45 protein-coding genes and 2 pseudogenes (1 of these 47 running past the window's edge) are annotated in these 57,671 nt (G+C 36.9%); 32 read left to right on the top strand and 15 right to left on the bottom strand.

The annotated features are described in order from the left end of the window. The 6 genes from CLV62_RS17795 to CLV62_RS17770 form a co-directional block, all read right to left on the bottom strand. Positions 1 to 1,589, bottom strand: the 5' portion of a protein-coding gene (locus tag CLV62_RS17795; protein WP_110312128.1) for a sodium:solute symporter. The gene continues 157 nt to the left of window position 1, outside the view; the window shows 1,589 of its 1,746 coding nt (coding positions 1–1,589); it begins with the start codon at positions 1,587 to 1,589; its stop codon lies off the left edge, out of view. Positions 1,590 to 1,726: 137 nt separating this feature from the next. Beyond that, positions 1,727 to 3,394, bottom strand: a complete 1,668-nt coding sequence (locus CLV62_RS17790) for a ribulokinase (RefSeq protein ID WP_110312127.1) — start codon at positions 3,392 to 3,394, stop codon at positions 1,727 to 1,729. Positions 3,395 to 3,465: 71 nt separating this feature from the next. Then, a complete protein-coding gene (gene araA, locus CLV62_RS17785) occupies positions 3,466 to 4,968 on the bottom strand; it encodes an L-arabinose isomerase (protein ID WP_110312126.1) in 1,503 nt (500 codons plus the stop codon). Between the two features lie 55 nt (positions 4,969 to 5,023). Continuing rightward, positions 5,024 to 5,707 (bottom strand): L-ribulose-5-phosphate 4-epimerase, encoded by a 684-nt coding sequence (locus CLV62_RS17780; protein WP_110312125.1) that lies wholly within the window; start codon positions 5,705 to 5,707, stop codon positions 5,024 to 5,026. Positions 5,708 to 5,892: 185 nt separating this feature from the next. Then, complete coding sequence (locus CLV62_RS17775; protein ID WP_110312124.1) at positions 5,893 to 6,585, bottom strand: NUDIX hydrolase; 693 nt, start codon at positions 6,583 to 6,585, stop codon at positions 5,893 to 5,895. 176 nt (positions 6,586 to 6,761) lie between these two features. Next, positions 6,762 to 10,994 (bottom strand): two-component regulator propeller domain-containing protein, encoded by a 4,233-nt coding sequence (locus CLV62_RS17770; RefSeq protein WP_110312123.1) that lies wholly within the window; start codon positions 10,992 to 10,994, stop codon positions 6,762 to 6,764. 229 nt (positions 10,995 to 11,223) lie between these two features. Here CLV62_RS17770 and CLV62_RS17765 point away from each other — a divergent pair, with 229 nt between their 5' ends. From CLV62_RS17765 to CLV62_RS17740, 6 genes and pseudogenes are all read left to right on the top strand, one after another. Further along, entirely contained in the window at positions 11,224 to 12,195 is a 972-nt protein-coding gene (locus CLV62_RS17765) for a glycoside hydrolase family 43 protein (protein WP_110312122.1), read from the top strand. 16 nt (positions 12,196 to 12,211) lie between these two features. Beyond that, positions 12,212 to 13,759 (top strand): annotated as a pseudogene (locus CLV62_RS17760) (alpha-N-arabinofuranosidase). A 94-nt stretch (positions 13,760 to 13,853) separates the two neighbouring features. Beyond that, on the top strand, positions 13,854 to 15,800 hold the full coding sequence (locus tag CLV62_RS17755; RefSeq protein WP_110312121.1) for a glycoside hydrolase family 97 protein: 1,947 nt from the start codon (positions 13,854 to 13,856) through the stop codon (positions 15,798 to 15,800). 85 nt (positions 15,801 to 15,885) lie between these two features. After that, positions 15,886 to 17,265, top strand: a complete 1,380-nt coding sequence (locus CLV62_RS17750; RefSeq protein ID WP_110312120.1) for a glycoside hydrolase family 27 protein — start codon at positions 15,886 to 15,888, stop codon at positions 17,263 to 17,265. 393 nt (positions 17,266 to 17,658) lie between these two features. After that, positions 17,659 to 19,626, top strand: coding sequence for an alpha-L-arabinofuranosidase C-terminal domain-containing protein (locus tag CLV62_RS17745; protein WP_110312119.1), 1,968 nt, complete (start codon positions 17,659 to 17,661; stop codon positions 19,624 to 19,626). A 13-nt stretch (positions 19,627 to 19,639) separates the two neighbouring features. Continuing rightward, positions 19,640 to 21,142: an arabinan endo-1,5-alpha-L-arabinosidase gene (locus tag CLV62_RS17740; protein ID WP_110312118.1), complete on the top strand. Its 1,503-nt coding sequence runs from the start codon at positions 19,640 to 19,642 to the stop codon at positions 21,140 to 21,142. 108 nt (positions 21,143 to 21,250) lie between these two features. Here CLV62_RS17740 and CLV62_RS17735 read toward each other — a convergent pair whose 3' ends face one another. Further along, on the bottom strand, positions 21,251 to 25,321 hold the full coding sequence (locus tag CLV62_RS17735; protein ID WP_110312117.1) for a hybrid sensor histidine kinase/response regulator transcription factor: 4,071 nt from the start codon (positions 25,319 to 25,321) through the stop codon (positions 21,251 to 21,253). Between the two features lie 696 nt (positions 25,322 to 26,017). Here CLV62_RS17735 and CLV62_RS17730 point away from each other — a divergent pair. From CLV62_RS17730 to CLV62_RS17680, 12 genes and pseudogenes are all read left to right on the top strand, one after another. After that, entirely contained in the window at positions 26,018 to 29,122 is a 3,105-nt protein-coding gene (locus tag CLV62_RS17730) for a glycoside hydrolase family 2 TIM barrel-domain containing protein (protein WP_110312116.1), read from the top strand. Positions 29,123 to 29,382: 260 nt separating this feature from the next. After that, the gene (locus tag CLV62_RS17725) at positions 29,383 to 30,540 is read left to right on the top strand and encodes a glycoside hydrolase family 88/105 protein (RefSeq protein WP_110312115.1); all 1,158 of its coding nucleotides are present in this window, start codon (positions 29,383 to 29,385) and stop codon (positions 30,538 to 30,540) included. Between the two features lie 46 nt (positions 30,541 to 30,586). Continuing rightward, positions 30,587 to 31,807, top strand: a complete 1,221-nt coding sequence (locus CLV62_RS17720) for a DUF2264 domain-containing protein (RefSeq protein ID WP_110312114.1) — start codon at positions 30,587 to 30,589, stop codon at positions 31,805 to 31,807. A gap of 265 nt (positions 31,808 to 32,072) precedes the next feature. Continuing rightward, complete coding sequence (locus CLV62_RS17715) at positions 32,073 to 35,204, top strand: SusC/RagA family TonB-linked outer membrane protein (protein ID WP_110312113.1); 3,132 nt, start codon at positions 32,073 to 32,075, stop codon at positions 35,202 to 35,204. A gap of 12 nt (positions 35,205 to 35,216) precedes the next feature. Next, on the top strand, positions 35,217 to 36,941 hold the full coding sequence (locus CLV62_RS17710) for a RagB/SusD family nutrient uptake outer membrane protein (RefSeq protein WP_110312112.1): 1,725 nt from the start codon (positions 35,217 to 35,219) through the stop codon (positions 36,939 to 36,941). A 108-nt stretch (positions 36,942 to 37,049) separates the two neighbouring features. Continuing rightward, positions 37,050 to 38,066 (top strand): annotated as a pseudogene (locus tag CLV62_RS22385) (right-handed parallel beta-helix repeat-containing protein); the annotation flags it as partial. 408 nt (positions 38,067 to 38,474) lie between these two features. Then, positions 38,475 to 39,587, top strand: coding sequence for a glycoside hydrolase family 43 protein (locus tag CLV62_RS17705; RefSeq protein ID WP_110312132.1), 1,113 nt, complete (start codon positions 38,475 to 38,477; stop codon positions 39,585 to 39,587). Between the two features lie 43 nt (positions 39,588 to 39,630). Next, positions 39,631 to 40,938, top strand: coding sequence for an alpha-l-rhamnosidase (locus CLV62_RS17700; protein WP_110312131.1), 1,308 nt, complete (start codon positions 39,631 to 39,633; stop codon positions 40,936 to 40,938). Positions 40,939 to 41,074: 136 nt separating this feature from the next. Continuing rightward, on the top strand, positions 41,075 to 41,458 hold the full coding sequence (locus CLV62_RS17695; RefSeq protein ID WP_110312111.1) for a hypothetical protein: 384 nt from the start codon (positions 41,075 to 41,077) through the stop codon (positions 41,456 to 41,458). A gap of 96 nt (positions 41,459 to 41,554) precedes the next feature. After that, positions 41,555 to 42,706, top strand: coding sequence for an aldose epimerase family protein (locus CLV62_RS17690; protein ID WP_110312110.1), 1,152 nt, complete (start codon positions 41,555 to 41,557; stop codon positions 42,704 to 42,706). 296 nt (positions 42,707 to 43,002) lie between these two features. Next, complete coding sequence (locus CLV62_RS17685) at positions 43,003 to 45,501, top strand: sugar-binding domain-containing protein (protein ID WP_110312109.1); 2,499 nt, start codon at positions 43,003 to 43,005, stop codon at positions 45,499 to 45,501. An 11-nt stretch (positions 45,502 to 45,512) separates the two neighbouring features. Next, on the top strand, positions 45,513 to 46,418 hold the full coding sequence (locus CLV62_RS17680; RefSeq protein WP_110312108.1) for a sugar phosphate nucleotidyltransferase: 906 nt from the start codon (positions 45,513 to 45,515) through the stop codon (positions 46,416 to 46,418). 170 nt (positions 46,419 to 46,588) lie between these two features. Here CLV62_RS17680 and CLV62_RS17675 read toward each other — a convergent pair whose 3' ends face one another. After that, positions 46,589 to 47,242, bottom strand: coding sequence for a carbonic anhydrase (locus CLV62_RS17675; protein WP_110312107.1), 654 nt, complete (start codon positions 47,240 to 47,242; stop codon positions 46,589 to 46,591). Between the two features lie 312 nt (positions 47,243 to 47,554). After that, complete coding sequence (locus CLV62_RS17670) at positions 47,555 to 47,866, bottom strand: hypothetical protein (RefSeq protein ID WP_185144277.1); 312 nt, start codon at positions 47,864 to 47,866, stop codon at positions 47,555 to 47,557. Between the two features lie 8 nt (positions 47,867 to 47,874). On the opposite strand from CLV62_RS17670, the gene CLV62_RS17665 reads away from it, so the two are divergent. The 7 genes from CLV62_RS17665 (at position 47,875) to CLV62_RS17635 (ending at position 51,677) form a co-directional block, all read left to right on the top strand. Further along, positions 47,875 to 48,612, top strand: a complete 738-nt coding sequence (locus CLV62_RS17665) for an SGNH/GDSL hydrolase family protein (RefSeq protein ID WP_110312105.1) — start codon at positions 47,875 to 47,877, stop codon at positions 48,610 to 48,612. A gap of 46 nt (positions 48,613 to 48,658) precedes the next feature. Continuing rightward, a complete protein-coding gene (locus CLV62_RS17660; RefSeq protein ID WP_110312104.1) occupies positions 48,659 to 49,111 on the top strand; it encodes a phage holin family protein in 453 nt (150 codons plus the stop codon). Further along, complete coding sequence (locus CLV62_RS17655; RefSeq protein WP_110312103.1) at positions 49,098 to 49,460, top strand: D-Ala-D-Ala carboxypeptidase family metallohydrolase; 363 nt, start codon at positions 49,098 to 49,100, stop codon at positions 49,458 to 49,460. The genes CLV62_RS17660 and CLV62_RS17655 overlap by 14 nt, the downstream gene beginning before the upstream one ends. 13 nt (positions 49,461 to 49,473) lie before the next feature. Beyond that, on the top strand, positions 49,474 to 49,950 hold the full coding sequence (locus CLV62_RS17650; RefSeq protein WP_110312130.1) for a DUF2829 domain-containing protein: 477 nt from the start codon (positions 49,474 to 49,476) through the stop codon (positions 49,948 to 49,950). A 166-nt stretch (positions 49,951 to 50,116) separates the two neighbouring features. Then, positions 50,117 to 50,299: a type II toxin-antitoxin system HicA family toxin gene (locus CLV62_RS17645; protein WP_110312102.1), complete on the top strand. Its 183-nt coding sequence runs from the start codon at positions 50,117 to 50,119 to the stop codon at positions 50,297 to 50,299. A gap of 32 nt (positions 50,300 to 50,331) precedes the next feature. Next, the gene (locus tag CLV62_RS17640) at positions 50,332 to 50,736 is read left to right on the top strand and encodes a helix-turn-helix domain-containing protein (protein WP_110312101.1); all 405 of its coding nucleotides are present in this window, start codon (positions 50,332 to 50,334) and stop codon (positions 50,734 to 50,736) included. A gap of 113 nt (positions 50,737 to 50,849) precedes the next feature. Next, entirely contained in the window at positions 50,850 to 51,677 is an 828-nt protein-coding gene (locus CLV62_RS17635; protein WP_110312100.1) for a hypothetical protein, read from the top strand. 58 nt (positions 51,678 to 51,735) lie between these two features. On the opposite strand, the gene CLV62_RS17630 is transcribed toward CLV62_RS17635, so the two are convergent. Genes CLV62_RS17630 through CLV62_RS17615 form a run of 4 tightly spaced genes read right to left on the bottom strand, consistent with a single transcriptional unit; the run spans position 51,736 to position 53,005 of the window. Further along, positions 51,736 to 52,119: a lipocalin-like domain-containing protein gene (locus tag CLV62_RS17630; RefSeq protein WP_110312099.1), complete on the bottom strand. Its 384-nt coding sequence runs from the start codon at positions 52,117 to 52,119 to the stop codon at positions 51,736 to 51,738. A 39-nt stretch (positions 52,120 to 52,158) separates the two neighbouring features. Continuing rightward, on the bottom strand, positions 52,159 to 52,425 hold the full coding sequence (locus CLV62_RS17625) for a hypothetical protein (RefSeq protein ID WP_110312098.1): 267 nt from the start codon (positions 52,423 to 52,425) through the stop codon (positions 52,159 to 52,161). Then, the gene (locus CLV62_RS17620) at positions 52,422 to 52,706 is read right to left on the bottom strand and encodes a hypothetical protein (protein ID WP_146212781.1); all 285 of its coding nucleotides are present in this window, start codon (positions 52,704 to 52,706) and stop codon (positions 52,422 to 52,424) included. Before CLV62_RS17620 ends, CLV62_RS17625 begins: the two co-directional genes overlap by 4 nt. Positions 52,707 to 52,708: 2 nt before the next feature. After that, positions 52,709 to 53,005, bottom strand: coding sequence for a zinc-ribbon domain-containing protein (locus CLV62_RS17615; protein ID WP_110312096.1), 297 nt, complete (start codon positions 53,003 to 53,005; stop codon positions 52,709 to 52,711). 146 nt (positions 53,006 to 53,151) lie between these two features. Between CLV62_RS17615 and CLV62_RS17610 the strand changes: the two genes are divergently transcribed. Beyond that, complete coding sequence (locus CLV62_RS17610) at positions 53,152 to 53,370, top strand: helix-turn-helix domain-containing protein (protein ID WP_110312095.1); 219 nt, start codon at positions 53,152 to 53,154, stop codon at positions 53,368 to 53,370. Positions 53,371 to 53,414: 44 nt separating this feature from the next. Beyond that, positions 53,415 to 53,591, top strand: a complete 177-nt coding sequence (locus CLV62_RS21780) for a hypothetical protein (RefSeq protein ID WP_170120091.1) — start codon at positions 53,415 to 53,417, stop codon at positions 53,589 to 53,591. A 35-nt stretch (positions 53,592 to 53,626) separates the two neighbouring features. On the opposite strand, the gene CLV62_RS21775 is transcribed toward CLV62_RS21780, so the two are convergent. Then, positions 53,627 to 53,797, bottom strand: a complete 171-nt coding sequence (locus CLV62_RS21775) for a hypothetical protein (protein WP_170120090.1) — start codon at positions 53,795 to 53,797, stop codon at positions 53,627 to 53,629. Between the two features lie 158 nt (positions 53,798 to 53,955). Here CLV62_RS21775 and CLV62_RS17600 point away from each other — a divergent pair, with 158 nt between their 5' ends. The 5 genes from CLV62_RS17600 to CLV62_RS22185 all read left to right on the top strand — a co-directional run bounded on the left by CLV62_RS17600 (position 53,956) and on the right by CLV62_RS22185 (position 56,673). Next, entirely contained in the window at positions 53,956 to 54,879 is a 924-nt protein-coding gene (locus tag CLV62_RS17600; protein WP_110312093.1) for an IS1595 family transposase, read from the top strand. A 99-nt stretch (positions 54,880 to 54,978) separates the two neighbouring features. Beyond that, positions 54,979 to 55,545, top strand: a complete 567-nt coding sequence (locus tag CLV62_RS17595) for a Panacea domain-containing protein (protein ID WP_110312092.1) — start codon at positions 54,979 to 54,981, stop codon at positions 55,543 to 55,545. A 2-nt stretch (positions 55,546 to 55,547) separates the two neighbouring features. After that, on the top strand, positions 55,548 to 56,057 hold the full coding sequence (locus tag CLV62_RS17590; protein ID WP_110312091.1) for a hypothetical protein: 510 nt from the start codon (positions 55,548 to 55,550) through the stop codon (positions 56,055 to 56,057). Then, complete coding sequence (locus CLV62_RS17585; protein WP_110312090.1) at positions 56,057 to 56,416, top strand: hypothetical protein; 360 nt, start codon at positions 56,057 to 56,059, stop codon at positions 56,414 to 56,416. The genes CLV62_RS17590 and CLV62_RS17585 overlap by 1 nt, the downstream gene beginning before the upstream one ends. 122 nt (positions 56,417 to 56,538) lie before the next feature. Further along, positions 56,539 to 56,673 (top strand): hypothetical protein, encoded by a 135-nt coding sequence (locus CLV62_RS22185; protein WP_262509962.1) that lies wholly within the window; start codon positions 56,539 to 56,541, stop codon positions 56,671 to 56,673. A gap of 184 nt (positions 56,674 to 56,857) precedes the next feature. Here the strand turns inward: CLV62_RS22185 and CLV62_RS17580 are convergent, their stop codons facing one another. Beyond that, positions 56,858 to 57,457, bottom strand: coding sequence for a master DNA invertase Mpi family serine-type recombinase (locus CLV62_RS17580; protein WP_110312089.1), 600 nt, complete (start codon positions 57,455 to 57,457; stop codon positions 56,858 to 56,860). Positions 57,458 to 57,671: the final 214 nt, after the last annotated feature.

Below are 57,671 nucleotides of genomic sequence, written 5' to 3'. Positions count from 1 at the left end.
GACACTACTACCATCAGCAATATGATGAAGACAAGCAACCATACTTCAAAAATAAGCCAGTTGGTTTGCCAAAACCAAGTTGTACATTCCCAGTACCAACCTGTCATTAGGTCTTTACCTGTATTTGTAAAGATGTTGGTTAGCAAGCGTAACATACCGATAACGAAACCGACTATCATACCTACTTCTCCGGATTTGGGTGTAATTCTTTTGGAAAATATACCAAGTGCGAATACTGCTACCATGGCAGGAGCAAGCAGCGATTGAATACCTTGCAGATAGTCATAAAGGCTTCCCAGACTCATCATGATAGGTATCCATACAATACCAAGTATCACTACAACAACTGTTGCAATGCGACCTACCAGAACGTAAGTGGCTTCGCTCTTCTCTTTGAACTTCGGCTTATAAAAATCTTCTGTAAACAATGTAGCGCACGAGTTAAAGAATGCTGCCAGAGAAGCAACCAATGCAGATATAAAGCCGATGGTAACAATACCTTTCACGCCGGCAGGCAGTACAAACTTAACCATTGAGCCGAAGGCTGTATCAGGGTCTTCCAATGTGAAGCCACTGTCGGGGCGAGCCGCCAATGCAGCAGCTACCATACCCGGTAACAAGAACATAAATACAGGCAACAATTTAAAATAGCCGGCAGCGATAGTACCCCTGCGTGCACGTTTCATCACTACGTCGTTAGCTTCTCCTTTGCGTTGCCCAAGGACACGCTGAACGATATGTTGGTCGGTACACCAATACCAAAAGCCGATAATTGATGCTCCTATAAATACCCAAAAACCGGGATAGTCGTCATACAGCGGATCACCCGTATTGAAATGGAACATGTGGTTTGTGCCGTGTGCAACTCCGTCTGCTCCTACGTTCAGCGTTTTAGAATAGTCAATCATTGCAGTCCAGCCGTCAGCAATACTTCCGTATCCGAGTGCGGACAATCCTAGGAAAAGCACCAGAAATGAACCGATGATAAGTATAGGCGTTTGAATTGCCGAAAGTGTCATCACACCTTTCATCCCTCCGAAAACAGTAAATATACCCGTTAAGACTATCAAGCCGATTGCCCCGTACCAGAAAGGTAAGCCAAGAAGACTCTCCATAAAAATACCGCCGGTAAACGCAGTTACGCTCACTTTGGTCAGCACGTATGCTATAAGAGTGATAATAGACAGCCACGAACCGGTAGCGGGCGTATAACGATTTTTGAGGAAGTCGGGCATTGTGATGATTTTCCCCATCTTATTGTTCATCAGTTGATAAAAAGGCACAAAGAGCCAACCTAAGAGGAGTATCATCCAACCTTGCATTTCCCAGTGTGCCATACCCACCCCTGCTTTTGCACCTGTTCCGGCAAGCCCTACAAGGTGCTCCGATCCGATGTTTGCAGCAAAGATAGCGGCACCAATGATATACCATGGCTCGCCTTTACCGAATAGGTAGTCTTCGCTATTGGCTCCTTTTTGTAAACGTTTATCTTTTTGTACCGAACGCCAAACGGCCCATGATACGGCTAATATCCCGACAAAGATAATCACCCAGTCGAGCCAGATAAATTCATGTGAATTCCAATTCATATGTATAAGATCATTTAAGTGATGTAAAATATTTATTATTGTATTTTTATTTGTAGGGGTAGACCTATGTGTTTGTCCTCTATAGGTGAACACATAGGTTCACCCCTACACTATAGCAATAAAAAGCTCTGATAAGCTTAAGAGAATAACTCTGTTTCTGTAAATTTACCAAGCTTTTGGTATTTTTCGTATACCGACATATAAATACGGTGATTATCCATGTTCGGCTGATATTCAAAAGCGAATCCTTGTCCCATGGCAGCTTGTGCTTCCTTTATTGTAGGATGTACACCCGCTGCAACTGCCGCAAACATAGCTGCGCCAAAAGCACAAGCTTGCTCCGACTTAGCAACTTTTATAGGCATACCCAATACATCCGCTAAGGTTTGCATAACAAGGGGCGATTTCAAAGAAATACCTCCGATTCCTATTACACTTTCTATTTCGATGCCGTTTTCAAGGAAACGATCAACAATGGCTTTCGATCCGAATGCTGTTGCTTCTACCAATGCTTTAAAAATGATCGGGGCATCACTTGCCAGATTTAAGCCTGTGATTGTACCTTTTACCAATTGATTAGCATCGGGAGTTCTGCGTCCGTTCATCCAGTCAATAGCAAGAACTCCACTTTCGGATACAGGTATTTTTGCTGCTTCTTTCGATAATGCAGGAATCATTTTATCTAAAGCCTCTGCAATTAGTTTATCTTTTGTAGCCTGATCGATCAAAGACGATTCTTTAATCAGATTGTCTATTGGCCAAGCTAAAACCGATTTAAACCACGCATAAATATCACCGAAGCCCGATTGTCCTGCTTCCAAACCGATCATTCCGGGAACTACCGAACCGTCAACCTGGCCGCAAATTCCGGGAATAAGTTTTCCGTGCATATCTTCGTAGGGTACGATCATTATATCGCAAGTAGATGTACCGATTACACGAACAAAGGTTTTAGGACCTATTTCGGCACCTACAGCTCCCATATGACAATCGAATGCACCGACTCCGACAGCTACAGTTGTGGTAAGACCCAGTCTGTCTGCCCATTCCTGAGTAAGATTACCTACTTTAACATCGCTTGTATATGTATCCTTAAATAGTCTGTCTCTATAGCCTTTAAGCAGAGGCTCCACTTCGGTCAGAAAGTCATCGGTTGGTAATCCGTCCCATTCTTTCAGCCACATTGCTTTATGCCCTGCCGCACAACGGCTTCTTATAATATCAGATGGTTTTGTTGTATTTGTAATCAAAGCCGACATCCAATCGCAATGCTCGATCCAGCAATAAGCTGTATCACGGATTGTCTCATCAACCTTAAGTACATGTGCCATTTTTGCCCAAACCCATTCACTCGAATATATACCACCTTCGTAAGCAGTATAATCTATAGGCCATCTTTTGGCAACTTCATTGATTTTTGCCGCTTCCTTTATTGCTGTATGATCTTTCCAAAGAACGAACATCGCATTCGGATTTTCGGCAAACTCAGGTCTTAAAGACAAAACCTGTCCGTCCTTATCGATAAGTGCAGGAGTCGAGCCTGTTGTATCGAATGAGATTCCTACAACATTTTCGGCTGTACCTTTGGGTGATTTGCTTAAAGCTTCTTTTACTGATTCTTCGAGGCTTTCGATATAATCGAGGGGATGTTGCCTGTATTGATTTTTGTGAGGGTCACAGTATTTGCCTGCTGCCCAACGCTTGTAGTATTTTACGGACGAAGCTATTTCTTTGCCTGTTTCGGCATCTATGATAACAGCTCTGCAGGAGTCTGATCCGTAATCCAGTCCAATTGTATATTTCATGAGTATATGTTTAAGTTAAAAACGAAAAAAGTACCAGAAGAATGTTTCCTCTGATACTTTATCCTACTTTATTATCTTAATGCTTTGTTAAGCATATAATAAACTTCATTATTACGTAAATCCTGACGGAATTGACGGATAGTAGTATCCTTGTCGATGATTAGCATTTCGATATCTGCAATTTCCGCATAGTCTTCCAGCATTTCGGTTGTAACCGAGAACGAGAAGCTCGAATGGTGAGTTCCTCCTGCCAGAATCCATGCTCCTGCACCTATTTCGAAGTTTGGCATCGGTTTCCATAATGCACAGGCAACCGGAAGTTTGGGGAGTGCTTTGGTTTCTTTTAATTCAACTTCATTGACTATCATGCGGAAACGGTTACCCATATCTACTATTGTGGCGGCAACACCTTCGCCTTTATGTGCCTGGAATACGAGACGGGCACATATGCCTGCATCGCCTATTCCTAGAAAATGAACTTCGATACGAGGTTTTGTACCTGTAATATCGGGATTGATTTCCAACATATGTGATTGGAGGATAGTACTGTTTTCCCCGTCGAAATTCAATGTGTAATCTTCGAGGAATGATTGTCCGCCGGGTAAGCCTTGTCCCATTACCCACATGGTACGAACAAGTGCTGCTGATTTCCAGTCGCCTTCGGCTCCGAATCCGTAACCTTCGCTCATCAAGCGTTGAGATGCAAATCCCATCAATTGTTTCATACCTTCCAGTTCGTTGAAGCTGGTAGTAAACGCTTTAGCTCCTTTATCCTGAAGGAAGCGGCGAAGCCCTATTTCCTGAGCTGCTGCGTCGCGTACAAATTGATGTTTGTCTGCTCCTTTTTTACAGTCAGCAGCAAAATCATATTTCTTTTCATATTCACTAACCAGAGCATCAATTTCAGCATCGGTTACAGCTTGTACATAGGGTACTAATGTTGCAATAGGAGCATTGTCAACGTGATAGCCTAAACGTATTTCGGCTTCTACTTTATCTCCGTCAGTTACAGCAACGTTATTCATGTTGTCGCCAAAACGGATGATAAGCATATCTTGAGAGTCTGCCCAACCGGCACAAACACGCATCCACGAAGCGATTTTGGTTTGAGTATCTTCATCTTTCCAGTAACCGACCACTACTTTGCGGGGTTTGCGTAGACGGCTGGTAATATGACCGAATTCACGATCTCCGTGAGCCGATTGGTTCAGGTTCATGAAATCCATATCAATCTCATCCCATGGAATTTCTTTGTTGAATTGAGTATGAAAGTGAAGTAATGGTTTTTTATAGTCCATTAAGCCATGTATCCACATTTTAGCAGGAGAGAATGTGTGCATCCAGGTAATCATACCGACGCATTTTGTGTTGCCATTGGCTTCACGCATGATTGCTGAAATTTCTGCCGACGAATTGGCAGTACCTTTATAAACGACTTTTACAGGTAGTCTACCCGATTCGTTCAAACCTTTTACCATTTCGGTAGAGTGTGCATTAACTGCTACAACAGCATCTCCACCATACAATAATTGTGCTCCGGTTACAAACCAAACTTCTAAATCTTTAAATTCCATGATATATAAATTTCTTGATTAATATTTATAGTAGTTGCGAATTACAAGAGAAAACTTACTGACCGTAATAAGCATCGGGTCCGTGTTTTCTGAAAAAATGTTTTTTGATAAGATCATCATTCATCGTCAATTTGGGATTTACAGCGAATGATATAGATGCCATTTTGGCTACCTGTTCCAGTACAACCGCATTATGTACTGCACTATCTGCATCTTTACCCCATGAAAATGGTCCGTGATTATTTACTAAGACTCCCGGTGTGTATTCTGCATTCAAATCTTTGAACCGTTCTACGATTACATTGCCTGTTTCCAATTCATATTTGCCCTCTATTTCATCGGCTGTCATTTGTCGGGTACAGGGTATTTCATCTTTGAAATAGTCGGCATGAGTAGTTCCTATATTTGGAATGTCACAACCTGCCTGTGCCCAAGCCGTAGCATATGTAGAGTGGGTATGAACTACTCCTCCGATTGCAGGAAATGCTTTGTACAGAACAAGGTGTGTAGCTGTATCGGAAGATGGTTTTAATTTTCCTTCTACAATATTTCCATCCAAATCAACAACAACCATATCTTCTGCTGTCATTGTATCGTATGATACGCCTGATGGTTTTATTACTACCAATTGAGAGTCTCGGTCTATTGCACTGACATTTCCCCAGGTAAATATTACCAATCCGTGCTTTACTAGATTAAGGTTAGCCTCGAAAACTTTCTTCTTTAATGTTTCTAACATGCTGTTACAAGGTTAAAATGCAAAATAAGTGTTTTAACTACACTTGCAATATTACGAATAAGTGTAATTAGTAACACTTATTTTCTATGTGTTATAAAACATATTCGCAATAAAAAATGTCTTACAGCAGATACTACTAGTAGTAATCAGCTATAAGACATTATCTTATCATAACTTATTTTTTTTCAGAGAGAAAAAAAGTATCCCTTTTGTAGTAGAAGATCGTACTTTTCTTTATTAAACTTATAATAAAAGGCACCTCTTTTTGAGCTTGATTTATCTTTATCCTCTTGTTTTTCGAGAATATCCATTTCCAGAATCTTCTTTCTGAAATTTCTTTTATCTAAAGGAGTCTGATAAATTGCTTCATATAAACTTTGCAATTGAGGTAATGTGAATTTTTCAGGCAGAAGATTAAATCCAAGAGGTTTAGTTGCAGCTTTGTTTCTGAGAATTTCGATAGTATCGTTCAATATCTGGTTGTGGTCAAATATGAGATCTCCTACCTTGTCGAGTTCCTGCCAGCGTGCATCATGAACTTTGCATAGTTGTTCATCAAAATATTGTATATCTATCAAAGCATAATAGGCTAAGGAGACAACACGTTCTCCCGTATCGCGCCCAATTTCGCCATATGCACCTACTTGTTCCATGAAAACATCCTGAATGCCTGTGTATTCAAATACAACTCTCGAAACAGTCTCCGAGAGACTTTCTTCCGCCCGAACGAATCCGCCCATCAGAGAGTCTTGTCCTTTTAATGGTTCAAATTTACGTTTCGATATCAATAGATATAATTTATCATTTTTAAATCCGAGAATAAGGCAATCAACAGAAACGTAAAACTTTTCTTGTTCTTTATAAAATAGTGGAGTCATATTTAGTGTCTAAATTATGCATTGAATTAAAGAATGCAAATATATTGAAATTTATTGAGTGTAAAAATAACAATTAAAACCATAGGTCTTTTCTTTTCCTTTCTTTGGCAAGTAGAATCCCTCTTAATCTCTCCAAAGGGGGGATAAATAACTCCCAGCCTTAGGCAGATTTGAAGTCAACCGTCTTTAAATAGATTACTTGGAGGCATTCCGAAGTGTTTGGTGAAGCAACGTGTAAAATATTTAGGATCATTAAATCCCACTTCATAGGCAATGTCTGCAATACTTTTGTTTTTATTGATATAGTTTTTCAAAATTAATTCCCGTGCAAGGTTCAGTCGATAATTGCGGATAAATTGTCCGGCTGATTGCCCCGTAATAGTTTGTATCTTTTTATTCATTAAACTTTTGCTTACTCCCATCGACTCTATAAAATCAGTTACTTCATAATATGGATTTTTATAGTTTGCTTTTATTATCTCAATTGCTTTGTTGAGAAACTTCTCATCATTAGATTCCTCTGCAATATTCAGCTCTTCAATATTCATGAACACACTGAACTTTCGTTGATATGTTTTCTTTGTTTCAAGTATATTGCCAATGCGGGTCAATAATATATCTTCGTCAAAGGGTTTTAGCAGATATTCATCCACACCAAGTTTATAACTGCTTATCTGTGTTTCTTTCGAGGTTTTAGCTGTCAGCATTAAAAACGGGATATGAGATATTGTCAAGTCGGCTTTTACCTTTTCCGATAATTCGAGACCATCCATCACAGGCATCATCAGATCACTTATGATAAAATGTACGGACTGCTTTTTTAATGTGTTTAGAGCTTCCATTCCGTTTTCCGCTTCCAATACTTTATAATAATCGGATAAGATAGATCGGATATATTCCCGCATATCAGCATTATCTTCTACAACCAGAATAGTTAGTTTATTGCATGGGTTATTGGTTGTTTCTAATTCGATTTTTTCTGTTTCTTTTACTGTCGGATAATTGTAATTGTTTTCTGTTTCGTCAACCGTTTCTACTTGTTCAATAGGTAATAATACCCTGAAAGAAGCACCTTTTTTATGATTGTTCTTCGCATATATAGTTCCTTTCAATAAACTGACTATACTTTGGCAGAGATAAAGACCTATTCCTGTTCCACTTTGTCCGGCAATGGGGTATTTTATATGTTCTTTCGACTGGTAAAACCGATCGAAAATCCTTAGAAGATCATCTTCTTTCAATCCGATACCACTATCGTTCACACATATATATAATTGATTTGTTCCTGCTTTTTTCAGTGAGGCAACATACAGTTTTATAATACCGTTGTCAGGAGTAAATTTGATGGCATTACTAAGTAAGTTGGTGACAACTTTATGCATTGCCTCTTCATCAAATAGTATGCGTGGAGAGTTTAATCTGTATATTTTCTCTAGACGAATACCCCGTTCATTGGCAAATACTTCGAAAGGAATAAGTATCTCGTTTAAGAAGTTTAAAAAATTATCGCTGACAAGTTTAATACTTAGCTGTTCCGACTCTATCTTTTGGACATCCATCAACTGATTGACCAATGACAGCAGATGTTTCGAATTATGCTCAACAAATTGTAATTGTTCTATAACCTGAGGGTTGGAGCTCAATTTTAATGCCCGTTCTATAGGCCCTGTAATCAAGGTGATAGGGGTGCGGAACTCATGGGTTATATTGGTAAAGAAATTCATTTTATCATCTAATGCTTCCTGTACCTTATTCGACATTTTTATCAATTGCAGCCTTTGTTCCGAAATTTTTTCGTTTTGCTCAACTAATATATTATTCTGTGATTTTAGTTCTATCGCTTGATCTTCCAGCTTTTGAGTTCTTTCTACTACCTTTTTATGAAGCACCTCTTTTTGTTTTTTCAGCATATTGATTCGCCATCTGTAGAATTGAATAAACAGGAATACAAGGAGGAAAAGAACCAATCCGATGAACCATCCGGTTTTATAGAAAAAGGGACGAACCTCTATTTCAAGCTCAGTAATGTCGCCTGCTAATGCCGAGGCCCTCGACATACATCTTACCTGAAAAGTATAAGTCCCGGGTTGTAAATTGGTATAACTCGCAAAACGACGGTCGGCAGGTACATCAATCCATTTATCGTCGAAGCCTGCCAATCGATAAGAGTAAGATACTGTAGTAGGATTGTCATAATCCAGTGCCGAGAATTCGATTGAAAAAGATTTATCCTGTTCATGTAAATGGAGTTTGTTAGCATACGAGATGTCTTGGTCAATATAGTTGCCATTACCAGACCATATCGATTTATTTAATATTTGCAGTTTCGTAAATATGACCTTTTTTTGTTTAGACTCTAAGTATTGCGACCCGTTTTTTAATTCGGATAATCCACTTATATTTCCGAAATAAAGATTTTTGTTTGTAGGAGATTTATAGCTGGCATTCCAATAAAACTGATGTTCGATCAAGCCGTCACTTTTAGTATAGTTTACGATGCGGTTGTTTTGAGGGTTATAACATGACAATCCGTATCCTGTACTGATCCATATCAGACCCAATTCATCTTCGAGAACACCCAATGCCATATTATTGGATAATCCATTCGCTGTTGTATATACTTCACATACATATTTTCCTTCTTTGTATTTAAGAGAACAGAAGCCGTAACCTTTGCTGCCTATCCAGACAGTTTTATCACGGCTTTGATAAATACATGTTATATTTTTTAAGAATAGTTTATTTAAACTTTCTTCTTTTAGTTCCAGATATTTGGAAGAGCATTTCGGATTTGTGGAATTAAACGTTTTGAGATCTATTAAGATTATGCCGTCTGATGTTCCTATCCATAGGTTCGATTTATCATCGATGAGTGTTCCGAGAACATTTCTTTTGTTTTTTGACAATTGAGAAGAGAAGGGATCTACTATTTGGTTGGATTGTATATCAAAAAAAGCGATATCAGTAGACGAACCTATCCAAACTCCATTATTGATAGAGTCATAAACAAGAGCCGATATGTAGACCTGATTGTTATTATTCACTCGTGGAATAAAATGTTTGAAGTTGGCATTGGGCAGCTTGTTGAGATTCAGAATATTTAGTCCCCCTCCCCATGTTCCTATCCAAAGATTACCGTTTCTATCTTCAGTAAGTGCACTTACCGAGTTGTGGTTTAACAACCCCTCTTCGTATGTATAATGAATAAAAAAGTTCTCATTCCTCGGCTTCCGGTTAAGCCCTCCTTCTACTGTGCCAACCCATAAGTCGCCCTTGTGGTCTTCATAAATAGCATTCACCGGATTTGCAGATATACTGCTTTTATCTCTTTTATTATGGCTGTAGTTGCTGATTGCCAAGCGGCGTAAAGTCATTTTATTGATTCCTCCGGCTTCCGTACCTACCCAAAGATTATTACCGTCTGATGTTATGCAATTAATAAAATCGCTATTTAGAGAAGTGGCATCTTTACTATGGGAAATCCACTCAAACTGATCTGTTGAAGGGTGATAGAAGTTTAAACCTCTCAATGTACCGACAGCCAATACACCTTCATCGGTTACAGCAAGATCCGTTACCATATTTTGAGAAAGGGAAAATGGATTCGATTCGCTGTGACTGTATAATTTCAGCTCTTTATTATTTAAATTGAATTTATACAATCCGATATCCGAACCGATCCAGATCACTTCTTCTTTTTTCAGTATTACCGATATATTGCGGTCTGCTCCGAAATTTAGAATATCTGATATAGGCCGTAATTCCAATTGCCCGGCGTTGCTGACAGCCAGTTTGTAGATAATTCCTTTATGTGCGGCCCATATTTCATTATTAATTTCGCTTAAAGCGGTAAAAGAAAAGTCTTGACTATTGGAATCATTCGTTAGGGTGTATAGATGATCAATAAAGCCGCTATGATTAAAAACGATCTTATATATTTTATCATCACTTAAAATCCAGATATTACCGGTACTGTCCTTAAATACGGAAGCTATCGGTTCTTCAAATAAATGATGTACTGAATTTCCTTTATATGAAACATTACTTGCCTGCATGGTTTTAAGGTCGATGAGATCAATACCGCAATCGGAGGCAACCCAGAGCCTGTTGAAATTGTCCTCGCATGATTTTCGTATAAAGTTACTTTTCAGGGCGACAGGGTAGCTGTCTACATTAAAGCGGACAAATTCGTAGCCGTCATAACGTGACAATCCTCCTCCTTGCGTCGATATCCAAAGGAAACCTTTACTGTCTTTATACATGTCATCAATAAAGTTAACAGGCAAGCCCTGCTCAATCGTTATCGAATTGAATATATATCCGGATGCAATAGTATTTTCGGCACTATGCGTACTTAAATTCAGCAAATTGAAAATAAAGCAGGTTACAATGGTAATCGCATATTTCATGGTAATAGATCTTATGAGGACTTAAAATTAAGTATTCGGCGAAAAGGTAATGAAAAAGAATGTATTTTTTACACTTAAAGATGAAAATGTCCACCTTTAAAGTCTAAATGTCCACCTCGGTTCCCTAATAAATTACTTTTTTTGTAATAACTTAACCTCAATATAATAATGCTTCTACCGGAAGTAAACATTTCTTATTTATAAGAGTGTGCTAATAAGTACTAAGAAAATGAAAACCTTAAAATCATTATCCGTTTTACTGTTATTAATTGCTCACAACTTGTCGGGAGCGATTCAGGATACCACATTCAGGGCGGATAGCAATCCTGTATTTAAACATAAATATACAGCTGACCCTGCTGCATTGGTTTATAAAGACAAAGTATATATTTATGCCGGGCACGATGAATGTCCCCCTCCCGAAAACAGGTATGTAATAAATGAGTGGCTTGTATTCTCATCCGATGACATGGTCAATTGGACAGAACACCCTGTACCCCTTAAACCTACTGACTTTAAATGGGCAAAAGGCGAAGCCTGGGCTTCGCAGGTTATTGAACGGAATGGCAAATTCTATTGGTATGTAACAGTTCAACACGGTTCGATACATGGCAAATCGATTGGTGTAGCTGTTGCCGATAATCCTTTGGGGCCGTTTGTCGATGCCAGGGGATCGGCAATCATAACCAATGATATGACTACGGAATATACCAAAATATCATGGGAAGATATAGATCCTACGGTATGGATCGATGATAACGGGCAAGCCTATCTTTTTTGGGGAAATACACAATGCTACTACGCCAAGCTTAAAGAAAACATGATAGAACTGGACGGACCTATTGTTCCTGTTCACCTTCCTGATTTTACTGAAGCTCCATGGATACATAAATACAATGACTGGTATTATTTGTCTTATGCACAATTTTTCCCCGAAAAGATAGGATATTCTATGAGCCGAAGTATAGAAGGTCCTTGGGAATACAAAGGTATATTGAACGAGATTGCAGGAAATTCGAATACCAATCATCAGTCTATTATCGAATTTAAAGATAAATGGTATTTCATTTACCACAATGGAGCTATCCCTACTCAGGGAGGAAGCTTTCGCCGCTCGGTATGTATCGACAGATTATATTATAATGCCGATGGAACGATGAAGAGAATACAAATGACATCGGAGGGAGTATCTCGAAACTGATCAAAAATAACATAACATGAGAAAAACACGATTCATTTTTTCCTTTTTCCTTATTTCTATTGCAGCCTTCTCGCAGCAGAAAGCAGAAGTAGTTGTCAATGCCGACTTAGGGCAATATACGATAGATAAACATATCTACGGGCATTTTTCGGAGCACCTCGGTCGTTGTATTTACGACGGTCTTTGGGTAGGCGAAAATTCGTCGATACCCAATGTTAACGGAGTACGAAAAGATATTATAGATGCCTTGAAGCATATAAAAATACCCAATCTGAGATGGCCCGGAGGCTGTTTTGCTGATGAATATCATTGGATGGATGGTATCGGAGCCAGAGAAAGCAGACCCAAGATGGTTAATACTCATTGGGGTGGGGTGGTAGAGGATAATAGTTTCGGCACACACGAATTCCTTAATCTTTGCGAAGCATTAGGTACAGAACCCTATATCTGTGGAAATATGGGTAGCGGTACGGTAGAAGAAATGTCGAAGTGGGTTGAATATATCTCTTTTGATGGAGAAAGCCCTATGGCTAACCTTCGGAAAAAGAACGGTCGTGAGAAACCTTGGAAAGTTCAGTTCTGGGGTGTGGGTAACGAAAACTGGGGTTGTGGCGGACATATGACTGCTGAGGGATATGCCGAGAACTACAGACGTTATGCTACCTATACCCGTAATTATGGGGATAATCAGTTATACAGAATAGCAGGTGGTCCGAATGTTGACGATTATCATTGGATGACTACTATGATGAAAAATATACCTCATGGTATGATGAAAGGTGTTTCTCTCCACAACTATGCTTTTACCCGAAGATGGGAAGATAAAGGGGATGCAACAGGCTTTTCGGAAGACGATTATTTCTCGCTGCTGGCACATGGTTAAGGCATGGATAATCTTATAACACGCCACTAAGCAATAATGGACTTGCATGATCCTGCAAAAAGAATAGGCTTGATTGTTGATGAATGGGGAGCATGGTACAATGTCGAAAAAAATACAAATCCGGGATTTCTTTTTCAACAAAACACGTTGAGGGATGCTATCTTGGCAGGAGTTGTTCTCAATATTTTCCATAAGCATGCCGATAGAGTAAAAATGGCAAATATTGCTCAATTGGTAAATGTACTTTAAGCATTGTTTTTAACGGAGGGTGATAAAATGTTACTTACTCCAACCTATCATGTATTCGATATGTATAAAGTGCATCAAGATGCAACTATGTTACCTACTGTGGTAAAATGTGGCACTTATAGCAGACTGAACAAAAAATTAGATGCTGTATCGGTATCTGCATCCAAAGACAAAGATGGAAAAGTACATATTTCGTTTGTAAACATCGATCCGACTAATGCAATAGATATCGATTGTAATATCAGAGGCTTGAAAGATGGCAAACTAAACAATGTAAATATAATAACAGCTACTAATACGGATAGCCATAATACATTCGAGAATCCTGATGTAGTGCATCTGGAAGATTATAAAGGTGCGATCTATAAAAACGGAACATTAACTTTAAAAATGCCGGCAAAATCATTAATCACTGTAGAACTGAACCATTAAGTATTAATGATCTGATCTGGAGTCATAACAATCTTAAGGTAAGCGAAATCCTCGGGATTGAGTTTACCTTAATCAATAACATAATAATAAAAGGATGAAAGCTTTATTACTGTTTTTTTGTATACTGGTTAGTTTATTAAGTTGTACGGAGAAAAGAAACTTTATCTTAAGCAGTCCTGATAAGAAAGTGACAGCCGAAGTGTCTATTACTGACGCCGGAGAGATGAGGTATCAGGTAAATTATAATGGAAAGTCTGTATTGGATATCTCCAAATTAGGATTGATTCGTGAAGATGGTAATTTTTCAAAAGGATTGGTATTAAAAACGATCAGCAATCCTGAGTTGATTACAGAAACCTATCAAACGCCGGGAGAAAAACGCCAGACTAATACCTATAAGGCCAATCGTACAATTTTTACGGTAATGAGTGAAAAAGGTCAGATTATGGATGTTATTTTTCAGCTATCGGATAGGGGAGTAGCTTTCAAATACCGTTTTCCTAAAAAAACAGATGATGATGAAAAGATAATAGATAAAGAGTGTACATCTTTTAAGCTCGATTCTACCGCTCGGGCATGGATGCATCCTCATGCAATGGTAAAAGATTGTTGGGCCAAAACATGTCCGAGTTACGAAGACCATTATTTATTGGATATTCCTGTTGGAACTACTGCCCCCTCTGAATCGGGATGGTCTTTTCCTGCACTGTTTTCAACCAATGGATATTGGGTATTGATAACAGAATCAGGATTGACTCCCGAATATTGCGGTACTCGTCTGGAGCAAAACGCACCCAATGAGGAATATAGTATTCGTTTTCCTCAACAGGGAGAAACTCCTAATCCGGATGACTCCGCTAAACCTAAAGGTAAATTACCGTTGGAAAGCCCTTGGCGAGTGATAATGACAGGTACACTGGCTAATATTGTAGAATCGTCATTAGTGACAGATGTTGCAGTGCCATCGGCTATAGAGGATCTTTCTTTCATAAAAACAGGTCCTGCTGCATGGAGTTGGGGAGTTGAAAAAGACCCTTCCTGTAATTACGACCGTCAGAAAATATATATTGATTATGCCAGTAAAATGAGCTGGCCTTATCTTCTTATAGATGCTTTATGGGATAAAGAGATAGGATATGACCGCATGAAAGAATTGGTAGATTATGCAGCTACAAAAAATGTGGATATTCTTTTATGGTACAATTCTGCAGGTAATTGGAATGAAACTTATCAGACACCTAAAGACAGAATGATAGATGCTTCTATCCGTGATATTGAATTTAAACGAATCAGCCAGATGGGAGTAAAAGGGATGAAAATAGATTTCTTCCCCGGAGACGGGCAGGCATCCATAAAGCTGTATTATGATATAATGGAAGATGCTGCCAAATATAAACTGGTACTTAATTTTCATGGAACCACATTACCACGGGGATGGAGCCGTACATATCCTAATCTGTTGACAATGGAAGCTGTTAAAGGCTTCGAATTTATAACATTCGATCAGAAAACGGCAGATTTACAGCCGATACACTCAGCCATGTTACCTTTTGCCCGTAATGTGGTAGGACCTATGGATTTTACACCTGTTTGTTTCGGAGAAATACCCGGTATTAAACGTATAACTACAAATGGATTTGAGATTGCATTAACTGTTCTTTTTCAATCGGGAATACAACATTTTGTAGAAGTACCCGAAAGTATGGCAAAGCAACCCGTTTTTGTTCAGGAATATATGAAACAGATCCCTCATGCTTGGGATGATATCAAATTTATTGACGGATATCCTGCTAAATATACTGTGATAGCACGTAAATCAGGTGATACATGGTATGTTGGTGGTATTAATGCGGAAACCACAGTTAAAAATCTGGAGCTTGATTTGACAAGGCTTGATGCTCCCAAATCGGGTAAGATGATTACAGACGGCAAAACAAGCAGGGAGTTCATTCAACAAGATATAACTCTCGATAATGGAAAACTGAATGTTCAGATACAACCGAACGGTGGCTTTGTAATTGTGCTGAATAAAGCAAGGTAGAATTGATGAATACCAGTAATTTACATCCAAAATATTAAAATGGTCTGAGACCTTGATTTGCATCTAATCTTAATCATATATAATAATGAAAAAAACAATCGGAATCTTATTTATCGCAGTCTCTTTAATCGGTAGTAACGTATTTGGATCGACAAAATCTGAAGATAAGGGAAAAGGCGATTTTAAGGAATGGGCCCCGACTCCTCCGATGGGGTGGAATAGTTGGGATTGCTATGGTCCTACAGTTGAAGAACATGAGGTAAAAGCCAATTCGGATTATATGGCAAAGAATCTCAAAAAATACGGGTGGGAATACATTGTGGTTGATATCCGGTGGTTTGTAAAGAACGATAAAGCCGGAGGTTATAATCAAACCGATCCTATTTATGTATTAGACGAATATGGTCGTTACCAACCTGCCGTTAACCGTTTTCCGTCGGCAGCCGACGGAGAAGGTTTTAAGAAACTGGCAGATTATATTCATTCACAAGGATTAAAATTTGGAATACATATAATGCGAGGTGTGCCTAAAGAGGCTGTAGCCAAGAAAATGCCGATTAAAGGAACGAATGGTATAACTGCCGATCAGATATATTCTACCGAATTACAATGTGAATGGTTACGTGATAATTATACCATTGTAGCTAAGAAACCCGGAGCACAGGAATATTACAATTCGATAATGGATTTGTATGCTTCGTGGGGAGTTGATTTTATCAAAATTGACGATTTATCACGTCCTTACCATCAGGCAGAAATAGAGCTAATCCGCAAAGCTATCGACCAGACCGGGCGTCCTATGGTTCTGAGTACATCTCCCGGCGAAACTCCGGTTAATAAAGGAGATCATGTAAAAGAGAATGCTAATATGTGGCGTATGGTTGATGATGTATGGGATACATGGGGACACTTAACTCATTTGATGCAAGTGGCTCAGGGTTGGTACTCGTATATATCACCCGGAACTTGGCCCGATTGCGATATGATTCCTTTAGGCAGAATATCGGTGCGTGGCGAACGAGGCGAAGACCGTATGACTCGCTTAACAAAAGATGAACAATATTCATTGATGACATTTTTCACCATCTTACGATCACCGTTAATGTTTGGAGGTGATATGCCGAGTAATGACGCATTCACATTGTCGTTACTGACAAATGAAGAGGTCTTGAAAATGCATCGTGAAAGTACAGACGTTCGTCAGGTATATCAAAAAGATGGCAAACTAGCTATTACATCACGCAATCCTAAAACGGGGGATATTTACTTGGCATTATTCAATATTCAGGATGGAAAATCGGATACCGTTGGTGTATCATTTGCAGACGTCGGGATAAAAAATGGTTCCTCTGTTGAAGATGTGTGGAGTGGTGAAAAGTTAGGTGCGTTTACAGGATCGTTTTCGCGTACACTATCTCCGCATAGTTGTGGATTATATAAAATAACAAGTAATGGGAATCTGTAGTTGAATTATCAGTAATAAACGCTCTTTTAAGTTATTTATAAGCTACGTGCAATTTTTGCCAGCAACGGATGGATACCTCACCTTTGAAGTTTATGTCGGCTTTTCTTACGCCCGTTAGGCTCCCGACCTTGCTGGTTGCACGGGGTACCCGATGTGAGAAGAAAGTGTAAAAAACAAAAGGAAATCAGACTCAAATGTATTTTTTTGTTTTCGCTTTCAAGCACGAATCGGGTCGTGCAAAGAGGCACAGTCTTGATTTTTTGTTTCGTTTTGCATCAAGGCAAAATGAAAGACAAACCTCGATAGAGGTGCGTCAGTCAAAAAAAATCATTTATTAGAGACAATTTAACTACTGATTCGTATAAGTAAATAAATTTTAATTTTATAAGGAATATGAAAAATACATATAAAGCTTTAGGTATGGCATGTTTACTGAGTCTTTCCATGTCGGGATATTCTCAGCAACAAGCATACGACTTTGTATTGGATACTAAAAAGGTGGGAGCACCTATTCAATCCACTATGTACGGACTCTTCTTTGAAGACATAAACTTTGCAGCAGACGGAGGCTTATATGCCGAATTAGTGAAAAATCGTTCTTTTGATTTTCCTCAAAACTTAATGGGATGGAATACATTCGGAAAAGTGGAAGTAAGAAAAGATAATCCTCTATTCGATCAAAATCCTACCTATGTGGTGTTATCTGATCCGGGACATCCACACAAACGGACAGGTATCGAAAATGAAGGATTCAGAGGTATGGGTTTTAAACAAAACGAAGCATACCGCTTTTCAGTATGGGCAAAAACAGTAAATTCAAACGAGCCTCAAAAAATACGGATAGATCTCCTGGATGAGAAGAATGATATTCTTGTTACTCAACAACTGGTAATTAATGCGGGCGATTGGAAAAAATATGAAATCAGTCTGACACCTAAAGCTACAGAAGCTAAAGGGCGTTTGCGCATATTCTTAGACTCTAAAGGCTCCGTTGCTTTAGAGCATGTTTCTCTTTTTCCTGTAAACACATGGAAAGGACGTGAAAACGGATTGAGAGCCGATTTGGCACAGGCTCTATCAGATATCAAACCGGGAGTATTCCGTTTTCCGGGTGGATGTATCGTAGAAGGAACAGACCTTGACACCCGTTATGATTGGAAAAAAACGATCGGAGCAGTGGAGAACAGGCCTGTAAATGAGAACAGATGGCACTATACTTTTCCTCATCGTTTCTTTCCCGATTACTATCAAAGCTATGGGTTAGGGTTTTATGAATATTTCCTTTTGTCGGAAGATATGGGAGCAGAGCCGCTACCCGTATTAAGTTGCGGACTGGCATGTCAATATCAGAATGAAAAAGAAGAATGCCATGTTCCTGTAAAAGATTTAGGCTCATACATTCAGGATGCTTTGGATTTAATAGAATTTGCCAATGGATCGCCCACTTCGACATGGGGAAAAGTCCGTGCAGAGATGGGACACCCTGCACCTTTCAATCTTAAATATATAGGTATTGGAAACGAACAGTGGGGAGATGAATATGTTGTACGTCTCGAACCATTTGTAAAAGCGATCAGGGCAAAATATCCCGATATTAAAATTATAGGAAGTTCGGGTCCTTCGGCAGACGGAGATAAATTTGAATACTTATGGCCGGAAATGAAAAGGCTGAAAGTTGACCTCGTAGACGAACATTATTACAAAGACCCAAAATGGTTTTTGAACAGTGCCAAGCGATACGATAATTATGATAGAAAAGGTCCTGCGGTATTTGCCGGAGAATATGCATGTCATGTGCCCAATCGTGATAATAATTTTGAGTCGGCACTTTACGAAGCAGCTTTCATGACAGGATTGGAACGCAATGCAGATATTGTGCATATGTGTACTTACGCTCCATTATTGGCTCACGTAGACGCATGGCAATGGAAACCCGATATGATCTGGTTTGATAACCTGTCATCCGTAAAGACACCTAATTATTATGTGCAACAGCTTTATGCACAAAATAAGGGAACTAATGTGATGCCTCTTACCAGAAACAATACTTCAATTTCGGGAGAAGATGATCTGTATGCATCGGCAGTATACGATAAAGACGAGAACTGTTATATCGTGAAAGTTGCTAATACAGGAACTGACTCTAAGGATATAAAAATAAATGTGGAAGGATTGAAAAAACAAGCGACCCTCTCATTGGGAGAATGCTTTGAGCTTAAAGCAAATGATTTGAAAATTGTTAATTCTCTACAAACACCAACTAATATTATTCCTCAAAAAACTACCGCTAAATTAGAGGGTAATACTTTACAGATTATAGCTAAAGCACAATCTTTTAGTCTGTATAAAATTCAATTATAAATACTGAATGCGGATGAAAATAATTGGGTATTTGTGTATTATAATTATAACGGTCTTATGTTGTTGTGGAAAACATGATAAGGTATTTGATATCTCAGACAATCCAAATCCATGGGAGGACGATTACAGAAATGTCAGCTCTATGACAGATTATAAGAAGTGGGGAACATATAATATTCATGACCCTTCGTGTAAATTATTCGGTGATACATATTATATGTATTCCACTGATGCTATTTATCGGGAAGACAGTACTACAATTATTGAAAACAAATTGCCCTTTGGTTATATTCAGATCAGAAAATCGAAAGACTTGGTCAACTGGGAGTTTGTCGGTTGGGCGTTTGATAAAATACCCGAGGAAGCGAAAAAATGGGTACTGGTTAATAGCGATGGGAGAGGAGCCTCTAATATTTGGGCTCCTTATATCCTTGAGTATAAGGGAAAATACAGGCTCTATTATAGTGTGTCTGCATTTGGCATGCAGACTTCTTATATCGGATTGGCAGAAGCGGACTCGCCCGAAGGTACTTGGATACTCAAAGGCTGTGTCGTGAAAACAAAAAAAGGAGATGTGATGAATGCTATAGACCCTAGTATTGCAGAAGATATAAACACGGGGAAACAATGGATGCATTACGGATCTTATTTCGGAGGACTGCACTGTGTAGAACTGAATCCCGAAACAGGATTGCCTTTGATAGAGGGGGATCAAGGGCATTTAATAGCCAGACGCTATGACGGAAAGCGAAACAACATAGAGGCCCCTGAAATTATCTATAATCCGCAATTCAAAAAATGGTATTTGTTCGTTTCATACGATCCTTTGGTAACCACTTACAATGTGAGAGTAGGCAGGTCTGATTCACCCGAAGGGCCTTTTATCGATCTGAATGGTAAAGATATGCGAGAGGAAGAAGATAATTTGCCCATTTTAACCTACCCTTATCGGTTTATGAACCATCCGGGATGGGCAGGAGTGGCCCATTGCAGCGTTTTTGATGATGGGCAAGGAAAATACTTCATGGCGCATCAGGGACGTCCTGCTCCCAAAAATCATATGATGGATTTACATGTTCGTGAGATATTCTGGACAAATGAGGGATGGCCTGTGGTATCGCCCGAAAGATATACAAACACAACCCGACAAGAAGTAAAAGAGCCTGATCTAATAGGACACTGGGAAGTCCTCTTCATCGAAGACCTCAATAATAACGATAAAGTATTAGTTGCCGGACAAGTACAAGTTGAGGATATGCACTTAGATGATAAGAATAAAAATGTCTCTAAAGTTGTTCAATTTAATGAAGATATGTCTCTCTCGGGAGAGTTTAAAGGTAAATGGCAACTCAGCAATGACGGACGATTGGTTTTAATTGTAGATGATAAAACGATTTCTGATATTTCGGTTTTTGTTGGACAGGATTGGGAAAATCAGACCCGTACCATTCTTTTTTCTGGCCTAACCAAGGATGGTAAATCCATTTGGGGTAAGAAAATAAGGTTTAAGCAGTAAGGAAATATTTTGCCTCAGTAATATTAATAACGAAAGCCTCTTTTATTTAAAGGAGGCTTTCTATTTGTAAAGGAATAGCACTGACTACTTGTTTATTTATCAACTTTTCTATCCCTTTTGATATTCACTTGGTGTAATATTAAATTCGGTTTTGAAACACGATGTAAAGTACTTGGGATCAGAGAATCCGACAGAATAAGCCACTTCTGATATAGAGATCGATTTATCTTTCAACATTTGGCAGGCATGTTTCAAACGGATATTTCGGATAAACTCGATAGGCGATAGGCCCGTCATGGTCTTTATCTTGCGATATAAAGACGACTTCGACATATTCAGATGTTCTGCAAAGGTGTTGATATCGAACTCTGTTTCTGCGAGATACTTCTCAATAATTTCGATGGCATTATTTAAAAACTGTTCGTCCAGAGAAGGATATTCGAGTGTTGAGATATTTATTTCTACGTTCGATTTAAATTCCTGCTGCTTATCTTTTTTATTGCTTATAAAATTATTTATTCTGGCTTCCAGTACCTTTAGATCGAATGGTTTGGATATGTACCCGTCAGCACCTGCATTGTAGCATTCTATTCGGTCGTCAGCACTGTTTTTTGCGGTCAGTAATATAATTGAAATATGACTTGTCTCGATATTACTTTTTAATGTTCTGCAAAGTTCCAAACCATCCATTTCGGGCATCATAACATCACTGATAATTATGTCTATGCTTGCCGTTTTTAAGATTTCCATTGCCTCTGCTCCATTTGATGAGGAAAGAACATTATAGCGACCCGATAATATTTTCTGCATGGTGTGAAGCAGGTCTTCATTATCCTCTACAAGCAGAAGATTTACATTTCCTTTTTCATTTTTAGGATACGTATCTGCCCATTCTTCCTCCTCCATAGAGGATTGAGTAGTATTTTCTTCATTAATAAGAATTTGAGGAGATTTTACCAATTCCGAATCCATAAAACTCTCTTTATCGATTGGGATTGTTATGATAAAGGTTGTCCCTATATTCAATTTACTTTCCGCAGAGATAATTCCATGATGCAATTCAATTAAATCTTTTGTGAGTGAAAGACCTATACCGTTGGTTTCGCTGGCATCCGTTTTACTATTATAGTAGAATCGTGTGAAAACACTACTTAAATCTTCGGGTGCAATTCCCACACCACTATCACCTATCTTGATTGTTAAATATGTATGATTTTTTTTCTCATAAGATTGAAGATGTACTTTTATATCGCCACCTTGCGGAGTATACTTACATGCATTTGAGAGTAGATTAAATACAACCTTATCTATTTTATCTGCATCAAAATAGGCCTGTATTTGCTTCGATTCAGCCGCAAATGTAAAATTGATCTTCTTTTTCTGAATCAAAGGAGAAAAATGTGTATAGCAAACATCCTGAATGAATGCAACTATCTCACCATGCGTTATTTTAAGTTTCATATTTCCACTTTCCACTTTTCTGAAGTCGAGTACTTGTTGAAGCAGCCGTTTCAAGCGGTTTACATTCGATCTCATAATCCCATATTGAGGAAGTTGCTTTTTTGAAGAGCTTTCTATATCATCAATCAAGCAAGATATAATAGTTAATGGCGTTAAAAAATCGTGCGAAATGTTGGTGAAGTAGCGTAACTTGGTTTGAGTCAGTTCTTCTGATTTTTCTTTCTCTATCTGAGCTATTTTGAGTTCATTACGTAATTTCAAACGATTCTGAACGATACGTAAAGCCGAATAAAGGCATATGAGAAACAGTGTGCTATAAATGAGGTATGCCCACCATGTTTCATAAAAAGCAGGCAGCTTTTGTATTCTGAATTGGGTTACCTCACTGCTCCACAATCTGTTTTCATCAGTCGCTTTTACATAAAATGTATAAGAACCTTTAGCCAGTTGGTTATATGTAGCAAACTGGCGATTGCTGCTCGTATATACCCAATCATCGTCTACACCCTCGAGTTTATAGGCATATTGTATCTTTCCCGGAAATGTGTAGTTAAGAGACGAAAAATCAATCTCTATATTTCGGTCATCAGGATAAATCGTCAGAGTTTGAGATATGGTATTAAACTGCGAGCCGGAGAATCCTTGAAGTATAGATTGGTTCTGAATTTTAACATCCGTAATCAAGACTTTAGAGGGTTTGGGATTACCCGAAAGTTTTTCAGAAGAGGTAAAAGAACTGATTCCCCGGTTACCTCCAAAATATATCTTGTTTGAGCTGTTCTTAAAATATGATCCCTTTAAGAATGAGTTGACGAGTAAACCGTCTGAAACGGTATAATCTCTTGAAGCTCCATTTTCGGGATTATATTCAGTTATTCGTTTATTGGTTGATATCCAGATGCGGTTGAAACTGTCTGTTACAATATCTAATATAGCTTCTCCGAACATACCGCAAGATTCGGTATAGTCCTGAAACACTTTCAAAGTCTTATCGTATAGTACTATATTTCCTTCTTTTGTCCCAATCCATATTTTATTTTGATTATCAGCAGATAGGGATTGAATATTGTCACTAATCAGATTATCTGTTTTTTCGGTATAGTTTTTTATATTCCATTTATTGAAATTATCTCTACTGTCAGAGGTGATTTCGTAGATACCACTGTTTTCGCTGCTTACCCATATAGAGCCGTCTTTATCTTCTGTTATAGCTGTAATAGCTCCTAGCGAACTGCTTATATGTTTTAGTTCCGCCTGATTATATGGTTTTATAAATATACCGCTTGTAGTAACAACCCAGATATTTCTGTTTCTGTCTTCAAAAAATATGCGGGGGGTACCGGGATTGGATTGATATAGAGTAAGATCTATTTGGTCGACTATTGAAATAGATTCCTCTTTTCTGTTTAGTACATATATAACCGGTTCATTCTCTAAGCCTACCCAAACATTATCGGTAAAGCTGAATCCTTTAATGGCAGCAGCATTTCTAAGTCCTTGAATATTTCGTAATGCAGGAAGATCAGCGGCTAGTTTTACATCTCCCTTCTGAGGATAATAAAGATTAAGTCCCAATCGATTTTGGTTCATCCACATTACTCCGTCTTTATCCTCATAAATACATGTAATATTGGGTACTACTCTAACCTTATTGGTAATAGCTTTTAAAGGATAGTTTTGGATCTCCGGTTTATTAAAGTTGATAGTCAGTGCTCCTTCACTGAATGCACCTATCCAAAGATTGCCGCTTCTGTCTTTAATTATTTCACTGAATATATTATTGGTCTCTTTGAAAAGATAGGATATATCAGCTTGTTTGACTGAGCCGTCGTTAGAATATTCTAAAGCGTATAGCCCCGAGAAAGACATTGCCCATATATACCCGTTCGAGTTGTCTTGTACAATACTGAAAAAAGTATCTTCGGGCTGTTGGCGTTCTTTATTGTATATTTCCAGACTGGAATACATATTCTGACCAATTTTATTAGGATCGAACCTGAAAATCCCATCACCCCATGTGCAAATCCAATATTGTTTGTGATTATCCTGAAATATTCTGAAAGGATTATCAATTGTGCCAATAGAAGGGAAATGAATAAATGTATCATCGGTTTTATTGTATTTGTGCAGCCCGCCTCTCCACAATAATACCCATATATTTCCATCGGAATCTTCGCTGATAGAGTTTATTCCATTATTAGGTAAAGAACTCTCTTTTGTACCTGTAGGGTAGACTTTCAGTATATTATAATCAGAATCGTATCTGTAAATACCGTTACCGAGACCAACCCATATGGTGCCATCGCTGGCGGTTAAGATAGATCTTATGTGCTGTCTCCTGATATTGGGATCAGCTAAGTGTGTAATCTTAAAGGTTTCCCTGTTTAAGATATTGAGACCTTCTCTGGTTCCCACCCAAAGATTGTTGTTTTTATCTTCCGAGATACATGTAATTTCGTTATTGGTAAGTAAGTTCGGATTATTGAGATTCGATCTGAACGTGAGCAGTCTATATGCATCATACCGACATAAGCCGTCTAATGTACCAAACCACATATAACCGTCTTTATCCTGAAAAATCCGTTGTACCGAATTTGAAGGAAATTGAGCTATTACAGGAATAGGATTAATCGAAATAGGATTTGAACATATACCAAGGGTAGTTTCAAATAGAAAATATGTAAGAATTAAAAAGAGATATTTATTTAAGGTAAGCATTTAACTTTGGTATTTTAGATTTGGTTTGTTATGGCATCGGGGTTTCAATCGAACGGAATTTCTGCGCATTTTTTATACGGAATATTGATTAATAGCTAACTGTGATGGCAGATAGTTTTCAGGAGATAATCTCTGGCTATTGAGAAAAGCATCTGTATCGGCAAATAGAAGTATGCACATATCTGATAGATACGTGTATATGATGAAATAAATAGTGTAAGGGGCTTGTTTTATTCGGAAATTTTTCCTTAAATAAGAAAGAAAACTGTTTGGATAGGTAACAGGTTGTTTTACAGCTCTCTCTCTCTCTCTCTCTCTCTCTCTCTCTCTCTCTCTCTCTCTCTCTCTCTAATATTTCAGCAGACATAGCCAAATCTAAATTGTTAAAACTTAGATATTCTGTAATATTTGCATGGGTAAAGGTATTAGTCATAGTCTTGAAGTCTATAATATCATGCAAATATATTATTATTAGAAATTAATATCATGAAAAGATATGTAGATAATCTAAAAAAATAGACCTTTATAGAATAAAAGCCTTATTTTAATGATTTTCTATACTCCTTGTGACTGATTTGTCTACCTTAATATTAAACTAAGGTGTTATTTTTGTTATCTAAAGCCGAAAAAATCGGTGACGCAAACCTTAATCATCAGAATACATATAAATTTTATATACTAATAAATTATTAAACCATGAAAAAAAACATTTATCTGCTTTTATTTGCGGTAGTCTGTGGCAATCTGTTTGCCCAGAATAGTATACCTGACTGGGAGAATCCGGAGGTATTTGCCGTAAATAAGGAAAACACAAGAGTAACATCCCTTCCGTTTGCGGATGAAGCTTCGGCTCTGAAAAATGAGTACCAGACTTCGCCTTACTATCAGTCGCTTGATGGTGTGTGGAAATTCTATTGGGTACCCAAAATAAGTGAAGTACCTGCTAATTTTTATAAAGAAAATTACGATGTCTCGAAATGGGCAGATATGAAAGTTCCCGCTAATTGGGAGTTTAATGGATATGGTATTCCCATGTATGTAAATGTAGGTTTTGGTTTTAAAGCTAAACCACCTCATATCGATAGAGAAGATTCTCCGTCAGGAGCATATCGCAGAGAATTCAATATTCCCGAAAACTGGGATGGGCGTAAGGTGTTTATCCATTTCGAAGGAGGAACAAATTCTATGTACGTATGGATAAATGGCGAGAAAGTAGGTTATACTGAAAATGCAAAGAGCCCTGCCGAATTTGATATAACCAAATACATTCGCAAAGGAAAGAATACGCTGGCTTGCGAAGTTCATAAGTTTAGTGATGGTTCGTATCTCGAAGATCAGGATATGTGGCGTCTAGGCGGTATTAACAGAAGTGTATATCTGTATTCTACAGACCAGACCCGTATTCTTGACTTTTTTGCTCATGCCGATTTGGATAAATCGTATAAGAACGGATTATTCAGTCTTGATCTTGTATTGAAAAACTATACCAATTCGGTTGCAGATCAAATTATTGAAGTAGCCATACTCGATAAGAATGGCAAAAAGGTATTCAACAATACTAAAAAAGCGAATATTCCTGCTGATAACGTATATGAAATTACGGTGACAGGAACAGTATCCTCTCCTCTTAAATGGACTGCTGAAACTCCTAATTTATATACTTTACTGATAACTCTGAAAGATAACAAAGGCAAAGTTATAGAGTCTACTTCCAATAAAATAGGATTCCGAAAAATCGAAATTACGGATGGACAAGTATTTGTGAATGGTAAAAAGGTTTATTTCAAAGGTGTGAATCTGCATGAATTCAATACCCAGACGGGACAAGTTGTAACTCGTGAAGTGATGATGCGTAATATTCAGTTAATGAAAGAACTTAATATTAATGCAGTTCGTACATCTCACTATCCTCAACCGCCTCTTTGGTACGAGCTATGCGATCAGTATGGTATCTACTTAGTGGATGAGGCTAATCTGGAATCTCATGGTTTAGGATATGGTCCTGATAATGTATCTAACTTCCCCGAATGGAAGAATGCACATATGGATAGAATTATTCGTGCAGTTGAAAGAGATAAAAACCATCCGTCCGTTATTTTCTGGTCGTTAGGAAATGAAGCCAGTAATGGTAAAGCCTTCTTCGATATGTATAAGTGGGCAAAGGAAAGAGACAAGAGCCGCCCCGTTCAGTATGAGCAGGCATATCAGAGAGACCCTAACACTGATATAATTTGTCCTATGTACCCTTCTTGGGAATCAATGAAAAGAGATGCAGCCAAAGATTTGGGTCGCCCTTATATTATGTGTGAATATGCTCACGCTATGGGTAATAGTATGGGTAACTTTCAAGAGTATTGGGATTTGATGCGTACCAGTAAAAATATGCAGGGAGGTTTCATCTGGGAGTGGTACAATCATGGATACAAAACTCAGGATGAGCAAGGACGTCCTTATTGGGCTTATGGCGGCGACCTGAAAGGATACAATAAAATGAATGACGGTAACTTCTGTATAGATGGTGTTATTAGTCCCGATCAGAATTATCTGCCTCATACACATATTGTAAAGAAGGTATATCAAAATATTTTGTTTAAAGCAAAAGATCTGAACAATGGTGTGATCACTGTAATTAATGATTTTAAATTTACAGATCTTACCAATCAAAACTATACTTATAAATGGGTACTTCTTAAGAATGGCAAAGTATCGACCGAAGGTAATTTTGATGTAATAGTTCCTGCCGATACAAAAAAAGATGTGAAACTGAATATTCCGACGATTACCCCCGAAGCCGGAGTAGAGTATTATTTGCAGGTATTTGCATACAATAAAGAGGAAACTCCATTTATTCCTGCGGGATTTGAAGTGGCTAAAGAAGAATTTGCTTTTGATACTAATAAATATTTTATCCCTACCAACTATTCGGGTACTCTGAACATTGAGAAAGGCGATGATAAAATAACAGTAAAATCGGGATCGCTTAGTTATGAATTCTCGACTAAAGATGGAAAAACGCTTCTTTCAGTACAGAATGACGGAAAAAGAGTATTCCGCGAACTTCCTCGTTTGAACTTCTGGCGTGCTCCTATTGACAATGATTTCGGGTCATGGGAACAATATGCACTGCGTGTATGGGATGCTGCCGGAAATAACGTTATCTATACATATAAAAATTATCAGGAAAATGCAGGAGCAATTTCCTTTAATTATCAGGCGAAACTTAGAGGTATTGAAGCCACAGTCGATATTACATATACAGTGAATACAGACGGTAGCTTAACAACAAATGCACGTTACAAAGCATTGTCGGATGAGCTTCCCGAAATGATGCGTTTCGGTATGCTTATGAGCCTTCCTAAAGAGTATAATGATTTTACTTGGTACGGACGTGGTCCATGGGAGAATTATGTGGACAGAAATGCGGATACATTTATCGGTGTTTGGAATGGTGCTGTAGAAGATCAGTATCACCCATATATCCGCCCACAAGAAGGAGGCAATAAAACCGATGTTCGCTGGTTGACTTTGAAAGACAAATCGGGCAATGGTATTCAAGTGAAGGGAGCACAACCTTTATCGGTGAGTGCAACAAATAATCGCCCCGAAGATCTTGATCCGGGAATGACTAAAAAGCAGCAACATGCTTCAGACATTTTACCTCGAGAAGAAGTTGTTCTTTGTGTAGACCTCTTCCAGCGTGGTGTTGCGGGACTGAATTCATGGGGAGCAAAACCTCTTGATGAATATCGTTTCAGAGATAAAGAGTATCAGTATAGCTATACGATTAGTATTATAAAATAAAAATTACTGCCCCGAGTAATTCTATCCTCACAAAAGCCTCACTAGATCAAATGGTGGGGCTTTCGTTTATAAATATTCCAGATTTACATCTTTGAATTAATTATACTCCTCTTTTGAATTATTCGTATACTATCTGTTATTAGCGTCTTTCACATCTTTGCCATCAGTAAAAAGATAATCGCATATTAAAATATTTGTTCGGTTATAGCTTTTCTAATATTAGTAATAAAAAAGGTCTGTGACCTTAATAAATAGGTAGTATGAAAAAAATAAAGACAATTCTTTTATTCCTGATCCCTTTCATTGGTTTCTCCTGTATGGGGTGTGCGAGTAAAACTAATCAACAGCCGGAATCAGAATTTCCGTCGAAAACAAAAGTTATTGAGATCATCAAAAAAGTAAACGGAAACTGGCAAGTAACTCACCCTAATCACGAAAATTCGTTTTGGCATCGGGCAGCTTATCATACCGGTAATATGGCAGCTTATGGGGTTACCAATATAGACGATTATAAAGCCTATTCTGAAGCATGGGCTGAACATAACTTATGGATGGGCGCTCAATCGGATGATAGTACAAAATGGAAATACAGTTATGGTGAGAGTGACGAGTACGTTCTGTTTGGTGATTTTCAGACTTGTTTTCAAGTATATATTGATTTGTACAACTTGAATCCCGATGAAAAGAAAATAGCCAGAGCCAAACAAGTAATGGAATATCAGATGTCGACTCCCAATAACGATTATTGGTGGTGGGCAGACGGCTTGTATATGGCAATGCCCGTAATGACAAAGCTTTATAAGGTTACCAATAATGAATTGTACTTGGATAAATTATATGAATACTTTTCATTCGCTCGTGATCTGATGTATGATTCGGAAAGCAAATTATTTTATAGAGATGCTAAATACATTTACCCTAAGCATAAAACAGATAATGGTTTGAAAGATTTTTGGGCGAGAGGCAATGGGTGGGTTTTTGCTGCTCTGCCTAAAGTGTTAGAGGATTTACCTGAAACAAATGCACATAGAGCCGAATACATAAAGATTTACAAAGAAATGGCAGAAGCAATTGCTGCCAGCCAACAAACGGATGGGTCGTGGACACGGTCTATGCTTGATCCTCAGCATGCACCGGGACCCGAAACCAGTGGTACTGCTTTCTTTACATATGGTTTCTTATGGGGTATAAATAATAAAATTCTTGATGAAGCAACTTATGCTCCTGTTGTGAAAAATAGTTGGAAGTATTTGGCTGAAACGGCACTTCAACCCGATGGCAGAGTAGGCTATGTACAGCCTATTGGAGAGAAAGCCATAGCAGGGCAAGTAGTTGATGTAAACTCTACTGCCGATTTCGGTGTCGGAGCATTTCTTCTGGCAGCCTCTGAAATGGCGAAATATGTAGATAAGAAATAAAAGACAATACCTAAATATCTAACAGAACTCTCAAAACCTAATTACCATGAAAAGAACCTTTATTTTAATACTCTTAGTGTGTACTTACTGCTCTTATCAGGTAAAAGCAGCAGAAAAAGACTCCGATCGTACTTATTGGGCAAACTTGCTTTATAAAATTTCGGAGCCTGTATTAAGTAATATGAGCCGAGGCGAACTTGTGAAAAATATGCAGGTGGAAGTAAGCCCTACTTGGGATGGTCGCCGTACCAGAGTTACCTATATGGAAGCCTTTGGTCGATTGATGGCCGGTTTGGCTCCTTGGCTGAATCTGCCAGAAGATAATACATCCGAAGGTAAACAAAGAAAACAATTAACTGAATGGGCTTTAAAAAGTTATGCTCATGCAGTAGATCCTGATAGTCCCGATTATTTACAATGGGATAAAGAGGGGCAGGCACTTGTAGATGCTGCTTATGTTGCCAATAGTTTTTTGAGAGCTCCCAAACAATTGTGGGATCCATTGGATGAGGTGACGAAAAAGCGGTATGTTGAGGAGTTTCAGAAACTGCGTTGGGTAGATCCTCCCTATACCAATTGGTTACTGTTTTCGGCAATGATCGAAACATTTCTCATGTCAATTGATGAGCAATACGATGCGTATCGTATTCACAGTGCTATCCGCAAAATCGAAGAATGGTATGTAGGTGACGGATGGTATGCCGATGGAGAGCATTTTGCATTCGATTATTACAACAGCTATGTGATACAACCTATGTATGTAGAAGTATTGGAAGTACTTGTAGCCAAAAAAAGGATGGTAAAACCCGAGACTTTGGATATAGCCCGTAAACGTATGCAACGATATGGAATTATTCTCGAAAGATTTATATCACCCGAAGCTACATTTCCTGTGTTTGGAAGATCGATGACTTACCGTATGGGAGTTTTCCAGCCTTTGGCCCTATTGTCATTGAAGCAACAATTGCCCGAAGAATTAAGCGAAGGCCAGGTTCGAAATGCTTTGACAAGTGTAATGAAAAGAATGTTTGAAGTAAAAGGAAACTTCAATGAAAAAGGATTCCTTCAATTGGGCTTTGCAGGTCATCAACCTAAACTTGCCGACTGGTACACTAATAATGGAAGCTTATATCTTACGTCTCTTACTTTTTTGCCATTGGGATTGCCTGCCAATCACTCGTTCTGGACAACCCCAGCCAAAGAATGGACAGCACAGAAAGCATGGTCGGGAGAAGATTTTCCGAGAGATCATGCAATCGGATTTTAATAAATATAAAAAGAAGGAGTTGAATTATTATTCAACTCCTTTGATCTGAATTTCACCTGTCGTTACAATATCAAATGCATAGTTTTGAGAAAAATAAACCTTAAATAACTTAATGAAATCACTTTACAAATTAGCCTTTTTACTCTAATATATCTAGGAGCCATTTTTACTTATCGGGCAACTAATATATAACGTCAATATGCATTCTTAACCTAAATGTCAATTTTAGCAGTTACTTAATATTCATCCTTTACTTTTTAATATCATGAAAAAATTAACCTCTTTAAAATGCAAGGACGAGACTCCCGCATCGAATGCTTCAAGAGTCTTTTTCTTATGTCTGATGCTCTTGGCTATTCTCTTATCTGTACCCTTAAATGCACAAGGGCAGCAGAATTCTATTTCGGGGCAAATATCCGATGCTGCCAACAAAGAGCCTCTTGTTGGAGTCTCGGTTATTGTAAAAGGAACAACAACAGGAATACTTACCGATATCGATGGTAAGTTTTCAATTGCTGCACCTGTTGGCTCTACTCTGGTTATTACATATATAGGTTTCGTAAAACAAGAGATTCCTATTACAAATCGAACACCTTTAAACATTCTGCTTAAAGAAGACAGCCAACTCCTAGAAGACGTTGTAGTGATAGGATACGGAACTACTACACGAAAGAATTTTACCGGATCTTTTACGCAGGTAAAGATGGAAAATTCTCCCTTATCACTCATCCCTTCGCCTAATGCACTGGATGCACTAAGAGGTACAGTTCCAGGCTTGACTGTAGGTCAACAGCAAGGTGCAGGACAATCTCCCGACCTACAAATCAGAGGGCAAAGATCCGTAAATGGAAATAATAGTCCCCTTATTGTTTTAGACGGTGTAATATTTATGGGCGCAATGCGCGATATTGACCCGTCTGTTATAGAGACTATGCAGGTGCTTAAAGATGCTACTACAATTGCCGCTTATGGTACGCGCGCGGCCAATGGAGTAGTAATGATAAATACCAAAAGAGGAAAGTTAGGAAAACCGGTTATTTCACTCCATTCTTCTTTGGCTTTTTCTGAAATGGTGAACAGGCCCGACCTCTTAAGTGCCGAAAATTACATAAAAAAAGTAAACCTTTTAAGTGGGCTTGCAGAAGATGCCGATCCTTTAACATGGATGAAGTATTTTGAGCGCGATAATTATTTAGCAGGTCGTACTACGGATTGGATGGATGAGGTGAGCCGGACAGGTATGCTGCAAAATTATAACCTGTCGATTTCGGGAGCTACCGATAAGACTAATTATTTTCTTTCACTAACTCATGACGATCAAAAAGGAGTACTTATAGGAGATGATTATAGTCGTCAGGCGTTTGTTGCGAGGGTAGAGACAGATATAACTAACTGGTTAAAAATAGGTACCGCGGCTACTTATAGTTTTAATAATTATTCAGGGGCAACAAATTATGATATTTATCAGGCAATACGTTTAAGCCCTTATGGTAGTGTGTACAGAAATGATGGAAGCGGCTTACCTGAAAAGTATCCTGTAGGAGAAGGTATATACAGAGTAAATCCTTTGTGGAATATGAACAGTAATACAATTGACGACCACGATACATTCCAGACATACAGAACGGAAGGTTTTGCTTTAGTTAAATGTCCTTGGATAGATGGATTAAGTTATAGATTCAATTATGCTTATTCCAATCAATATATAGAAAGAGATTACTTCACACACGAAGGCAACTATGTAAAGGAAGTAACCGATTATGCTAATGAAGCAGACCGCTATCTCCCTACTAATACGGCAGCTTTTCTTTCGAGTGCAAACGGATATAGTACACGTCAAAGAAATACAAGCTGGGTAATGGATAATATTGTTAATTATACTAAATCTATAGGAAAGCACCTTATCGACCTTACATATGTATATACGCGCGATTCGTACCAATACAGATCTAAAAAAATGTCGGCAAAAGATTTTGCGGCTTTAGGTAATACCAATCTTGGTTATAACGGACTTGCCTTTGCCACTACAACCAATGTGAATGAAATTGGATCTTACAAGAAAAATAATATTGGATATCTGGGACGACTTAATTATAACTACGATAGTAAATATTTTGTGACAGCCTCAGTACGCAGAGATGGAGCTTCGGTGTTTGGAGTTGATAAAAAGTGGGGTAGTTTTCCAGCGATAGGTATCGGTTGGACTGCTTCGAATGAATCGTTTCTCAAGAAAAATGCAACGATCAATTATCTTAAGCTAAAAGCTTCCTGGGGTAAAAACGGTAATCAAGGTTTAGATTCTTACAAAACACTTTCTGAAATTGCCCTCGGGCAAAAAGCGGGTTATAGCTATCCTTTCGGAAACAATTCAAGTGTATCGTGGGGACAGCGTTTATCAAGTATAGGTAATACCTCTTTAGCGTGGGAAACAACTACTGCTGTAAATGGAGGTTTCGAAATATCCTTATTAAACAATCGTATTAATGTTGATGTAGACGCTTATAAGTCTAAAACCGAAGATCAGATTTTTAGTCGCCTCATTCCTGTCATGGGTAATGGTGTTACCTCCATGCTGGCAACAATGGGACGGGTAAATAACTGGGGTATTGAAGCTACTCTGAACACTACAAATATCAAGACAAAAGACTTGGAGTGGAATACAACACTTATTTACTTTTTGAACAGGAATAAGCTAGTAGAGCTTTACGGGGATGGAAAAGACGATATCACCAACAGTTTATTTTTAGGAAAATCACTCGGAGCCATTTATGGTTACAAAATTATCGGTATAGTACAGGAAGATGATACCGAATATATCGCTGCAAATAACGCTAAACCCGGAGATGCGAAATTTGCGAATACCGACGAAAGTGAAGATGGCAAAATCTCGGCCACCGATCGCAGTATATTGGGCTACAAAAAAGAAAATTTCCGTATGAGCCTTGGTAACACTCTCAGATACAAAGATTTTGAACTGTATATGCTATTCACCGGAATATTTGGAGGTGGTGGCTATTTCCAAGAGGTTAACTATTACGCATTTGCAACAGCCAGTGATGTTGTGGGAGATAATACATTCAACCATGCTTGGTGGACTGCCGAGAATAGAAATAACGAATATCCACGGATTAATTATACGGATAGTCGATACAGGCCCCTTCAGAGCAGAACCTTTGTTAGACTTCAGGATTTAAGCCTTTCATACACTTTTCGCCAGCCATGGGTGAAGAAAATGAAAATAAACAGCCTTAAGGTATATGGTGCTGCTAAAAATGTATTCACATTCAGCAAATGGGACGGAGGAGATCCCGAAACAGCTCAAACATTAGGTACAGGCTATAGCTATGGTTATCCGTTAGCAAGAACATATTCATTTGGTATTAATCTAACATTCTAATAATTAGAAGACATGAAAAGAATTAAAATATTAATCACAACCTTCTGTTCATTATTGCTTGGAATAACAAGTTGTAATGATAGCGATTTTCTAAAAGAAGATCCTGAAACAATATATACTATTGAGAATGCGTTCAATACAAGTTCGCAGGTAGAAGCTAATGTTACCAATCTGTATTTACATATTAGATATTGGTTTCAAAACACCTATTTTATGAAAGGTTTAGGAACCGACCTCTTGGATAGCCCACAATGGAGATCTGCCGGAAACGGATATTCTAATTATACGAAATGGTCTTCGGATTACGGAGAGGTAAGATCTGTATACGATGCTTTTTATCAATTGGCAGCATATGCCAACACAACGATTTATGGTACGGAGTTAACGTCTATATCGTGGAATAAAGAAACCGACCGTTTGTATGCAATGTCTCAGGCTAAATTTTTCAGAGGCTTTGCCTATCTGTCATTAGGAGAAATGTTTGGCGGAGTACCTTTAGTGGATAAAGTATATACAACACCCAAATTTGATTTTGTACGCTCATCAAGAGAAGACACATACCGATTTGCTATTCAGGATTTTGAAGATGCTTTAGAAGGAATGCCCGATTATCCGACGGAAGCAGGGCGCGTAGCAAAAGGAGCGACTTATCATTACCTTGCGGAAGCATATCTGGCTTTAGCAACTACTTTAAATAATGATAAAAATTTATTGGATAAGTCGATTGATTACGCATCAAAAGCAATGGGACTTCATTCGCTTATGACAGAACGTTTTGGAGGAAGAGCTATTGCAGAAGGGGGAGTGCCACTGAATGGCGTTGCTGCTTATGTACCTAATGGAGATGTATTCTTTGATTTGTTTCAACGGAACAATCTTGATTATTCGGAAGGTAATAAAGAAGCTTTGTGGACACTGCAAAACGATTATCAGGTATATAAAAAATTTGGAGGAAATCAGGTATTGGCATATCCCCGTGAATTTGGACCGGTGTTACGTAATGTCAATTGGAAACCTGAATATCAGGAAGGTAAAATTTCCCCATGGGATGGAGACGTTTCGGCCTATGTCGGTGGACGTGCAGTATCGAGTGTTGCTCCCACAAACTATGTAACAACTGTAGTCTGGGCAAATAAATTTGCAAAAGATATGCGTAATTCGGAAGTAAATATTCGTCGCGATTTCAAATGTACCGATCCCGGTCATAGTATGTATGGCAAACCTGTTCTTCTTTCGATGCTCGAAGCCTCGACATTGGATCGTTATTATCCTGTCTGGACAAAATTCTCGCCTTTAGATGATTGGGGATACGAAGATTTAGCAGATGGAGGTAACAGATCTAATATGTATCGCGATGAATATGCCTGTCGTTTATCGGAAACCTATCTGCTGAGAGCCGAGGCGTATTTTCGTCTGGGAGATAATGGAAAGGCGGCTGAGGACATCAATGCTTTGCGTAGACGAGCTCAGTGTGAATATGAGGTTGTAAGTGCTGATATCAATATCCAACTGATCCTTGATGAACGTGTACGTGAACTATTTATGGAAGAGAGACGCTGGTGTACACTACTCCGTATGGGTGGAACAATAGCTAAAGAACAGGTAAACAAGTATGCGTATTATGTGAAAGACTATCCTTCAAATACAGGAATAAAAGATTGGGGTCTTTTCCCAATACCGCAAACCGCAATAGACTCTAATACCGATGCTGTTTTAGACCAAAACGCAGGATGGTAATCAGATATTAATTTCTGATTCGAAAAAAAGATATATTATAAAATCAGAAAGGCAGTTAAGAGATATAATTGTCTTTCTGGTTTAAAATTATATGAAAAAATAATCAAGATGATAAAGTTAAGATCAATACTTCTGTACATTTTATTTAGCCTTCATATACCATTTATATTTTCCACAACTTATTATATAGATTCCCAATCGGGAAACGATAGTAATTCGGGAAAGAGTTTGGCTTTGGCTTGGAAGAGTTTAGGTAAAGTAAACTCTAGTAAATTTATACCCGGCGATACTATCTTGTTCAAAAGAAACTCTATTTTTTCGGGGCAATTGGAGTTGAAGATCGAAGGTACAAATCAACACTTGATTATAGTGGGAGCGTATGGAGAAGGCAATAAACCTCAAATAAATGGGGCAGGGGAAAAGCAATATACTTTGCTTATTGAAAACTCGGCTTATTGCATTGTTCGAGATTTAGAAATAACGAATACAGGAAGTGAAAGAAAGAACCGTAGAGTAGGGGTTTTAATTTTAGCTGAAAACAGTGGAGACAGACATCAGATTACAGTTCAAAATCTGACAGTAAAAAATGTGAACGGAAGCCTGATAAAGAAAGATGGTTCGGGAGGCGGCATCTATTGGGAAAACAAGGGAGACCGCATAAAAACCCGATTCATTGATTTAAAAATTCTTGATTGCCATGTGAAAGATTGCGGTCGTAACGGAATATATTCGGGAGGATACTCAGGTCGTGACAATTGGTATCCAAGTTTAGGAGTACTCATAAAAGGCAATTTGTTGGAAGGTGTTTCCGGTGATGGTATAGTTCCTATTGGTTGCGATGGTGCTGTTATCGAATACAATGTGATGAAAGATTGTCCTGATATTCTTTCACCCGATGAAGCAGCCGCAGGTATCTGGCCTTGGAGCTGCGATAACACAATAATACAATACAATGAAGTAAGTGGGCATAATGCAAAATGGGACGGACAAGGGTTTGACTCGGATTACAATTGCAGAAATACAATTATACAATATAACTACAGTCATGACAATGCAGGAGGTTTTCTTCTTGTATGCAACGATGGTGACTCATTGGGTAAAAACTGGAATATCGGTACAGATAATACAATCATCCGATACAATGTAAGTATAAACGATGGATTGCGTGCCTATCCGACTAAACAGGCAGGATGGTTTTCGCCCGTCATTCATATTACAGGGCCTGTAACTAATACGCAATTTTACGGCAACCTCATTGTTGTCAGAAAAAAAGAAAGTGCGGAAATTGATAGATCCATCTTGAAAATGGATGATTGGGGTAAAAAGTGGGCTGATAATACCCGGTTTTACAACAATATATTTTATGCAGAAGACGATGCCCAGTCAGTCTTTAAATTTGGAGGAGATACACAAACCTTATTTAGGGGAAATACTTATACAGGTAATATCGAAAATTTACCTAATGACACACAACGCTTATCTATAAAGGTCGAAGATATACAAAAAGTACTTCGGACTACCAATATAAATCAGATGATTTTTGAATTAAAATCGCTGAATAAGAGTTCAGACATAAAAAAACACAAAGCTTTCGAACCCGGTAAAATATGGACAGACACAGATGGCGTACATATCAATGCTCATGGAGGGGGAATACTCTATCACAATAGTAAATACTATTGGTTTGGGGAAAATAAAGGAGAAAAAAGTAATAATGCTTTAGTAGGTGTCATGTGCTACTCTTCGGATGATCTTTATAATTGGACGAACGAAGGGGTGGCTCTTTCCGTTATTGAAAATGACGAAAACAGTCCCATAACCAAAGGTTGCATTATAGAGCGACCTAAAGTTGTTTATAATGAAAAGACTAAACAGTTTGTAATGTTCTTTCATCTCGAATTGAAAGGTAAGGGATACGAAAAAGCCCATGTTGGAATTGCAACAAGCGATAAGCCGACAGGTCCTTTTAAATTTATAAAATCATACCGCCCTAATGCCGGATATTATCCTGTTAATATGTCTGATAAACAGAAAAACAAGAAAGTGTCACCTGATCATTTCCCAAAATGGTGGACTGATGAATGGACTGCTGCAGTAAAAGACGGATTATTTGTTCGTCGTGATTTTCAAGGAGGGCAGATGTCTCGTGATATGACTGTTTATGAAGATGACGATGGTAAAGCATATCACATATATTCATCGGAAGAAAATCTTACATTACAGATTGCCGAATTATCGGATGATTATTTAAGTCACACCGGAAAATATACACGAGTGGAACCTGCAGGTCATAATGAAGCTCCTGCAATTTTCAAGAAGAATGGACGTTATTTCATGATTACCTCAGGATGTACGGGATGGGCTCCCAATGCAGCTCGCTTGCTTGTTGCAGATAATATTTGGGGACCATGGAAATTATATCCGAATCCATGTGTTGGAAAAGACTCTGAATTGACATTTCACTCACAAAGTACATATATACTGCCTGTTGAGGGAAAGAAGGATGCTTTTATTTTTATGGCTGACCGATGGACACCTAAGAACCCCATCGATGGCAGATATGTATGGCTACCTATTCAATTTGAAAATAATATGCCTGTATTAAAGTGGTTAGATAACTGGACTTTAGATATCTTTGATAAATGAAGGTCTCAGATCTTTTTTAATACCTTTATTAACTTCAATCATTATGAAAAATCTTATTATACTTATTTCTTTATTATTGCCTCAGTTTATCTATGCACAGCAATTAATACCTGTTGGCGATGGATGGGCAAATAATTCGGTGAATGTTACCGTATTCCGAAAGAATTCGTTAGTGACATACAAAGGCATCCAATTTATAGCGTATTATGATAATGATGGATTTCTTATCTTAGGAAAAAGGAAATTGCCTAAAAGTGAATGGGATATACATAAGACACAATATACGGGCAATGTTAATGATGCCCATAATATAATAAGCATCATGGTTGATGGAGATGGTTATTTGCATGTATCGTGGGATCATCACGGACACTCTTTGCGTTATGCAAAAAGCATAGAACCTCTGTCATTGGAATTAGGTGAAAAGCAACCTATGACAGGCGAATCGGAAACAAATGTAACCTACCCCGAATTTTATAAAATGCCAAATGGCGACTTGATTTTTATATATCGTGACGGTCAATCGGGAAAGGGTAATCTGGTACTTAATCGATACGATGTGAAATCTAAAACATGGAGTCAACTGCAAAAAAATCTGATTGATGGAGAAGGTAAACGCAATGCCTATGCTCAATCGTGCATAGATGATAAAGGTATTATACATATTTCGTGGGTATGGCGTGAGACTCCCGATGTAGCAACGAATCACGATCTCTGTTATGCTAAATCATTGGATGGAGGTATAACATGGCTCAATTCACAAAATCAGAAATATACACTGCCCATTGTTGCCGAAACGTCAGAATATGTAACCTTTATTCCTCAGAATAGCGAGCTGATCAATCAGACGTCAATGACATCTGACAGCAAAAGTCGCCCTTATATTGCTACTTATTGGAGGGAACCGAACTCAGATATTCCTCAATATCATATCGTTTATAACGATGGTACGGAATGGAAAGTGATGAATCTCAATTTCCGAACTACACCTTTCTCGCTGAAAGGGGCAGGAACAAAACGTATACCTATTTCCCGACCTCAGTTGATAGTCGATTCGAAAGGTAAAGGCACAAATTTATTCTTATTATTTAGAGATGAAGAGCGAGGTGAAAAAGTGTCTATTGCGGTTTGTAAAGACATCAATAGTAATAACTGGAAAATTCATGATCTTACTGATTTTTCGGTGGGGTCATGGGAACCTAGCTTCGATACCGAGTTGTGGAGAAATAAAGGGCTATTGCACATCTTTGTTCAGAACGCTGATCAGGTGGATGGAGAAGGCAAAGCAGATATCGAACCTCAGAAAGTGCAGGTTTTAGAAATTGATTCCAAAACACAGAAAAATTATTAAGGGCTCAGACCTTTTTTATTGATTTGACAAGTGTTTTAATTATAGTTAGTTATGCGAATCAGTAGTTGAATAGTCAGTAATAAACGCTCTTTTTTTACTGACGCACCCTATTAGGTTTGTCTTTCATTTTGCCTTGATGCAAAACGAAACAAAAAATCAAGACTGTGCCTCTTTGCACGACCCGATACGTGCTCGAAAGCGAAAACAAAAAAACACTTTCTTGATTGATTTCTTTTTGTTTTTTACGCTTTTTTCCCACATCGGGTACCCCGGGCAACCGGCAATGTCGGAGAGCCTGACGGGCGTAAGCAAAGCCGTCATTTACTTCGCAGGCGAGGATCCGTTCTGTGAAGCAGTCGTTAAGAATAAAATACAAAGAGTCCGACAGGACGGCTTATTTTATTCAGACTGCAAGCAATTAACGGATCGCCCAGAAGTGGACGGCAAAAGACTTTTTGGTTCCTTTTGCGGCTTTGGGCAAAAGGAACACAAACAATCTTCGATTGTGCGTAGCTTATAAATAACTTAAAAGAGCGTTTATTACTGACTATTCAACTACTGATTGGCATTAGTTATAATTTAAAAACTTGGCATTAAATATTTAGTATTGATTAAAATGAAAATACATCAACTTTTATACATTGGATTCTCGGCGTTGTGTCTGATGGGGTGTAAGAATAAGCCTATCGAAAATACAGATATTAGACTACTTGCAGAAAAAGACTTTTCGGCAACAGTCAATAATAAACAAGTGGGTATTTATACTCTTGATTCGGGCAATGGTATTATAATGCAGGTAACCAATCTGGGGGGAAGGATAGTCTCTCTCTGGACTCCTGATAGGAACAATAAATATGAAGATATTGTACTCGGGTATAATAATATAGAGGAATATATAAATAATCCGAATAGTAGATTCTTAGGGTCGGTATTGGGCAGGTACGCCAATCGTATTGCAAATGGACAATTCGAACTTGATAGAGTTAAATACCAACTTCCACAAAATAGCGGAACAAATTGCTTGCATGGGGGAACCTCAGGTTTTGATGTTGTTGTTTGGAATGTGGATAGTGTCAGTAATAACGAAATTCATTTATCATACCTTTCGCCCGATGGAGACAACGGTTTTCCCGGCAATCTGAATGTAAAGATGGCATACTCACTTACTTCTGAGAATGAATTTAAAATTAAATATATGGCAACAACAGATAAACCTACACATGTGAATCTGTCTAATCATTCGTATTTTAATCTCAAGGGGGAAGGGAATGGTACAATTCTGGATCATGAATTAACCGTCAATGCCGACTCTATTACCCCGATTAATGGGTTTTCCATTCCTACAGGCGAGTATCTCAGCGTTGAAAATACACCTTTTGATTTTAGGATTTCTATAGTAATTGGAAAAAGAATAAATGACGAAAACGAACAGTTGAAAAATGGATCGGGCTATGATCATAATTGGGTGTTAAATCGAAAAACGGAGTCCGATGTAGAGTGGGCAGCTACTTTATACGAACCGACTAGCGGCAGACAAATGCAAATTTGGACAGATCAGCCCGGGATTCAGATATATACCAGTAATTTTGCAAAAGGTACTGATATCGGTAAATACAATAAGCCCCATAATTACAGGGAATCTATAGCTCTCGAAACACAGAAGTTTCCCGATAGTCCCAATCAATCACACTTTCCCTCTACTCGTTTAGACCCGGGGCAAGTATATGTGCAGAATACCGTCTATAAATTTTCAAATAATGCGAATTAGTTTATCTATCAGTAAACAGTTATCAGTGAGCAATTATCAGTGAGCAGCCAACAAGAAAAATAAGGCACTGAAAAAGTGTTACTTTTGTTACTTTTGTAACCTTTTATATTGTTATTGTTTGATTATCTGTTGTTTGTGATAATCTCAAAAGTGACACTTTTTAGTCACTTTCCGGTTACTTTTGTTACCTTACTTGTTTACTTTTTGTAACTTATGAGAATTTATGGTAGAATTTTAAACTACCGATTGGTATAAACAATCTTAAAGAATAATCACAAAATAAAATATCTATAATTATGACAAGAAAAATACTAATACTATTTATATTGGCCTCTTTGTCAATATATTCTTTTAGCCAAGTATCGTTCGGGAGTCCTTCGAAGTTGAATGACAACTGGCGCTTTACCTTAGACGATCCTCAAAAAGCCGAAATTGCCGACTTCAATGATAGCAAGTGGAAACAGGTGGATCTGCCTCATGACTGGAGCGTTAAAGGACAGTTGAGCCCGACACTGGCAAGTGCCACAGGTTATTTGCCGGGAGGTATCGGATGGTATCGAAAAACTTTAAATATTCCATCCGATAAAGTAGGAGAGAAGGTATATCTTTATTTTGAGGGCGTATATAATAGAAGCGAAGTATTTGTAAATGGTCATTCGTTAGGAAAACGCCCCAACGGATATATTTCGTTTATGTATGATGCAACTCCTTATATCGAATATGGAAAAGACAATGTAATAGCAGTTCGTGTAGACCACAGCCAATCGGCGGACTCCAGATGGTATACGGGTTCGGGTATCTACCGCAATGTATGGTTAATATATTCCAATCCCATTCATATAGCCCAGTGGGGAGTATATGCCTATCCCAAAATATCCACTAAAAAACAATCTGTACTAAGTGTAGAAGTAGAAGTTCAAAATGGATCAAATGCAAATGCAGAATTGGTTATTCAAAACGAACTTTTATCAGCTGATGGAACCGTTGTGGCTAAAGCATCACAGAAAGTTGCTGTTTCGTCTTCTTTGAAAGCAAAAATATCTCAGGAGTTGAAAGTAACAAATGCTCAATTGTGGGGTTTAGATAACCCGTATTTATACCGACTAAAGACAACTTTCTTAAAAGACGGAAAAGTAATAGACCAGACTACTACTAATACGGGTTTCCGTACATATACCTTTGATCCGAATAAAGGTTTTGCCCTCAATGGCGAGTGGATGAAGGTAAAAGGAGTATGTATTCACCATGATGCAGGAGTACTCGGCTCAGCTGTTCCTCGTGAAGTTTGGAAAAGGAGACTCGAAACACTTAAGAGTATTGGGTGCAATGCTATCAGGACAAGCCATAATCCGCAAGCCCCCGATCTATATCAACTGTGTGATGAACTAGGTATGCTGGTAATGAATGAAGCGTATGACGAGTGGGAATTTCCTAAACGCAAATGGTTGACCGGATGGAATCAGGGAACACCCGGTTTTCAAGGGACATTCGATTTCTTTGAAGAATGGGGCGAAAGAGATTTAGCGGATATAGTATGCCGCGACCGTAACCATACTTCTATATTTGCATGGAGCATTGGAAACGAGGTTGACTATCCGAACGACCCTTACTCTCATCCTGTGTTAAACGGATCGAATGTGGACGGATTTACCCAACCCATATTTGGAGGTTACAAGAAAGATGCACCCGACGCCATGCGTTTGGGAGCTATTGCCAAACGTTTAGCAGCCGTTGTAAGAGAGCACGATAAATCACGTCCGGTTACCGCAGGGTTGGCAGGAGTTGCTATGTCGAATGAAACAGAATATCCGGGAGCTTTAGATATTGCAGGATACAATTATACCGAGGGTCGTTATGATACAGATCATAAAAAATATCCTGCCCGCATCATCTTCGGAAGTGAGAACCGCCACGAACTGTCAGCATGGAAAGCAGTGAGGGATAACGATCATATTTTCGGACAATTCCTGTGGACAGGTATCGATTATCTGGGTGAGTCTAACAAATGGCCTTCCAGAGGGTTTTATTCGGGTCTGCTCGATTTTGGAGGATTCATTAAACCAAGAGGTTATTTCCGACAATCTCTGTGGAGCGATAAACCGATGGCATACTTAGGTACATATCCGACTCCGGGCAAAGGAACCAGAAGTCAGATGAAAGATGTATGGTCGCAATTCGATGCAGAAAATGAAGGTGGAAACTATCAGGAAAAGACTCCTTCGATGGATGCATGGCCTATCTGGAATTACACAAAAGGGCAATCGATAAGAGTCGTATGTTATACAAATGCAGCGCAGGCTAAATTATTATTGAACAATAAGACTGTAGGAGATGTTAAAAGGTATGATGACAATACGGGTATCATTTATTGGGATATACCGTATACCGAAGGTAAACTTGAGGTCGTAGGTATGGATAAAGATGAAAAAGAAATTAGTACCTTTGCTATTGAGTCATCAAAACGGTCGTATGCGTTGACTATTCAAGCGGGAGAAACCGTTATCAGTAAGGATAGAGGTTTGTCTCAGGTAGTTATACAGGTTGTTGATGAAAATGGCATACCTGTGTTATTATCGGATGAAGAAGTGACTTGTACTATCGATGGTCCTGCACGTCTGCTCGGATTAGAAGCCAGTAATAATGAGGACATGAGCGATTACACAGATAATGTGCATCGTGTTTATCATGGACGTATATTGGCTTACATTCAGGCAACCGGACAGCAGGGAACTGCCAAAGTGAGGTTTACCTCCCCTTGGCTAAACTCAGCAGAGATTATTATTAACATCAAATAGAGAAAAGAACTATGAAACCTACATTATTTATACTGGCAGCCGGAATGGGTAGCCGATATGGCGGACTAAAACAATTGGATGGTTTGGGTCCTAATGGCGAAACAATTATGGATTATTCCATATACGACGCTTTACAGTCGGGTTTTGGTAAAATTGTATTTGTTATAAGAAAAGCTTTTGAAGAAGAATTCAGAAAAAAGATTCTCTCTAAATACGAAAAATCAGTACCTGTAGAAGTAGTGTTTCAGGAAATAGACGATTTGCCCGAAGGATTTACTCCAAATCCTGAGAGAGAAAAACCATGGGGAACAAATCATGCTCTGCTGATGGGTAAGAATGTCATAAACGAGCCATTCGGGATCATAAATTCCGATGATTTTTATGGCAGAGAAAGCTTCCAGCTTCTGGCAGGACAGCTCAAGAGTATGGAGGGTAAAACCGGTCATTATTGTATGATGGGTTATATGTTAGGCAATACATTGTCTGATAGCGGATCGGTAGCCAGAGGCGTTTGTGAAGTAGACGAAGACAATCTTCTTCTGAAAATAGTGGAACGTACCGAAGTTAAACGAACAGAAGGTACTCCTCAGTTTAAGGATGCGGATGGCATATGGAAAAACCTAACTGATACAACTCCTGTATCGATGAATATGTGGGGATTTACTCCTGACTATTTCGATCTTTCGGAAGAGTATTTCGTGGAATTTCTGAAAGAGAATAAAGATAAGATTAAGGCTGAATTCCTTATTCCGACTTTAATAAATACTCTTGTTGAAAAGAAATTGATCGAGGTGAAATTATTTAATACACCCTCAAAATGGTTTGGTATTACATATGCAAAAGATCGCCCCGAAGCTATTCTGAAGATCAAAGATCTTGTTGCAAGAAATATTTATCCTCAAAAACTGTTTTCTTAATAAGTTGTAGACTTACAGAGATATAAAAAAACAGAAGTAGAAGTTTTTACCTCTACTTCTGTTTTTATTTAGAGAGCAATAGCTTTAGTCTATAGATTATTGCTTTTTTTAAGTATTGTTCTGTTTAATTCATAAAGTAGTAGTTAAATTCCCGATGGATGCCATTTAACCTATCGAGTTTTGCCGGTAATATCGTAAATATCTTTAATCTTATCAAGCTCTCCTTCTAAGTCGAAATTTAAGTCATGCAGTCGGGCATCTTTAATATCGAATACCCAGCCTGCAACTTTAGGATACCCTTTTTGATAATAAGATTTTTGCACTTCTCCCATTTTTATAACGTTGCGGCATTGCTCGTACGTGTTAAGTTCAACAAGGCGTCGATGCCTGACTTCTGTGTCATCAATTGCATCCAGTTCTTTTTTATGTAGGTGATAGACATCGCGTATACTTCGTAACCAAGGATTAAGTATTCCGTAGTCTAAATTTTTCATTGCAGCTTGTATACCCCCGCAACCATAGTGCCCACAAACAATAATATATTTGACGTCGAGGTATTCTACTCCATAGTTGATGACTGAAAGAGCATTCAAATCAGTGGCTATAACCATGTTTGCAATATTACGATGGATGAAAACCTCTCCCGGTTTTAAGCCCATAACTTGATTAGGGTGTACCCTGCTGTCGGAACAACCGATATATAGAAAATCCGGATGTTGGTCTGCTGCTAATAATTCAAATAATCCGGGATTATCTACCTTATTCTTCTCTATCCATTTTCTATTAGATTCAAATATTTTGTCATACTTTGCTTGGTCGGGCATAATTAATGTGTTTTTAATTTATCCGGCAAAGATAATATTTGTTCAATTAACCATCATCTTCTTTATTTCCGGTTCTTCCTTTTTTAACGATAATGACTAATCTTACAAACCTCTCAAATAATCCTCAAAAGAAAAATGCGTGCTAATAAACTAAAGCACGCATTTTACAATACAATATCTGGTATAATTGCAAAAACCAAATCACTATAAAATTAAAACCAAACATACCTAAAAACGCACACGGCATCATATTACTTCCCAAAGATACAACAAAAAGAAACGGTGTTTAAATAGAATTTAAACACCGTTTAATCATATATACCGCCAATAACTATACATCTTTCGATTCTTCAAATACTCGCTATCGCATTGTTTGTTGTATGCCTCACGTTCGAAAGATATATTTCTGTAAGCTTCTTTAGTATTTCGGTATTGAATGAGTCTTATAAGCCATTCTAAGCCATACCATACATAAAAGAATACATATAGTAATTCTTTCATTTGAAGCGTGTGTATAGCTTCGTAAGTGGCTATTTTGACCGATAAAGGGTTATACTCATTACGTGCAAAAACGAACCCGAATACATTTAGTTGACAAATCAACAAACATAGCTCTATAGCCATATATCTTATTGAGAGGATCATTCTATTATAGTACAGCAGGAGCTAATCCGATTGGTGGTGGTTTGATAGGTCCTACAGGATCGGCACCCACATCTGATCTCTGTGTAGGTATTACGATTGTAAAATCGATGAGTGATGGTGACAGGCAGGTTAATTATATCGCTTTGGGAGATAGTATAACTAACGGGCAAGGGGCTGCTATCCCTTACCCAAGGTTATTATCTCTTTCTCTTCGCGGTACATTTACCAATCTGGGTCAAAACGGTTTATCCACAACTGGAACAGGGTCTAATTATTTAGATAGTAAAGTTGCTTTAGTACCTGCCGGGTTCAAAGGTTTAATAACACTTATGATTGGTACAAATGATGCGGGTAATAATCTTACATTGGGAGATGCTGCTGTAACACTTACTAAAGATTTTGCCAATCTGAGTAAGTCGAATTTTGCCGATGCTTTCAGATGGAATCTGGAAACATTAATAACCAAGTGTCCCGATGCTGTTATAGTTGTGGTCTTGTCGATCAAGTTTGCAGATGCAGCGCATGATGCAACTCTTGAAAAGTACAGGGAAGTGCAAAGAATTATATCGAATCACTTTGCGGTTCCTTGTCTTGAGATATACAAGACATGCAAGATCACATTTATTACTTTTCCTACATTAATGGCAGACAACACACACCCTAATGATGCAGGACATGTTGAGATAAACAGGGTATTAAAGCCTCAAATTAATCTACTTCTTTAAGTTAACAGAAGTTAACAGATTTAAAAATTAATCTACTTTTTATAATATGGATGCAATTAAATTATTTCTTATAACCCTTCTAAGTGCTATAGTAGCATTTTTTGAACCGATTAAAAACCCGGTTATTGTTTTATTTTTAGTGTTTGCCGGAGATTTCATCTTTGGGATTATGGTAGACCTGTTTGTCAATGATGATAGGCTAAGAATTAAAAAAGGAATATTCGCTTTAATGTTCTTATTCTTATATATGTCGGTAATTGTGTTGACTTTTCTTATTGGCTTTTTGATGGGAGACCTTGAAGAATCACTATTCATTGTGAAAGCTCTTACATATGTATTCACAGCCGCTTATGTGGCTAATACCCTTAGAAATATATGTCTGTTGTTTCCCAATAACAGGGTATTTGCATTTCTATATCACATATTTGGATTACAAATACTAAAGAAAATGCCATTATTGTATAATTATATTTTTGATAAAAAAGATGATAACAAGTAAACATTTTACAGAAAAAGAATTCCAAAAGTGTACACCTTCCTGTTCATTACAGGATATGGATCAGGGATTCATAAATCAATTGGATGAATTGAGAAAAGAAGCCGGGATTCCTTTAGTTCTGTCATCGGCTTATCGTTCTCCTGCATGGGAGAAGTCGAAAGGTAGAAGCGGAGACGGTGACCACCCTCAAAAAAAGGGGGTTGATATCAGATGCAATACTTCAGCTAACAGATATAAGATCCTGAAAGCTGCCTATAAACTAGGTATTCGCCGTATAGGAATAGCTAAAACGTATATACACATCGGATCAGGTGATAATCTGCCTGATGATGTGGCTTGGATGTATTAATAATTTATATAAAATGAAAACATTAGATGAAAAATCCGCTGAATATTCAGCAAAGCTATGTAACCAAAGTGGTAACTACTCAAAAGGAGAACTTGAAACAGCTTATGTATTGGGTGCAAATGAGAGTAGAGAATTACAATATGGTGAACACGGTACATTTGGTCAGGCTCTGGAGTCTGTAAAGCAAGGAAGACTTGCTACTCGAAAAGGATGGAATGGGAAAGGTATGTTCGTATTTATGAGACCTGCTGATGAATTGCATGTAGGCTTTGTTGCTAAAGATATAAAATCTTTGCCACAAAGAGTAAAGGACTACTTCTATCGGGACTGCGTGGATGAAAAAGGAAATCCGCTTGAATTGAAAAAAGACGATGTTGTTAAATTCACAGCATACCTTTGCATGAAAGCTGCTGATGGTACTATTGTCAACGGTTGGTTAGCCTCTCAAACTGATATGTTAGCAGACGATTGGTTGTTATTTGATTTCTAAGCTATTTTTGTTATTATAACTATTGAAAAAGTGCCTGAGTCGTGAGATTCGGGCACTTTTGTGTTATAAAACACAAGAAAAGATATTAAATTTAATATCAAATACTTTGATGCTGATATTAATATTCGTATCTTTGTAGGGTAATCATTAAGTAATCTTTGACATCATGAAGTATTCAGAACTTGAAAAAAAGTTATCCAAAGCAGGTTGCTACTTCGTTAGACAAGGAAAGAAACATCCTATATGGTATAGTCCGATAACAGAAAAGGAGTTTCAAACAAGCAACCACAAAAGCGAAGAAGTGAAAAAGGGTACATTAAGTAGTATTATTAAGGATTCGGGGATTTAATTATCCCCCATCCTTTAAAAAAAATAAAAAAGATGAAAACAATAGAAGCTATTATTGAAAGAGGATCCGATGGTACATTTGGAATATATTTAGGTGATAACGATCTAAGCTATTCTATTATCGGTGATGGAGAAACTGTTGATGCTGCTTTAACTGATTTCAAAAACTCTTATAGCGAGATGCGAGATCATTATAAGGAGATAGGAAAAGAGTTTGAAGAGGTAGTATTTGAATTTAAATACGATATGTCTTCTTTCTTAGAGTATTATTCAAAAGTATTTTCTTTAGCCGGATTATCTCGTTTAACAGGTGTTAATCAGGGGCAATTAAGTCATTATCTTACAGGACATCGTAAACCCAGTCCTAAAACTGTTTTGAAAATAGAAACATCATTGCATGAATTTGCAAAAGAAATAAGTCAAGTCGAATTTGCTTAATGATTACAGATTAAAATTTTTCGCTTGATTGAAGCCTCTCAGAAATGAGGGGCTTTTTTGTGTCCTTTTTATACGGTCTCATGTCTCCGAATTTTGTATAAAATATACTATTTATGCAGAATTCAAAAAGTATGGATATATCAAAATATATTGAAGAACAAATCAACAATCTGAAAGATATTGAAAGTTCTACATATTTAGTATCAATATTGATTCATTTACAGAGAGCAGAAGCCTATTATATTCAAGGTAAAGATGATGCTCATTATTTTAATGACGTCGTTTATAGGAGTAATCAAGCTTATGAAGGAGCACTTAAAGAATCATTTAAAATATTAGCAGGAAAAACAGAAGATGAAGTAGCTAAAAGTACTCCTAATGAGATTGAGAAATACTTTTCATCCAATAATATTTTTAGGGAGAGAGTCCTCCAATTATTTAAAAACTATCGCCAAGAATGGAGAAATAAATCTACCCACGACTATAAATTGTTATTTGATGAAAGTGAAGCGTTCATAGCATTAACATCTGTTTCAAGCTTTGTTCATCTTTTACTGAAGCAAATACAAGAAAAAGTTGCATACATTATTCAGCAGCAAGTTTTACGAAAGCAAGAGAATTCTTTGTTACTTCATCTTAATTCAATGGTATTATCTTCTGAAATAAGTCAATTAGATAAACTTACTAATATTATAAAAGAATTTGTATTACAAAATTATGAACAAATCTATTCCGAAAAAATTAATGAAATATCTATTATAGGAAAATTATATGCATTCTTAGAATCTATTGACAATATAATTATTCAAAGAGAGCCTGCTATATCTTTTGGTAGCTCAAAAATAAGACCTGATTTCATTATTGAAATAGATGGAAAGAAAATTATTATAGAAATAAAAAGAGGTAATAACATACAAGTTTACACCAAAAATATACAATAAACAAAAAAAATGGGTTCATTTATTGTGAACCCATTTTTATATTCTGCTAATTACCTTATTATAATCTCTTATACGTATTGGTGACTGTCTTTCCATAAGAATTGAATTTGACAACCATCTTATCGTCATTTACCGAGACAATTTCCACTACAAAAGGAATAGGTAAGATTTCCGAGACAAAGGTTAATTCATTACCTTCTAATTTCCATGTGGATTTTGACGTTTCACCATCACAAGCATCATAATCATCTAATGTATGGTCTGCTTTTATCTGCATCCACCCTCTATAATCACATGGTTCATAATCACTAGGATTGGTTACTTCTGTGATTTGCCATTTACCCACTATTTTACTCTCGAATCCATCATTGTTTTTGTCGTCATCGCTACATGACATGAAACAAAGAATTATACCTAATAATAGCACACTTAATTTTCTCATAATTTCTATTTTGATTAAAGTTAGTTCTGTAAGGTTAGTTTAGCACTCAAACATTATTAATATTAGATTTATTGAGAATCCTATAATAGCAGCTTTAACTACACTTTTGGCTTTTTCGGGGTATTCTTCTTTCCATATAAAGTATAGAATTAAACCTAAAATTGGGATTAAGATACAAAGCCCCCACATCCAACAACCCAATCTATCATATTTATTATCTGGTTGTTTGATATAAACGGTTTCTTTAATGATTTCCCTTATTACAGTTTTTGATTCTTCTTGTGGATTCTGGTTTTCGTTTTTCATTCTGTTATAATTTCCCATTTATAGTTAGAACCATCATATGTTACTATTACATCATAAACAAATACTTCTCCATTTTCTTTTGTTGTAAGAGTACCATTATAATAATTCCCTTGTTCATGTACCATTTGAAAATCGATAACCTTAACTCCGTTTATTTGTGCAACTTCAGTAGTGATTTCTTCTTTAATGTGTTGTCTTAATCCTTCGGTGGTTAATTCTTTACAAGAAAACAATAAAAGGGTCATAAGCATTGATATGAAAGATATATGTAGCTTATTCATACTTATTCTTCATTATCAAATAAACCTAAAGCCTTCGCACCCAAAGACAATACTGCTGCTATACCCATAGAAAAGAATATATTTGTTCCTTTGGGATATTGAACACCTATTATCTCAATTAGAATAAATTGTACTGCAACAGTTAATATAAGTATAAGTAATATAGCACCAACTTTTTTGATTCCGCTATTTGTTTTTTGTTTAATCTCTTCACTTCTTTTTCTATATCCACATTGTGGACATGTATTTGCTGTTTCAGAAAATTCTCGTCCGCAATCAGGACATTTGATTAAAGCCATAATTTTTAGATTCTAGTTATTTATGCCTACTCTTTAACAAGGATTTTCAGCTTATCTCCCTTTTCTTTTCCATTATCATGTGTGATAATGATTCTGTAAAAGTAAAAATAAAACTTTGTTATCAAAAATGATAATGAAATTATTTTATGGAAAAATCAGAAGTTTTAAAAAAGATTGGTTCAAAGATTAGTGAACTAAGAGAAAGTAGAAAAATGAGTTTACAAGATTTGTGTGATAAATGTGATTTTGAAAAACCCAATTTAGTAAGGATAGAGAAGGGAAGGAATAATCTAACCATTGGCACATTATTAAAGATATGCCAAGGTTTAGATATAAAGTTGGTTGATATTGTTGATGTCGAATAAATTGTTAAATTTGGGGATTTTCTAGCTTTTTAAAATCATTTAATATGAAAATTCCAGTATTTGCCACAGAAGAAAAGCTTAATGGTTCATACATTGTTATGAAGTATGATATTGTAAAAGGTACTTATATTGAACTCAAAGGTGAGGTATATCTAGCCATTGAAGACGCAAAAAAACGAGCCATAGAGTTAAATGAAGATACAGAACCTATTGAAATTTGAATATTTAATTAGATATAATCATACTACTTAATGTTTCATATATCAATATATGAAACATTTGTTTTGTTAATTATGACATTTGTTTCACATTTTGAACATTGATGTCCTACTTTTTCTGTTTTAATAAAATACTCCATTAATTTATCATCATGATGAATGTAAACTGCATTATCACAGTTTGGACATGTTAATTTAATCTTTTCCATAGTCTTAAGTTTTATTATAAAAATATCATAGCATACAAAATTGTAAAGACTTAATACAAAAATATTCATTTTTCAACACTATAGTTACACTAAATATTTGCTTTGGTGTAATTAATTACTTATATTTGTAATCAAGAAACATCTAAAGTATAACTACTATGTTTGGATTACAATTTGACTCCCTATTTGAACTCATCAGAACCTTCACTGATGAACAAACTTGTATAGAATATTTAGAAGAAATAAGATGGAATGGCAATCCAATTTCACCTTATGACCCTAATTCTAAAGTATACAAGTGTACGGGGAACAGATATAAATGTAAAAACTCTGGTCTATACTTTAATGTGAAAACCAAGACTTTATTTGATAATACTAAAATAGAACTGCAAAAGTGGTTTATGGGTATATGGTTAGTATGTTCTCATAAAAAAGGTATTTCATCTCACCAATTAGCTAAAGATATTGATGTAACCCAAAAAACAGCTTGGTTTATGTTACAAAGAATGAGAAATTGCTTTGATATAGAAAATAATGCTGAATTAGAGGGTGAAGTTGAAGCTGATGAAACTTTTATTGGTGGTAAAAATAAGAATCGCCATGCAAGCAAAAAAGTAGAAAACTCACAAGGTAGAAGTTTTAAAGATAAAACACCTGTTTTAGGTATGGTTGCAAGAAAAGGTAAACTTGTAGCCAAAGTTGTTAAATCAACATCCTCAGAACATCTAACACCTAAGATTCTAAAGACAATAAAAGATACAGCAACGTTATATACTGATGAGTGGTTAGGTTATAATGCAATCAATAAAATTTATAACCATTTGTATGTAAAACATAATGAAAAACAATTTGTAGATGGTAAAGTATATACTAATACCATTGAGGGTTTCTGGAGTATTTTAAAGAGAGGCATAATTGGTATTTATCATTTTGTTTCGAAAAAGCATATGCAATATTATATAGATGAGTTTGCATTTAGATACAATACTCGTAACTTTGAAAGTGAAAGTAGTAGATTTAATCATTTCTTAGCTAATATAGGAAATAAGAGGTTAAAGTATAATGTTTTAATTGCGGACTAATGGATAAATCTTGATAAAATCAATAATATTTGTATATTTACAAGTAAGAATGTATTTATCTATATAGTACTAATTAGATAAAATTTAAAAGTTCCAATAATGAAATCTGAAAAAGATATATTAAAAATAAAGAATACTTTATTATACTTATTGAATAAATATAATAAAGAGATTGATTATATAACTGTTTTTAAGTTGTTATATTTAGCTCAAAAAAAACATCTTAAAATATATGGACTTCCTATATTTAAGGATGATTTTTATGCTTTTAGTGCAGGTCCTGCTCCTAGTATTACATACAATATTTGCAAGATAGTAGATGGTGTAGTAAGCAAAAATTCCAAGATATACAAAGAATTAAAACCTTATTCAGATTTTATTGAAATAATAACTAAGGAAAAAGGAGAAAGAGAAATAAAATATATTAAGACAGATAAAATTGCAGAAACAATTCGCTTATCAAAAAGTAATATAAAAATCTTAGATGAAGTTTATGAACGATATCATAAATATTCACCATCCAAATTATCAACAATTACACATGATTCAGCATGGCATAAAAATTGGGATGAAAATAAACCTGATAAAATCAAAATAATTCCATTATCTGATATTGCTCAAGCCGCAGGAGTTTCAAAAGCTCTATTAGAATACATAACTGACTAATCATGGCTAAAAAAGGGTTACTATTTGATACCTTAGATGAAGAAAGTAAGAAAAAGTTAGGAATAACACAAGAAAGTTTGATTTTCTCTATTGGCAGTGTACATTCTATTAAGATGACAGAAGATGATGGTATAACACTTAAAGAAGAAGATAAAGAAAGAGGGTATAGACCTAAAATGGCTGTAATTATAGCTATAAAAGATGATACATATTATGGTTCAGTTTTAGTTAATTCCAATCCAAATACAAAGTTCATTAAAGAAGAAGATATTAAAAAAGATTTACACCCTATAAGTAAAGATGATTATTCTTTTATAAAAGATGGATACGACCCATCTTTTGTAGATTGCGGAAAACTTTTTTCCTTCACAAAAGAGCGATTGAAAAAGGAAAATAATTTCAAAGGTAATTTATCTCCTACGGATTGTAATGATGTATTAGAAAGAGTGAAAAAATCTGAAAGGATAGAGCCTCTTGATTTAATTGATTTTGGGGTTATAGATATAGACTAATGAATAATAGGATAAAAGATACAGTTAATGTACAAGTAGGTACAATGAGTATCTATTGTTATATTTTGGAAGATGGTAGTAGATTCATTGGAGAAAGGATAAAGATGTATTTTAAAGGTAATCCTAATGTTACTTTAGTACCTCTTTTAGATGACAATAACAATGAAATAAAGACTTACTCATTTATAGATGTAATAGAACATCTTAATTTAAATACCTTACAAATTTTTGCACAGTTTGGTTTGAATGGTTTAATAGATACGACACTTTCTAATCCACCTAAAGAAAAGAAATTGGGTGACTTTGATAAATTAATCAAGAAAGCTTTAGAATATAACCCAAAAGATAGAGAAAAATAGAAGGGATGTTTTTAGCATCCCTTTTTAGTTATCAATTTTAGTGTAAATAGGTATATCATTACCTAAAAAGATATGCAAATTTGGCTATGCGAAAAGATAACATTAATCAAATTATGCAATATATGGAAATATTAAATATAGATGAGGGGATCGTTTTTCATGCAAACTTTGCACTTCCTGAAATGGAAATACAAATTGATACAGAAAACCATAATGTGGCTAAAAGAAAATACCAGATTACAACTATTACTGCTTAATTTTTTCATCTTCTATACAAAATAATATACAAAGAATAAACCATCAAGACCAAGCCTTACGGTTTCAACGAAAATCTTCCAAGCCTACGGCTAGCGTATTTTCGTTGAAAGTCTTGCTTTGTTTATTCTTTCTTTATAAAGGGTGTATATCAGATGTAAAAAGAAGAAAAATATGAACCTTGGGTTACATTTGTCGTTTGTCCTTGAGAAAGGCACTTACCGTCAAGCGATGCACGCCCAGAATCCGCCCGATTGCACTTTTTGAAATCTTCTTATCTAGTAATGCTTTCATTTCGCTTTCTCGCCCCGTTAGCTTTACTGTCTTGGACTTACTTCCAACAGGACGACCAAGAATAACCCCTTCTGCTTTTTTTCGAGCTAAAGCTTCTTTTGTACGTTGTGATATTAAGTTACGTTCAATTTCAGCGGATAACCCAAAAGCAAAAGCTAAGACTTTAGAATTAATATTATTACCGAGTTCATAATTTTCTTTGATAGTAAAGACCATGATGTCCTTCTCCATACATGTATGAAGAATACTCATTATTTGCATTAGATTACGTCCTAATCTCGATAGCTCCGTTACAATAAGAATATCTCCTTTTTGCATTTTTGTAAGCAATGCTCCGAATTTTCGATCTGAAAGATGTTTTGTCGCACTAATTGTCTCTTCTATCCATTCGTCTATAGGCATTTCTTTCAGTTTAGAATAGTTTTCTATTTCGAAGTGTTGATTTTCTGTTGTTTGTTTATCTGAGCTAACTCTGATATATCCGTAAATCATAATTTTAGATTTAATTTATACAATTTTAAATGATAAAATTAGTATAATAAATATAGATAGACATATTATATATACTAAAAATATAGATTTTTATAATACTATTTTATTCGACATTTTTAGAGCGATTATCTTATGCAAAATGCTATAAGTTCCTCATTTGGTGGGGAAAACTCTATTGCTTCTTTTGTAATACTATCTGAAATAGAAAGGTGCA

The organism is Indolivaga alginatilytica (assembly GCF_003201355.1).
Lineage (GTDB): Bacteria > Bacteroidota > Bacteroidia > Bacteroidales > Dysgonomonadaceae > Dysgonomonas_A > Dysgonomonas_A alginatilytica.
This window is presented reverse-complemented; position numbering and strand designations above follow the sequence as displayed.

Bases quoted from the DNA above. Each gene is read 5' to 3' on its own strand.
- CLV62_RS17620 (WP_146212781.1), bottom strand. From the start codon at position 52,706: ATGAATAAGCTACATATATCTTTCATATCAATGCTTATGACCCTTTTA.
- araA (WP_110312126.1), bottom strand. From the start codon at position 4,968: ATGGAATTTAAAGATTTAGAAGTTTGGTTTGTAACCGGAGCACAATTA.
- CLV62_RS17705 (WP_110312132.1), top strand. From the start codon at position 38,475: ATGATTTTTGAATTAAAATCGCTGAATAAGAGTTCAGACATAAAAAAA.
- CLV62_RS17655 (WP_110312103.1), top strand. From the start codon at position 49,098: ATGATAACAAGTAAACATTTTACAGAAAAAGAATTCCAAAAGTGTACA.
- CLV62_RS17615 (WP_110312096.1), bottom strand. From the start codon at position 53,005: ATGGCTTTAATCAAATGTCCTGATTGCGGACGAGAATTTTCTGAAACA.
- CLV62_RS17610 (WP_110312095.1), top strand. From the start codon at position 53,152: ATGGAAAAATCAGAAGTTTTAAAAAAGATTGGTTCAAAGATTAGTGAA.
- CLV62_RS17690 (WP_110312110.1), top strand. From the start codon at position 41,555: ATGAAAATACATCAACTTTTATACATTGGATTCTCGGCGTTGTGTCTG.
- CLV62_RS17775 (WP_110312124.1), bottom strand. From the start codon at position 6,585: ATGACTCCACTATTTTATAAAGAACAAGAAAAGTTTTACGTTTCTGTT.
- CLV62_RS17595 (WP_110312092.1), top strand. From the start codon at position 54,979: ATGAAATCTGAAAAAGATATATTAAAAATAAAGAATACTTTATTATAC.
- CLV62_RS17585 (WP_110312090.1), top strand. From the start codon at position 56,057: ATGAATAATAGGATAAAAGATACAGTTAATGTACAAGTAGGTACAATG.
- CLV62_RS17710 (WP_110312112.1), top strand. From the start codon at position 35,217: ATGAAAAGAATTAAAATATTAATCACAACCTTCTGTTCATTATTGCTT.
- CLV62_RS17675 (WP_110312107.1), bottom strand. From the start codon at position 47,242: ATGCCCGACCAAGCAAAGTATGACAAAATATTTGAATCTAATAGAAAA.
- CLV62_RS17790 (WP_110312127.1), bottom strand. From the start codon at position 3,394: ATGAAATATACAATTGGACTGGATTACGGATCAGACTCCTGCAGAGCT.
- CLV62_RS17715 (WP_110312113.1), top strand. From the start codon at position 32,073: ATGAAAAAATTAACCTCTTTAAAATGCAAGGACGAGACTCCCGCATCG.
- CLV62_RS17735 (WP_110312117.1), bottom strand. From the start codon at position 25,321: ATGCTTACCTTAAATAAATATCTCTTTTTAATTCTTACATATTTTCTA.
- CLV62_RS17780 (WP_110312125.1), bottom strand. From the start codon at position 5,707: ATGTTAGAAACATTAAAGAAGAAAGTTTTCGAGGCTAACCTTAATCTA.
- CLV62_RS17580 (WP_110312089.1), bottom strand. From the start codon at position 57,457: ATGATTTACGGATATATCAGAGTTAGCTCAGATAAACAAACAACAGAA.
- CLV62_RS17680 (WP_110312108.1), top strand. From the start codon at position 45,513: ATGAAACCTACATTATTTATACTGGCAGCCGGAATGGGTAGCCGATAT.
- CLV62_RS17650 (WP_110312130.1), top strand. From the start codon at position 49,474: ATGAAAACATTAGATGAAAAATCCGCTGAATATTCAGCAAAGCTATGT.
- CLV62_RS17660 (WP_110312104.1), top strand. From the start codon at position 48,659: ATGGATGCAATTAAATTATTTCTTATAACCCTTCTAAGTGCTATAGTA.
- CLV62_RS17720 (WP_110312114.1), top strand. From the start codon at position 30,587: ATGAAAAGAACCTTTATTTTAATACTCTTAGTGTGTACTTACTGCTCT.
- CLV62_RS17700 (WP_110312131.1), top strand. From the start codon at position 39,631: ATGAAAAATCTTATTATACTTATTTCTTTATTATTGCCTCAGTTTATC.
- CLV62_RS17725 (WP_110312115.1), top strand. From the start codon at position 29,383: ATGAAAAAAATAAAGACAATTCTTTTATTCCTGATCCCTTTCATTGGT.
- CLV62_RS17590 (WP_110312091.1), top strand. From the start codon at position 55,548: ATGGCTAAAAAAGGGTTACTATTTGATACCTTAGATGAAGAAAGTAAG.
- CLV62_RS17670 (WP_185144277.1), bottom strand. From the start codon at position 47,866: ATGGCTATAGAGCTATGTTTGTTGATTTGTCAACTAAATGTATTCGGG.
- CLV62_RS17750 (WP_110312120.1), top strand. From the start codon at position 15,886: ATGAAAAAAACAATCGGAATCTTATTTATCGCAGTCTCTTTAATCGGT.
- CLV62_RS17635 (WP_110312100.1), top strand. From the start codon at position 50,850: ATGCAGAATTCAAAAAGTATGGATATATCAAAATATATTGAAGAACAA.
- CLV62_RS17770 (WP_110312123.1), bottom strand. From the start codon at position 10,994: ATGAAATATGCGATTACCATTGTAACCTGCTTTATTTTCAATTTGCTG.
- CLV62_RS17740 (WP_110312118.1), top strand. From the start codon at position 19,640: ATGAAAATAATTGGGTATTTGTGTATTATAATTATAACGGTCTTATGT.
- CLV62_RS17745 (WP_110312119.1), top strand. From the start codon at position 17,659: ATGAAAAATACATATAAAGCTTTAGGTATGGCATGTTTACTGAGTCTT.
- CLV62_RS17625 (WP_110312098.1), bottom strand. From the start codon at position 52,425: ATGAAAAACGAAAACCAGAATCCACAAGAAGAATCAAAAACTGTAATA.
- CLV62_RS21780 (WP_170120091.1), top strand. From the start codon at position 53,415: ATGAAAATTCCAGTATTTGCCACAGAAGAAAAGCTTAATGGTTCATAC.
- CLV62_RS17645 (WP_110312102.1), top strand. From the start codon at position 50,117: ATGAAGTATTCAGAACTTGAAAAAAAGTTATCCAAAGCAGGTTGCTAC.
- CLV62_RS17730 (WP_110312116.1), top strand. From the start codon at position 26,018: ATGAAAAAAAACATTTATCTGCTTTTATTTGCGGTAGTCTGTGGCAAT.
- CLV62_RS17765 (WP_110312122.1), top strand. From the start codon at position 11,224: ATGAAAACCTTAAAATCATTATCCGTTTTACTGTTATTAATTGCTCAC.
- CLV62_RS17695 (WP_110312111.1), top strand. From the start codon at position 41,075: ATGCAAAACGAAACAAAAAATCAAGACTGTGCCTCTTTGCACGACCCG.
- CLV62_RS17685 (WP_110312109.1), top strand. From the start codon at position 43,003: ATGACAAGAAAAATACTAATACTATTTATATTGGCCTCTTTGTCAATA.
- CLV62_RS17630 (WP_110312099.1), bottom strand. From the start codon at position 52,119: ATGAGAAAATTAAGTGTGCTATTATTAGGTATAATTCTTTGTTTCATG.
- CLV62_RS17755 (WP_110312121.1), top strand. From the start codon at position 13,854: ATGAAAGCTTTATTACTGTTTTTTTGTATACTGGTTAGTTTATTAAGT.
- CLV62_RS17600 (WP_110312093.1), top strand. From the start codon at position 53,956: ATGTTTGGATTACAATTTGACTCCCTATTTGAACTCATCAGAACCTTC.
- CLV62_RS22185 (WP_262509962.1), top strand. From the start codon at position 56,539: ATGGAAATATTAAATATAGATGAGGGGATCGTTTTTCATGCAAACTTT.
- CLV62_RS21775 (WP_170120090.1), bottom strand. From the start codon at position 53,797: ATGGAAAAGATTAAATTAACATGTCCAAACTGTGATAATGCAGTTTAC.
- CLV62_RS17640 (WP_110312101.1), top strand. From the start codon at position 50,332: ATGAAAACAATAGAAGCTATTATTGAAAGAGGATCCGATGGTACATTT.